At 54.6% G+C, this 57,671-nt stretch carries 55 protein-coding genes (1 of these 55 only partly in view); 33 read left to right on the top strand and 22 right to left on the bottom strand.

Features of this window, described 5'->3' with window-relative positions:
* Both gltX and AUQ41_RS07220 read right to left on the bottom strand, forming a co-directional pair.
* Positions 1–1,098: the 5' portion of a glutamate--tRNA ligase gene (gltX, locus tag AUQ41_RS07225; protein ID WP_063088009.1), read on the bottom strand. Its footprint begins 255 nt before the window's first position; 1,098 of the gene's 1,353 nt are visible here — the first part of the coding sequence; the start codon lies at positions 1,096–1,098; its stop codon lies beyond the left edge, outside the window.
* Positions 1,099–1,112: 14 nt separating this feature from the next.
* The gene (locus tag AUQ41_RS07220; RefSeq protein ID WP_063088011.1) at positions 1,113–2,789 is read right to left on the bottom strand and encodes an NAD+ synthase; all 1,677 of its coding nucleotides are present in this window, start codon (positions 2,787–2,789) and stop codon (positions 1,113–1,115) included.
* Positions 2,790–3,048: 259 nt separating this feature from the next.
* Here AUQ41_RS07220 and AUQ41_RS07215 point away from each other — a divergent pair, with 259 nt between their 5' ends.
* The 3 genes from AUQ41_RS07215 to AUQ41_RS07205 are packed head-to-tail and all read left to right on the top strand — an operon-like array spanning position 3,049 to position 5,352.
* On the top strand, positions 3,049–3,393 hold the full coding sequence (locus tag AUQ41_RS07215; protein WP_083952827.1) for a YbjQ family protein: 345 nt from the start codon (positions 3,049–3,051) through the stop codon (positions 3,391–3,393).
* Positions 3,394–3,411: 18 nt separating this feature from the next.
* A complete protein-coding gene (locus AUQ41_RS07210) occupies positions 3,412–4,773 on the top strand; it encodes a M48 family metallopeptidase (RefSeq protein WP_063087397.1) in 1,362 nt (453 codons plus the stop codon).
* 3 nt (positions 4,774–4,776) lie between these two features.
* Positions 4,777–5,352, top strand: coding sequence for a hypothetical protein (locus AUQ41_RS07205; protein WP_063087395.1), 576 nt, complete (start codon positions 4,777–4,779; stop codon positions 5,350–5,352).
* Between the two features lie 93 nt (positions 5,353–5,445).
* Here AUQ41_RS07205 and AUQ41_RS07200 read toward each other — a convergent pair whose 3' ends face one another.
* Positions 5,446–5,931, bottom strand: a complete 486-nt coding sequence (locus tag AUQ41_RS07200; protein WP_008891585.1) for a hypothetical protein — start codon at positions 5,929–5,931, stop codon at positions 5,446–5,448.
* A gap of 271 nt (positions 5,932–6,202) precedes the next feature.
* Here AUQ41_RS07200 and AUQ41_RS07195 point away from each other — a divergent pair, with 271 nt between their 5' ends.
* The 3 genes from AUQ41_RS07195 to AUQ41_RS07185 all read left to right on the top strand — a co-directional run bounded on the left by AUQ41_RS07195 (position 6,203) and on the right by AUQ41_RS07185 (position 9,506).
* Positions 6,203–7,186, top strand: coding sequence for a glycosyltransferase family 2 protein (locus AUQ41_RS07195; protein ID WP_063087393.1), 984 nt, complete (start codon positions 6,203–6,205; stop codon positions 7,184–7,186).
* Positions 7,187–7,188: 2 nt separating this feature from the next.
* A complete protein-coding gene (gene asnB / locus AUQ41_RS07190; RefSeq protein ID WP_063087391.1) occupies positions 7,189–9,063 on the top strand; it encodes an asparagine synthase (glutamine-hydrolyzing) in 1,875 nt (624 codons plus the stop codon).
* Positions 9,064–9,131: 68 nt separating this feature from the next.
* Positions 9,132–9,506, top strand: a complete 375-nt coding sequence (locus AUQ41_RS07185) for a GtrA family protein (protein WP_063087389.1) — start codon at positions 9,132–9,134, stop codon at positions 9,504–9,506.
* On the opposite strand, the gene AUQ41_RS07180 is transcribed toward AUQ41_RS07185, so the two are convergent.
* The 3 genes from AUQ41_RS07180 to AUQ41_RS07170 form a co-directional block, all read right to left on the bottom strand.
* A complete protein-coding gene (locus AUQ41_RS07180; protein ID WP_063087387.1) occupies positions 9,496–10,959 on the bottom strand; it encodes a hypothetical protein in 1,464 nt (487 codons plus the stop codon). The genes AUQ41_RS07185 and AUQ41_RS07180 overlap by 11 nt on opposite strands.
* 83 nt (positions 10,960–11,042) lie before the next feature.
* Complete coding sequence (locus tag AUQ41_RS07175) at positions 11,043–12,428, bottom strand: class II 3-deoxy-7-phosphoheptulonate synthase (RefSeq protein ID WP_008891584.1); 1,386 nt, start codon at positions 12,426–12,428, stop codon at positions 11,043–11,045.
* Positions 12,429–12,438: 10 nt separating this feature from the next.
* Positions 12,439–12,795 (bottom strand): hypothetical protein, encoded by a 357-nt coding sequence (locus AUQ41_RS07170; RefSeq protein ID WP_063087385.1) that lies wholly within the window; start codon positions 12,793–12,795, stop codon positions 12,439–12,441.
* An 18-nt stretch (positions 12,796–12,813) separates the two neighbouring features.
* Here AUQ41_RS07170 and AUQ41_RS07165 point away from each other — a divergent pair, with 18 nt between their 5' ends.
* Together AUQ41_RS07165 and AUQ41_RS07160 are read left to right on the top strand one after the other, a co-directional pair.
* Complete coding sequence (locus AUQ41_RS07165) at positions 12,814–13,557, top strand: sulfite exporter TauE/SafE family protein (protein WP_063087383.1); 744 nt, start codon at positions 12,814–12,816, stop codon at positions 13,555–13,557.
* Between the two features lie 69 nt (positions 13,558–13,626).
* Positions 13,627–14,193 carry a YigZ family protein gene (locus AUQ41_RS07160; protein WP_063087381.1) on the top strand — a complete coding sequence of 189 codons (567 nt, stop codon included), beginning with the start codon at positions 13,627–13,629 and terminating at the stop codon, positions 14,191–14,193.
* A 6-nt stretch (positions 14,194–14,199) separates the two neighbouring features.
* Here the strand turns inward: AUQ41_RS07160 and AUQ41_RS07155 are convergent, their stop codons facing one another.
* On the bottom strand, positions 14,200–15,237 hold the full coding sequence (locus tag AUQ41_RS07155; protein ID WP_063087379.1) for a LacI family DNA-binding transcriptional regulator: 1,038 nt from the start codon (positions 15,235–15,237) through the stop codon (positions 14,200–14,202).
* Between the two features lie 182 nt (positions 15,238–15,419).
* Here AUQ41_RS07155 and AUQ41_RS07150 point away from each other — a divergent pair, with 182 nt between their 5' ends.
* The 4 genes from AUQ41_RS07150 (at position 15,420) to AUQ41_RS07135 (ending at position 19,196) form a co-directional block, all read left to right on the top strand.
* A complete protein-coding gene (locus tag AUQ41_RS07150) occupies positions 15,420–16,007 on the top strand; it encodes a gluconokinase (RefSeq protein WP_063088005.1) in 588 nt (195 codons plus the stop codon).
* A gap of 21 nt (positions 16,008–16,028) precedes the next feature.
* On the top strand, positions 16,029–17,057 hold the full coding sequence (locus AUQ41_RS07145; RefSeq protein WP_008891579.1) for a TRAP transporter substrate-binding protein: 1,029 nt from the start codon (positions 16,029–16,031) through the stop codon (positions 17,055–17,057).
* Positions 17,058–17,212: 155 nt separating this feature from the next.
* On the top strand, positions 17,213–17,815 hold the full coding sequence (locus tag AUQ41_RS07140) for a TRAP transporter small permease subunit (RefSeq protein ID WP_063087376.1): 603 nt from the start codon (positions 17,213–17,215) through the stop codon (positions 17,813–17,815).
* Between the two features lie 73 nt (positions 17,816–17,888).
* Positions 17,889–19,196: a TRAP transporter large permease subunit gene (locus tag AUQ41_RS07135; protein WP_008891577.1), complete on the top strand. Its 1,308-nt coding sequence runs from the start codon at positions 17,889–17,891 to the stop codon at positions 19,194–19,196.
* A 70-nt stretch (positions 19,197–19,266) separates the two neighbouring features.
* Here AUQ41_RS07135 and gor read toward each other — a convergent pair whose 3' ends face one another.
* Positions 19,267–20,628, bottom strand: coding sequence for a glutathione-disulfide reductase (gene gor, locus AUQ41_RS07130; RefSeq protein ID WP_063087374.1), 1,362 nt, complete (start codon positions 20,626–20,628; stop codon positions 19,267–19,269).
* A 227-nt stretch (positions 20,629–20,855) separates the two neighbouring features.
* Between gor and AUQ41_RS07125 the strand changes: the two genes are divergently transcribed.
* Entirely contained in the window at positions 20,856–21,275 is a 420-nt protein-coding gene (locus tag AUQ41_RS07125) for a hypothetical protein (protein WP_063087371.1), read from the top strand.
* 112 nt (positions 21,276–21,387) lie between these two features.
* Complete coding sequence (locus AUQ41_RS07120) at positions 21,388–22,836, top strand: deoxyguanosinetriphosphate triphosphohydrolase (protein ID WP_232308327.1); 1,449 nt, start codon at positions 21,388–21,390, stop codon at positions 22,834–22,836.
* Between the two features lie 49 nt (positions 22,837–22,885).
* Here the strand turns inward: AUQ41_RS07120 and AUQ41_RS07115 are convergent, their stop codons facing one another.
* Both AUQ41_RS07115 and AUQ41_RS07110 read right to left on the bottom strand, forming a co-directional pair.
* The gene (locus tag AUQ41_RS07115; protein WP_083952829.1) at positions 22,886–23,629 is read right to left on the bottom strand and encodes a phosphoadenylyl-sulfate reductase; all 744 of its coding nucleotides are present in this window, start codon (positions 23,627–23,629) and stop codon (positions 22,886–22,888) included.
* Complete coding sequence (locus AUQ41_RS07110; RefSeq protein WP_008891572.1) at positions 23,626–24,186, bottom strand: bifunctional precorrin-2 dehydrogenase/sirohydrochlorin ferrochelatase; 561 nt, start codon at positions 24,184–24,186, stop codon at positions 23,626–23,628. Before AUQ41_RS07110 ends, AUQ41_RS07115 begins: the two co-directional genes overlap by 4 nt.
* A 252-nt stretch (positions 24,187–24,438) precedes the next feature.
* Here AUQ41_RS07110 and AUQ41_RS07105 point away from each other — a divergent pair, with 252 nt between their 5' ends.
* Entirely contained in the window at positions 24,439–25,494 is a 1,056-nt protein-coding gene (locus tag AUQ41_RS07105; protein WP_063087367.1) for a COX15/CtaA family protein, read from the top strand.
* Between the two features lie 15 nt (positions 25,495–25,509).
* On the opposite strand, the gene AUQ41_RS07100 is transcribed toward AUQ41_RS07105, so the two are convergent.
* Positions 25,510–26,778 carry a DUF3422 family protein gene (locus AUQ41_RS07100; RefSeq protein ID WP_063087365.1) on the bottom strand — a complete coding sequence of 423 codons (1,269 nt, stop codon included), beginning with the start codon at positions 26,776–26,778 and terminating at the stop codon, positions 25,510–25,512.
* A 209-nt stretch (positions 26,779–26,987) separates the two neighbouring features.
* Between AUQ41_RS07100 and tldD the strand changes: the two genes are divergently transcribed.
* The 11 genes from tldD to AUQ41_RS07045 all read left to right on the top strand — a co-directional run bounded on the left by tldD (position 26,988) and on the right by AUQ41_RS07045 (position 42,222).
* Positions 26,988–28,421 carry a metalloprotease TldD gene (gene tldD, locus AUQ41_RS07095; RefSeq protein ID WP_063087363.1) on the top strand — a complete coding sequence of 478 codons (1,434 nt, stop codon included), beginning with the start codon at positions 26,988–26,990 and terminating at the stop codon, positions 28,419–28,421.
* Positions 28,422–28,674: 253 nt separating this feature from the next.
* Positions 28,675–30,147: a hypothetical protein gene (locus AUQ41_RS07090; protein WP_063087361.1), complete on the top strand. Its 1,473-nt coding sequence runs from the start codon at positions 28,675–28,677 to the stop codon at positions 30,145–30,147.
* 2 nt (positions 30,148–30,149) lie between these two features.
* The gene (locus AUQ41_RS07085) at positions 30,150–31,586 is read left to right on the top strand and encodes a FecR domain-containing protein (protein WP_063087359.1); all 1,437 of its coding nucleotides are present in this window, start codon (positions 30,150–30,152) and stop codon (positions 31,584–31,586) included.
* A 25-nt stretch (positions 31,587–31,611) separates the two neighbouring features.
* Positions 31,612–33,900 (top strand): CHASE2 domain-containing protein, encoded by a 2,289-nt coding sequence (locus AUQ41_RS21270; RefSeq protein WP_063087357.1) that lies wholly within the window; start codon positions 31,612–31,614, stop codon positions 33,898–33,900.
* Between the two features lie 103 nt (positions 33,901–34,003).
* Positions 34,004–35,026: a low specificity L-threonine aldolase gene (locus tag AUQ41_RS07075; protein ID WP_063087355.1), complete on the top strand. Its 1,023-nt coding sequence runs from the start codon at positions 34,004–34,006 to the stop codon at positions 35,024–35,026.
* 74 nt (positions 35,027–35,100) lie between these two features.
* Entirely contained in the window at positions 35,101–36,120 is a 1,020-nt protein-coding gene (locus tag AUQ41_RS07070; RefSeq protein ID WP_063087353.1) for a low specificity L-threonine aldolase, read from the top strand.
* A 406-nt stretch (positions 36,121–36,526) separates the two neighbouring features.
* Positions 36,527–38,134 (top strand): ABC transporter substrate-binding protein, encoded by a 1,608-nt coding sequence (locus AUQ41_RS07065; RefSeq protein WP_063087351.1) that lies wholly within the window; start codon positions 36,527–36,529, stop codon positions 38,132–38,134.
* 116 nt (positions 38,135–38,250) lie between these two features.
* Complete coding sequence (locus AUQ41_RS07060; RefSeq protein ID WP_063087349.1) at positions 38,251–39,261, top strand: ABC transporter permease subunit; 1,011 nt, start codon at positions 38,251–38,253, stop codon at positions 39,259–39,261.
* 13 nt (positions 39,262–39,274) lie between these two features.
* Complete coding sequence (locus tag AUQ41_RS07055; RefSeq protein ID WP_063087347.1) at positions 39,275–40,210, top strand: ABC transporter permease subunit; 936 nt, start codon at positions 39,275–39,277, stop codon at positions 40,208–40,210.
* A 3-nt stretch (positions 40,211–40,213) separates the two neighbouring features.
* Entirely contained in the window at positions 40,214–41,227 is a 1,014-nt protein-coding gene (dppD, locus tag AUQ41_RS07050; RefSeq protein ID WP_063087345.1) for a dipeptide ABC transporter ATP-binding protein, read from the top strand.
* On the top strand, positions 41,227–42,222 hold the full coding sequence (locus tag AUQ41_RS07045; RefSeq protein WP_008891559.1) for a peptide ABC transporter ATP-binding protein: 996 nt from the start codon (positions 41,227–41,229) through the stop codon (positions 42,220–42,222). Before dppD ends, AUQ41_RS07045 begins: the two co-directional genes overlap by 1 nt.
* A 113-nt stretch (positions 42,223–42,335) precedes the next feature.
* On the opposite strand, the gene AUQ41_RS07040 is transcribed toward AUQ41_RS07045, so the two are convergent.
* The 7 genes from AUQ41_RS07040 to AUQ41_RS21040 all read right to left on the bottom strand — a co-directional run bounded on the left by AUQ41_RS07040 (position 42,336) and on the right by AUQ41_RS21040 (position 47,504).
* A complete protein-coding gene (locus AUQ41_RS07040) occupies positions 42,336–42,983 on the bottom strand; it encodes a LysE family translocator (protein ID WP_063087343.1) in 648 nt (215 codons plus the stop codon).
* Positions 42,984–43,061: 78 nt separating this feature from the next.
* Positions 43,062–43,565 (bottom strand): cupin domain-containing protein, encoded by a 504-nt coding sequence (locus tag AUQ41_RS07035; protein WP_063087341.1) that lies wholly within the window; start codon positions 43,563–43,565, stop codon positions 43,062–43,064.
* 101 nt (positions 43,566–43,666) lie between these two features.
* Positions 43,667–44,164: a copper chaperone PCu(A)C gene (locus tag AUQ41_RS07030; protein ID WP_063087339.1), complete on the bottom strand. Its 498-nt coding sequence runs from the start codon at positions 44,162–44,164 to the stop codon at positions 43,667–43,669.
* Between the two features lie 75 nt (positions 44,165–44,239).
* On the bottom strand, positions 44,240–44,713 hold the full coding sequence (locus AUQ41_RS07025; RefSeq protein ID WP_063087337.1) for a DUF2946 family protein: 474 nt from the start codon (positions 44,711–44,713) through the stop codon (positions 44,240–44,242).
* 155 nt (positions 44,714–44,868) lie between these two features.
* The gene (gene fumC, locus AUQ41_RS07020) at positions 44,869–46,266 is read right to left on the bottom strand and encodes a class II fumarate hydratase (RefSeq protein WP_063087335.1); all 1,398 of its coding nucleotides are present in this window, start codon (positions 46,264–46,266) and stop codon (positions 44,869–44,871) included.
* 161 nt (positions 46,267–46,427) lie between these two features.
* Positions 46,428–47,273 carry a DeoR/GlpR family DNA-binding transcription regulator gene (locus tag AUQ41_RS07015; RefSeq protein WP_255356176.1) on the bottom strand — a complete coding sequence of 282 codons (846 nt, stop codon included), beginning with the start codon at positions 47,271–47,273 and terminating at the stop codon, positions 46,428–46,430.
* Positions 47,274–47,348: 75 nt separating this feature from the next.
* Complete coding sequence (locus AUQ41_RS21040; protein WP_165374884.1) at positions 47,349–47,504, bottom strand: hypothetical protein; 156 nt, start codon at positions 47,502–47,504, stop codon at positions 47,349–47,351.
* Here AUQ41_RS21040 and phnD point away from each other — a divergent pair.
* From phnD to glpD, 5 genes are all read left to right on the top strand, one after another.
* Positions 47,503–48,429, top strand: a complete 927-nt coding sequence (phnD, locus tag AUQ41_RS07010) for a phosphate/phosphite/phosphonate ABC transporter substrate-binding protein (protein ID WP_232308326.1) — start codon at positions 47,503–47,505, stop codon at positions 48,427–48,429. The genes AUQ41_RS21040 and phnD overlap by 2 nt on opposite strands.
* 82 nt (positions 48,430–48,511) lie before the next feature.
* Complete coding sequence (gene phnC, locus AUQ41_RS07005; protein ID WP_008891551.1) at positions 48,512–49,309, top strand: phosphonate ABC transporter ATP-binding protein; 798 nt, start codon at positions 48,512–48,514, stop codon at positions 49,307–49,309.
* Entirely contained in the window at positions 49,306–50,112 is an 807-nt protein-coding gene (gene phnE, locus AUQ41_RS07000) for a phosphonate ABC transporter, permease protein PhnE (protein WP_008891550.1), read from the top strand. The genes phnC and phnE (AUQ41_RS07000) overlap by 4 nt, the downstream gene beginning before the upstream one ends.
* Positions 50,106–50,930 carry a phosphonate ABC transporter, permease protein PhnE gene (gene phnE, locus AUQ41_RS06995; protein ID WP_063087331.1) on the top strand — a complete coding sequence of 275 codons (825 nt, stop codon included), beginning with the start codon at positions 50,106–50,108 and terminating at the stop codon, positions 50,928–50,930. Before phnE (AUQ41_RS07000) ends, phnE (AUQ41_RS06995) begins: the two co-directional genes overlap by 7 nt.
* A gap of 1 nt (position 50,931) precedes the next feature.
* Entirely contained in the window at positions 50,932–52,452 is a 1,521-nt protein-coding gene (gene glpD, locus AUQ41_RS06990) for a glycerol-3-phosphate dehydrogenase (protein WP_063087329.1), read from the top strand.
* Between the two features lie 79 nt (positions 52,453–52,531).
* On the opposite strand, the gene AUQ41_RS06985 is transcribed toward glpD, so the two are convergent.
* Positions 52,532–53,902 (bottom strand): glutamate--cysteine ligase, encoded by a 1,371-nt coding sequence (locus AUQ41_RS06985; protein WP_063087327.1) that lies wholly within the window; start codon positions 53,900–53,902, stop codon positions 52,532–52,534.
* Between the two features lie 11 nt (positions 53,903–53,913).
* A complete protein-coding gene (locus tag AUQ41_RS06980; protein ID WP_063087326.1) occupies positions 53,914–54,714 on the bottom strand; it encodes a 16S rRNA (uracil(1498)-N(3))-methyltransferase in 801 nt (266 codons plus the stop codon).
* 60 nt (positions 54,715–54,774) lie between these two features.
* Here AUQ41_RS06980 and ubiA point away from each other — a divergent pair, with 60 nt between their 5' ends.
* Both ubiA and AUQ41_RS06970 read left to right on the top strand, forming a co-directional pair.
* Positions 54,775–55,728, top strand: a complete 954-nt coding sequence (ubiA, locus tag AUQ41_RS06975) for a 4-hydroxybenzoate octaprenyltransferase (RefSeq protein WP_063087325.1) — start codon at positions 54,775–54,777, stop codon at positions 55,726–55,728.
* 30 nt (positions 55,729–55,758) lie between these two features.
* Positions 55,759–56,466: a methyltransferase gene (locus tag AUQ41_RS06970; protein WP_063087324.1), complete on the top strand. Its 708-nt coding sequence runs from the start codon at positions 55,759–55,761 to the stop codon at positions 56,464–56,466.
* Here the strand turns inward: AUQ41_RS06970 and AUQ41_RS06965 are convergent.
* A complete protein-coding gene (locus AUQ41_RS06965; RefSeq protein ID WP_063087323.1) occupies positions 56,463–57,203 on the bottom strand; it encodes a hypothetical protein in 741 nt (246 codons plus the stop codon). The genes AUQ41_RS06970 and AUQ41_RS06965 overlap by 4 nt on opposite strands.
* Positions 57,204–57,217: 14 nt before the next feature.
* Positions 57,218–57,574 (bottom strand): hypothetical protein, encoded by a 357-nt coding sequence (locus AUQ41_RS06960; RefSeq protein WP_008891542.1) that lies wholly within the window; start codon positions 57,572–57,574, stop codon positions 57,218–57,220.
* Positions 57,575–57,671: the final 97 nt, after the last annotated feature.

The following is a 57,671-nucleotide window of genomic DNA, read 5'->3' as shown; positions in this document are numbered from 1 at the left end:
AATGACGTTTTTGTGGATCACATCCCACCATTCGAGTGCCTCTGCCACGCGCCAGCAATTGCCGCGCACCGCATTCCAGAACATCTCGTCGGCATCTGCCATGCCAGCTGCTTCGAGCTTCGGCTTGGCGGCCTCAAACGACATTTCGTGAATGACTTTTTCATTGAGGCTGGCCAGTTCGGCCGGATCAAATTTCGGGGTGGAGCGGCCATAATGATCCAGATCGAATTTCTCGAGCACCTGCGAAAGGTTTGCAGGCTCGATCTTGTCCGATGCACCTAGGCCGGTCAGGAGGCCAACAAGCGCCTCGACCTCAAACCCGTCATTGCGCAGTTCGCGCAGCGACAGGCTGCCCAGACGTTTGGAAAGCTGCGAGCCACCCGGCCCTGCCAAAAGCGGCATATGGGCAAATTCAAGCGCGCCCGGCTTGCCGCCAAGCGCCAGATACAACAGGATCTGCGACACGGTATTGGTCACATGGTCTTCGCCGCGGATGATATGGGTAACACCCATTTCAAGGTCATCCACCACCGAGCCCAGCATATAAAGAAGCGAGCCATCTTCACGGATCAGGACCGGATCAGACACATGTTCGGTATCAAACGAGCAGATCCCGCGCGTCAGGTCATCCCACTCGACCATGCCGTCAGTCAGAAGGAAACGCCAATGCGGCTTGCGGCCTTCGGCCTCAAGGGCGGCAATTTCTTCATCAGACAGCGTCAATGCCTTGCGGTCATAGATGAACGGCTGGTGACGCTGGCGGGCAGCCTTGCGTTTCCAGTTGAGCTCGCCTTCGGTTTCGTAGCACGGATAAAGCAATTCACGCTTTTTCAGGTCATCAATCGCCGCGTCATATTTGTCCTGACGCAGGCTTTGACGTTCTTCCTGATCCCAGTCGATGCCAAGCCAGGTCAGATCTTCACGGATCGCATCGACATATTCGTCTTTGGAGCGTACCGGATCGGTATCGTCAAAGCGCAGGATGAATTTCCCGCCAGATTTACGGGCATAAAGCCAGTTCATCAGCGCCACACGGGCGTTACCGACGTGAAGAAGCCCGGTCGGGCTGGGGGCAAATCGCAGAACAGGTTTTGTCATTTCAAACTTTTCAATCACGTAACAAGGTTCGTGAAACCATTGGTAATCGGATAGCGACGGTCACGGCCAAAGGCACGCGGGGTGATCTTGACCCCCGGGGGTGCCTGACGGCGTTTATATTCCGCCCGATCCAGCAACCGCCAGACCCGGCGTACTGTTGCCTCATCGTGACCGCTATCCACGATATCGCGAACAGACCGCTCACCTTCAATCATCTGATGCAGGATATCATCCAAAACATCATAAGGCGGCAGACTATCTTCGTCTTTCTGATCCGGGCGAAGTTCGGCCGATGGCGGCTTGGTGATAATCCGCTCCGGGATCACCATGCCATCCGGGCCAACAGCCCCGACCGGTTTGTGTTCATTGCGCCAGTGGCACAGATTAAACACGGTCGTTTTATAAAGGTCTTTCAGAACCGAATAGCCACCACACATATCACCATAAAGCGTCGCATAGCCAACCGACATTTCCGACTTGTTGCCGGTCGTCAGGACCATGTGGCCAAACTTGTTTGAAAGCCCCATCAGGATAATCCCGCGCGAACGGGCCTGAATGTTTTCTTCGGTAATGTCGGCATCGCGGCCTTCAAAGGCGGGGGCCAGCATCTGTTCGAACGCGGCCATCGCCGGACCGATATTGATGCTCTCGATCCCGGTCTTGAGCATGCCTGCGCAAAGCTCCGCATCCTCAAGGCTCTCGGTCGAGGTATAAGGCGACGGCATCATCACCAGACGCACACGATCAGAACCCAGCGCATCCACCGCAACCGCGGCCGAAAGCGCACTGTCGATCCCGCCCGACATGCCGATCACAACACCGGGGAAACCGTTTTTATTTACGTAATCGCGCAGGCCCAGAACCAGCGCCTGATAGATCGCATCAAGCCCGGTGGGATAGCCAACCTTCGGCGCGTCATCCGTGCAACGCCATTGACCGCTTTCATCCTGTTGCCAGGTGGTCAGCACCACATCCTCGGTAAAGGCCGGCAGAGCCACTGCAAGCGATCCATCGCCGTTCAGCCCGAATGATCCGCCGTCAAACACCAGCTCATCCTGACCGCCGACTTCGTTGCAGTAAATCATCGGCTTGCCGCTTTCGCGCACCCGATCCTCGATCAGCTTACGGCGCAAATCATCCTTGTCGGCTTCAAACGGTGATCCGTTCGGCACGAGGAAGATTTCTGCCCCCGCGTTCGCCAGATGGGCAACGACATTCGGTGTCCAGACATCTTCGCAGATCGGCACACCCAGCTTGACACCCTTGAAGGATATCGGGGTCGGCATCGGGCCTGCGGCAAAGACGCGCTTTTCATCAAACACGCCATAATTGGGCAAATCATTCTTGGCGCGCACATCAACGATCTTGCCCTGATCAATCAGCAACACCGCGTTATGGCGCGTGCCATCGACTTCCCATGGCGTGGTCAACAGCAAGGCCGGACCATCTTTGCGTTTGGCCGTGTGTTCGCAGATGAATTCGACCGCGTCATGCAGATGGCGCATGAAGGCCGGCTTCATTACCAGATCTTCGGGCGGATAGCCCGACAGGACCAGTTCAGAATACAGAACCACGTCCGCAGCCTGATCGGCCGCAGTTTCCCAGGCAGCCACAACCTTGTCCCGGTTCCCGGTGACATCACCGACAATCGGGTTGAGTTGGGCAATCGCAATGGCAAGCTTCTTTGTCATGATGTTGGAATAGGATCGCCCCTGCGCGCTGTCAATTGCGGAATGCGCAATATCCCATGTTTCAGACAAGATCACCATTCTTGCATGGCAGAAATGCAAAGCCTTGAAACCTGCAAGTACGCTGTCTTTCAGCGTGATTTTATTCTTATCAACGACTTAGCGTGTTGATAATGACTTGCAAAATCGGCTTCATCCCGATCTATTGCTCGCGACCGTGAAAACACGGCAATAAACACAAATTAAAATACGAGCAAACAACATGACCCACAGCCCCAATGCGGCCGCCGAAATGGCGGCGGTAACCATTTCCCATATTCCAGGCCGCGAAATCAGTGAAAACCTTGGCATTGTCTTTGGCAGTTCCGTGCGCAGCCGCAACTTCCTTTTTGATATTTTTGCGATGCTGAAAAACCTGTTCGGGGGTGAAGTGCGTTCCTACACCCGGCTTTTGGAAGACGCCCAGCAGGAAGCCACCAGCCGCCTGATTGCCCAAGCCCAAAAATTGGATGCCGACGCAGTTGTCGATGTTCATTTCGCAACGTCACAGGTGGCCTACAAGGCGGCTGAGATTTTCGCATACGGCACAGCCGTAAGACTGAAATAACAGGGCAGGCACAGTACCATGGAAGATCTGTTTCTTCCGGGAATTGCCCTGACCATCCTGACCGGAATCGCTTATATAACCGGCCGTTTGGCCGATGGAGCACATGAACGCGCGCTCAAACGCGACGAAGCGTTGTTGCCCCATCAATATCTTGATTCCGGGGATGCAGTTCCCGATGACATCACGTTGCATGACAGCAAACTGGTGACCGGCAAGGTCGTCATTGCCGAAGACCGTTTTCGCAATCTTCTGGCGCGCCTGCGCATTTTCGTCGGCGGTAGACTGGCCGCACACGAAGCCACCGTCACCAGAGCCAAGCGCGAGGCGATCTTGCGGCTTCGCACCAATGCCAAGGGCGCAAGCCACATCATCGGTCTGCGCTTTGATTCTGCTGAACTTGGACGCGGCATGATCGAGGTGATCGTTTCCGGTACCGCCCTTTACACCGATCATCGCCCGACGGGTGGTCGGCCATCTGCCCTTCCCGATGACGGGGTGAATATTTCGCATCGCAACCTTCTGGCCGAATTTGCGTCGGGGAGTATCGCGTTCCTTCTGATTTGCTGGGGGATTTATACGGCAAGCGGCCTCGCAGTTGAATGGGCGGCAAACAGCATTTCGGTTCAGGAAGAAGTTGCCATCTGGTCACAGCTTGAACCCGGACTGATCGCAGAACATCGCGAAGATTATGAACGCAGCCTGCCGGAACGCTATCTTCTCGATCTGGTCAATTCCATCCCCAAGGAGGCCATTGGCCCGGCAAGGGATTATGACTTTGACGTTCTGATCATCCCCGATGACAGTCCCAATGCCGCAGCACTGCCCGGTGGCCTGATGCTGGTTCATACCGGAATGCTTGAACTGGTCGATACCGAGAACGAGCTGCTGTCGATCCTTGGCCATGAAATCGGCCATTATAACGGGCGCGATCACCTTGAAGGCATTGGCCGCGAGGTCGTTGGTGTCGCACTTTCGGCCATGATGTTTCAGACCGATGCGGTTCTGACCACCTGGGCTGCAAGCTGGCCGAAACTTCTGGCTGATCGGGACTATTCCCGAAGTCAGGAACTTGATGCCGATGACTGGAGCCTGCGCATCCTGATGGCCAAATACGGCCATGTCGCAGAAGCATCCACCACCTTTGCAAAGCTGGGACAGCTTCAAGGCGACCGCAGTTTGCTGGATTATCTCTCAACCCATCCCCATCCACGTGATCGGGTGGAACGGCTTGAGGATATGGCACGCGAACAGGGTCTTCCAATCGGAGAACCGGTTGATCTTCAAATCGCCTTTGAGAATTTCCTTGTACGCACGGGTGAAATCCCGGCAAGCGCGCTTGAAGACCGCCACCAATTCAATCTTACCAATACAGGACACTAGCCCATGCGCGGACTTTTCGCCCCGTTTCGCTTTCTGAGCGTAAGTGGCCAGCCCAATACCGAGTTCTGGCTTACCCAGTGCATCATTCTGGCATCAACCGTTCTGGGTGTGTATCTGGCAAGCTTTGCCGGTTTTGAAATTGCCGTTGATTTCGACCGTTATCAAAGCACGTCTGATGTCTATAACCTCGAACGATCGCTTGAGGCGGAGTTTGTCGATAACATCGAAAAGGTCGAAACCTGGATTGCCGACTATCCGGAAGGCCCGATGACATGGCATTCGGCAGATCTCGCCCCGCGTGAACGCCACAAGCTTGACGATATGGTTTGGGAAACCATGCGCTATTCCCAGCGCACCTTTGAAGTCGATCCGGCAATTATCACCGGTGTACGTCGGTTTTATTCCGATATCGAAGCCCAGATGACGATCATGTTCATGCAGCAAAATGCCAACGGCATGGCAAAACATGCGCTTAAAAATATGCAGGAAATTGTCGCCACCGCCCGCGCCGATGTCTTGCCGCTGTTGCAGTCCGAAATTCAACGTCTTGATGGTGAACTCGCCAAAATGACGGACTGATCACGCCTAGCTTGTCGACCAGACAAAAACAAAACCGGGGCTGTTCGCAGTCCCGGTTTTTTGTGTCCGCATACATGAAAACGTCGACATGGATTAAAGTGCCAGGGCCGCGTCGATCTCGTCCTGGCTCATGGTTTTGGCCGAACCGTGGATAATGCCACTGGCGACATCCATGAATTTCTGAAGCGAGGTTGTTACTGCACTGGCCGTCACACGCAGCAGGTCTTCATCACCCGTCTCGATGATGGTTTCAAGCTGCGAAACCGCATGTGCCACGATCGTATTGAGGTGCTCGATGGTTTCCTCGAACGGGCGACGGAACCTCGGCGGGACGTGTTCATAGGCCTCAATCGCCAGTTCCTTGTCGGAAAAGGCACTATCGCGGAAATGCTCCTGATAGCTTTTCGGCGCCCATTCCTTGCAGTCCTCGATCATGTCAGGCATGTCGGGCACCATTTCGAGCAGCATGACGATCTCGTTGAAATGGTTCAGATAGTCGGTCGCCAAAAGCGTGGTCGAGGAAATGTTGGTTCCCTCCACCTTCTTTTGCCATGCGCTGAATTCAGCGTCGTCCATCATACCCGTTGCGACCCCTCGCCCTTAATCGTCTGTCAGGAACACCCTGCAATTACCCATACTTAAGAATATTTACTGGCCATTGGTAGATGTTTTTTATGAATTCATGCCGATTGCGCAACAAATTGATATTTTGAGTCGTCAACTAGCAACAAAGAGACTTGAAACTTTGCCAGATGCAACAAGGTAGATGCGGCAAAATCTGGACGTTTCCAATGTTATCATGCTAACCATTGCCCTATTCCATTAAAGTAGCAGATAACAGGGCATTCAGGTGGCGCAAGCTGACTCTCAAACTGGCAACCTAACCGAATTGTCGGTCATCGTTCCGATATATAACGAAGAAGAAAGCATAAAGCCGCTCTGCGAACGCTTGCTCTCTGTCCTCGATGAAATGGGAAAACCATTCGAGGTAATCTTCGTTAATGACGGAAGCTCAGACAACTCTTTCTCGCTGTTGCAAGATGCGGCAAAGGAGCGAATTGAACTGAAAATCGTCAACTTCCGCCGAAATTACGGCCAAACCGCAGCCACGATGGCTGGCATTGATCATGCGTCAGGCGAAGTCATCATTCCAATTGATGCCGACTTGCAGAATGATCCTGCCGACATCCCCAAACTGCTCGGCAAACTGGCAGAAGGCTATGATGTCGTATCTGGATGGCGCAAAGACCGTCAAGACGCGGCCATACGCCGGAACTTTGTCAGCCGTTTGGCTAACAGACTGATTTCAAAGATTTCTGGTGTCCACCTTCACGACTACGGCTGCACGCTCAAAGCCTATAAGAAAGATGTTGTTAAAGGCATTCGGCTTTATGGCGAAATGCATCGGTTTATTCCCATTTACGCCACATGGATGGGCGCAAAGGTCTGTGAAATTCCGGTTCAGCACCATGCCCGTCAATTTGGGCAGTCAAAGTACGGTTTGGAGCGGATAGCGAAAGTGCTTCTGGACCTTATGGTCGTGAAATTCCTCGACCGTCACATGGTCAAACCGATCTATGTGTTCGGCGGAATTGGACTTGTGTCTTTCTTCGCTTCTTTTCTGAGTACAATCTGGATGCTTTGGCTGAAATTTTTTGAAAATACTTCAATGATCCAGACCCCACTACCGCTTGTCGTTACGATGACATTCCTGGTCGGCGTAATGTGTATCCTACTCGGCCTTCTGGCGGAGATGATTGTCAGAACATACTTTGAATCTCAAGGGCGCAGCCCTTACCTCGTCAAAGAGACGGTCAATATGGAGCAAGAATAGCGATGTGCGGCATTGCCGGCTTTGTGGGACGGGGTAGTCGCTCAGATATCCATGCCATGACTGATGCACTGGCACATCGCGGCCCCGACGGGGAAGGGTTTTACTTCGACGAAGAAAAACATATCTACTTAGGGCATCGTCGTCTGTCTGTTAGAGACATTGAAGGCGGTGCCCAACCGATGTGGGACGCGTCAGATGAAACGGGGATCGTCTTTAACGGCGAGATTTATAACTTCCCCGAGTTACGAACAGAACTTGAAGCATTAGGTGCCGTCTTTCAGACATCGCACTCTGATACCGAAGTTCTCATTCATGGCTATCGCTACTGGGGCACCGATCTGGCTCGACGCCTGAACGGCATGTTTGCCTTTGCTATTATCGACAAGATACGAGGCAGACTTTACCTCGCCCGTGATCGCTTTGGTGAAAAGCCGCTATTTTATACAGCTAAAAGTGATCTGTTTGCCTTTTCAAGCGAACTGAAATCGCTGGAAAAACATTCCGGGATCGACGGCAATATATCCAACTTTGGCCTGCAGAAACTGTTTGCTTACGGCTACATTCCTGCCCCGAACAGTTTGCTTGAGAATGTCCTTAAGTTACCAGCTGGCCAGCAAATGACTGTCGAACTGGATACACTTGACACGAAGATCACCAAGTATTGGGAATTTTTGATCACCCCGGATGACAACCTCACCGCAGCCAAAGATGACGAACTTGCAGAACATCTTCAGGAACTTATTTTGCAATCAGTTTCTCGCCGCCTTGTAAGTGACGTCCCTCTCGGGGTTTTCCTGAGCGGCGGTGTCGACTCAAGCGCAATTTTGTGTGCAGCAGCCAAGAATGCCAAAGATAGGAAGGTATCATCCTTTACCATTGGCTTCGAGGAAGCATCCTATGATGAGTCGGGTTACGCTCAGTTGGTTGCCGAGCACGCGGGGTCCATTCATCATCTTAGAATGCTAAACCTTGCCAACGCACAAGAACTCATTCCGGATGTCCTGGGGCAACTGGACGAGCCAATTGGTGACGCCTCTTTGCTTCCGACTTACCTTCTAAGTAAATTCACAAGGGAAAATGTTACAGTTGCACTTTCGGGCGATGGGGCCGACGAACTTTTTGCTGGGTATGACCCTTTTTTGGCTCTCAAGCCGGCACAGGCCTACAAGAAATACGTGCCAGATCTCGCGCACAAGTTGTTTACCGGACTTGCAAACGCACTTCCGAAATCCGGTCGCAACATGAGTTTCGATTTCAAGCTTCGGCGAACACTTGCTGGATTGTCGTATCAGGAATCTGTTTGGGCACCTGTCTGGATGGCGCCACTGTTTCCTGACCAAATGAAAGAGTTCTTCGAAGAGCCCCTTCCTCTTGAGGATCTTTACTCCGAAGCCATGGAAATCTGGGATAGCAATTCTGCTGTGGACAGAACTGACCGACTACTGACATTTTTCACCAACCTCTATCTGCAAAATGACATCCTGACCAAGGTCGATCGTGCATCCATGATGTCGTCGCTAGAGACGCGTGCTATCTTCCTCGACAACGACATTGTTGATTTCTGCATCAAGCTGCCATCGCACTTCAAAATCCGGAACGGTCAAAGAAAGTACCTACTCAAGAAAGCTCTAGAACCGCTGGTGCCCAGCCAAACGATAAATCGTAAGAAGAAAGGCTTTGGCATCCCGTTGGCAGACTGGATGCGAAAAATGCCTGAGCCAACATCAAAGATTGTTGTTCCAGGAGTGAAAATGAACTATCCAAACACAAAATGGATAGCGCATAGGACAGGCAAAGAGGACAACCGATTCTTTCTTTGGAACTGGCTTGCAGTACAACACGGAAGACTTTCCCAATTTAGTGAGAAAACAGGATAGCTGCATTCTTTAGTGGCCCACTTCGCCAAATGTGCCTTGATTCATTTTCGACTTGAGATATCATTCAAATGAAATCCGTTGCTAAATTCGTTGGTCTGGGCGCAATCACAACGGTTGTAAGTTATTCAGCCTATCTAATTGCCTTGCAATTTTTAATCCCAATGACTGCCTATTTTGTAGGCCTTCTGGCATCATTTATTGTTCAGACAACAATGATGGCCCCGTTTGTGTATAATGAGAAGCTCACAATCCTAAATGCTGGCAAATCACTATTAATTTATGCTGGGTATTCCACGGTTTTTGCCGGACTTATGTGGATTGTTTTAGAGATTGGCGCAGCGCCCGAATTAGCACCTCTTCTCGTAATTATTATTGCTGCGCCTCTACAGTTTCTGGCTGGAAGAAAATGGATTCATAATCCCGTCGACGACATTAGGACTTAGCTTTAGAGAATCTCCAATCGCGAACCATCCGCTGAAGGCAAAGACAACCAATTAAGGTTGAGAACGGCAACACGGCAGCTAGGTAGCGCGTTTCCAAATGTACCATAGCGTGTGCAATCAGAACCCCGAAATAAAAGGCCCATAATGCCAAACAAACCAGTATTTCTCTGTATCGCTCCGTCCTTCCCCTACAGAGACGCACAAACCAGATAATTGGTACAACGACGAAAGCGATCGTAATGATGACCGCAATTGCACGTTCGACCATTTCCCCAACGAAAAGGACCAATAAGTCAACGTCGTTAAACATATCCTTGCGAAGTTCGCGATAGTCCGGCCATGGCTTTACACCTTCTATCCAGAAACCTGTCTGCCTAACAGCGTCAAAGGGCCGAAAAGGCAGCATTGCATAGTTTTCGCGTATGTGACCGATCGTCATCCTTAGCATTGAACCAGGATACTCTAGCCAACTCTCGAAGTATTTTTGCTTTGACATATTGGCCAGTTCAGGTGCCACATACCCGTTATTGAACAAGCTAGCCTGAACAGAGAGAACCTCAGAAAACGCGTAATCTTTCGCATAATCACGCGCGGCAATTTCAATTGGTTCATTGCCAGAGAAAATCCGTTGGTCCTTCTCGGCGGCGTCAAAAAGCCCCTGCAGATAAACTGTCTGCCCTCCGGATGTGACAAAGCGGTATCCTGTCCGCCCCTCATTCCAGGACATGTATATCTGGCTACTCAGGACAAGTGGAATGAAGAAAACCGCGATTGCAGCGCATGATCTCCACGTCTTTTTTTCGGCCACAAAAGCGCGAACTAAAAACGGCATAACAAACAGGATTGAGAGGATCGCTACGCCTTCGCGAACAAGGAAGGCAAGGGTGATCAGCATACCAAAGAGTAGCGCTTGAACAAACCCAAAGGGACGTCCACGTAAAGTGGCAACCGCGTTTTCGCTAAGCACAATCACAAAGAGGCTCGTGGCAAAACTGTCGGTCAAGATCATGTTGTCCAAAAGCAACGATAACGAAAGCCCCGTCGCCAGCAAACTAAACGCGCCAAGAAAAGGCTTCATACCCAACGCGGAAATAAGGCGAGAAAGACTGTAAAGCGATACCGCTGACAGCAAGAACTGGGAAAGAACAACAATCCACTGCCAATTCTCTGAGGAGATCAATTGCGTTAGCGCAATGAACATAGGATATCCGGCTATTCTGAAGACAGTTGTCGGCATTGCACTGTCCTCGAGACCGGCGTCGGTCAACCAATCCGAACTTTCCAATATCAACTCGGCAAAGCGTGTATATCCACCGGTATCCGGTGCAATTCCTGGCCCCCAAATGAGCAACACAGCGATCTTGAACAGCACGATCATCAAAATGACGGAAAGGTACAATTTTCTGTCGTCGAAGGTTGACGCCCGAAAATCGGGAAAGGCTGAGCGCTTCACAGCAGTAACCACCTGAAAAATAAAATAAAAAACGGGCGCCCGACAATCGGACGCCCGTGACAATATCAACCCGACCGATCAAATCAAGCAGAAGCAGCCATCTGTTCTGCGCGCACGCTGTCGCGTTCTTTTTTGATCATTTCCGCCATCAGGAACGCAAGCTCAAGGGCCTGTCCGCCATTGAGGCGCGGGTCGCAATGGGTGTGGTAACGATCAGAAAGCGCGTCTTCGGTGACTTCGCGTGCACCACCGATGCATTCGGTAACATCGGTGCCAGTCATCTCGAAATGAACGCCGCCGGCATGGGTGCCTTCGGCCTTGTGCACGTCAAAGAAGTTTTTGACTTCTGACAGGATCGCGTCAAACGGACGGGTTTTATATCCGCTTGATGCCTTGATCGTGTTGCCATGCATCGGATCGCAGGACCAAACGACCTTGCGGCCTTCGGCCTTCACACGTTTGACCAGGCGCGGCAGGTTATCAAACACATTGTCTGCACCCATGCGTGCGATCAGGGTCAGACGACCGGCTTCGTTCTGCGGGTTAAGGATATCGATCAGACGGATCAGGTCATCCTCATCCATGGTCGGTCCGCATTTCATGCCGATCGGGTTTTTCACCCCGCGCAGGAACTCAACATGAGCATGATCGGCCTGACGGGTACGGTCCCCGATCCACAGCATGTGGGCCGAACAATCATACCATTCACCGGTCAGACTGTCCTGACGGGTCAGTGCCTGCTCATACCCCAGCAGAAGTGCTTCGTGCGAGGTATAGAAATCGGTTTCACGCAGTTGCGGCGCGCTTTCAGCCGTGATGCCACATGCTTCCATGAAGGCAACCGCCTCATCAATCTGGGTGGTCAGCTTGCTGTAACGTTCACCGGCCGGGCTGCCATCAACAAATGACAGGTTCCAGCGATGGATCTTGGTCAGATCGGCAAAACCGCCCTGCGCAAAGGCGCGCAGCAGGTTCAGCGTCGCTGCCGACTGGTTATAGGCGCGGATCTGGCGCTGCGGGTCCGGAATACGGGCTTCTTCGGTGAACTCGATCCCGTTGACCACGTCACCGCGATAGCTTGGCAGTTCGACGCCATTGATGGTTTCGGTGTCAGATGAACGCGGCTTGGCAAACTGGCCAGCCATACGGCCAACCTTGACCACCGGGCATGCCGCGCCATAGGTCAGAACCACCGCCATCTGCAGCATCACCTTAAAGGTGTCGCGAATGTTGTTGGGGTGAAATTCCTTAAAGCTTTCGGCACAGTCGCCGCCCTGCAGCAGGAAGGCGTTACCTTCTGCAACGTCACCAAGCTTTTCCTTAAGCGCACGCGCCTCGCCAGCAAACACCAAAGGAGGATAGCTGCCGAGCTCTTGCTCTACGGCCTTTACGGCCTGTGCATCAGGATAAGTCGGCACCTGCTTGATCGGCAGGTTACGCCAGCTTTCAATGCTCCAGCTCTTGCTCATTTGCTTCCTCTCAATCCGGCATGTTCATCATCATGCCGCCATTATAACACAAATCCAGTTGTCCGGCGGTTTTCCGCCTTGGCATCCGGTCATGCAACCGGGCCAAACTTGATACGGGTTTTGCAAACGCATTTCCACCCCTTCTCGACGTTTGGACAATAAAATCCCGCAATTTTTTGCCAACCGACCCAAAAACCACGCAAAATTCCACCCATAACCGTGAATTCATGCAAGATGCACCGGTGACTGCCAATTCGTCATACCAAACAAGGTAGTGCGAATCCGGCACTGCGCAATCATCAGACCAATTGCACAGTTCATGATTTGCGGGCACACTGCCAGCGCCTACCACCACCAGCAGCGCCACCGTTCAGCCGGATCCCCAATGCCCCTTGAAACACTTGCGATAATTGCCTGTGCCTATTTCGTTGCCGCCTTCGTCAAAGGGGCAACCGGGCTTGGCTTTTCGACATCGGCCTTGCCGATCCTGGCGCTTGGGCTGGGGCTTAAGGCGGGCATGCCGCTGGTGATCATTCCATCGCTTGTCAGCAATTCTATCATCATGGCCCAGGCGGGTCACTTTCGTGAAACGATCAGCCGGTTCTGGCCGATGTTTCTGGCGACCATTCCGGGCATTCTGATCGGGCTTGCCGTGCTTGAAATGGTCGACAGCATTCTGGCCGGTGCGGTTTTGGGGTTGGTGTTGATGAATTACGGGGCGATTACCCTGTTTCGTCATGGCAAGCCGCTCTCTGACAAGCTTGCACGGCGACTGGCGCCGATATCCGGCTTTGCCACCGGCCTGATCAACGGCATCACCGGATCGCAGGTCATGCCGGTGTTGCCCTTCCTGCTTTCCATGCGGCTTGAGCCCAAACGCTTCCTGACGGCGATCAATATCTCTTTCAGCCTTTCAAGCATTGTCATGGCACTTGGCCTTGCGCGATTGGGGCTGATGACAATTGAAACGCTGTGGATATCGCTTGCCGGGTTGGTGCCGGTTTATTTGGGCACCAAGCTGGGCACGCGGGTACGTGACCGGATGGATGCGGAAACCTTCCGCAAGGTTGTTTTGATCATGCTGATCATTTTTGGCGTCATTCTGGTTGGCAAACTGTTTGCGTCTTAACGGTCAAACGCCAGTTCGGGTCGGAGATGTCATCTGGCACAAGCCGACCATTTCTGATAGCACATCGCCATGAAAACCATCGCCCGCCCTGCCTTTGCCGAAACCGAAGAAAAGAAGTCCCGCTTTCTGGCCGAACTCGTTTTTCACGATGATCTGGCCAAGCGGATTGATGAATTGCGCACCCTCCATCCCAAGGCCAATCATCATGTGAACGCCTATCGGTATCTTAATGACGAAGGCCAGCTGATTGAACACGGCAAGGACGACGGGGAACCATCCGGCACATCGGGCATCCCCTGCCTCAAAGTCCTTCAGGGGCGGGATCTGATCAATGTTGCGGTAATTGTGACGCGCTATTTCGGCGGCACGAAGCTTGGCACCGGCGGGTTGGTGCGCGCCTATAGCGGGGCGGCCAATGCGGTTTGCGACGTCGCCGAGATCATCGAATATATCCCGCAAGGCGAAGCCGAACTGTTTGCCGGATTTTCCGATGCCGGAACGCTGGAACAAGCCTGCGCAGAGGACGGCATCACCATCCTTCATCGTCAGTTCGATACCGACGGAACGCGGATCAAAATCACCGGACCACGTGAACGCCTGTCAGAGCTTAGCGTTCAGTTTCCAATGCCTGAGTAAGAGTTATCAGCGCGCTTTTGACTTCGGGCGCATGGTGCTTTCACGGCACTGAAGCTCGAAACCAAGATCGATGATTTTTTGTTCCGGGGCTTCGCCGTCCAGCACGCTTTTGATCATTTGCACGGCCCGTTTGCCGATCTGATAGCGGTCGGTTCGGATGGAAGTCAGTGACGGGTAGCTTGCCGCCATCATTTCAAGATCATTAAAGCCGATGATGCCCATTTCATCGGGGACCGAGATACCGGCCTTTTGACAGCCAAACAGTGCGCCAAGCGCCATGTCATCATTGTTGCAGAATACGGCATCAAGGTCCGGACGGCGTTTGCGCAACTGTTCGATCAAATGCCCGCCAAGCGAAACACTTGAAGAATCGGTTGTTGTCATCATCAGGTCCGGGTCATATCGCCCGCCAGATCGCAAGGCTTCCTTGAAACCTTCCATACGGCGGTGCGAGCGCGGATCCATGCGTGCGCCGAGAAAACCGATACGTTTGTAACCCTTTTGCACCAGATGCACCCCGGCGGCCCGCCCGCCTTCAAAATGCGAAAACCCGACCATCATATCGATCGGGTCGTCACTGATATCCATGACCTGGACCACCGGACATTCGGCATTTTCAAGAAGTTCGCGGGTTACATCGGTCTGATCAACCCCGGCAACAATCATGGCTGACGGGCCCTGGCCAAGGAAGGTGCGCACAAGGCGTTCCTCGTCCTTGGCAACATAGCGCGAGTTGCCAAGCTGCACCTGAAACGGCCCCTTATAGAGCTCGTCATAAATGGCACGCAGCGTATCGGCAAACACGTTGTTGGTCAGGGAGGGAACGATCACACCGATCACATTTGACCGGGTCGAGGCCAGCGCACTGGCATGCGAATGGGGCACATAATTAAGCTTGCGCACCGCATCGTTGATTTTTCGTCGCAGATGATCAGACACCTTTGACGGATCGCGCAACGCGCGTGAGACCGTAATGGTGCTGACGCCAGCCCGTTCGGCAACATCTGATATTGTTGGCCGTCCGGCCCCTTTGCGCTTCCTCATAACCTTACATTTATTACGTCTTTTCCAAACCGACAAGCACCTTGTGACGGTAAAGCAAACACCGGAAATTCGGCTGTTGACTCAATGTTAGCGCTAACATTATGTTAGCGCTAACATTATAACACAACAGGGCAGTCCAAGAGTAAAACCCGCCCTGAAAATCAGTGAGTGCATCGAATTCAATGAACCGGCAAACGCAGTATGTCGTTGTCATGGGTGTGAGCGGATCGGGCAAAACCGAGGTCGCGCGTCGTCTGGCAAGCATGACAGATACCATGTATCTGGACGCCGACGATCACCATCCAAGCACGAATGTCGAACACATGCGTCGTGGTCTTCCGCTCAATGACGATATGCGTTGGCCTTGGCTTGATGCAGTCGCAGCAGCGGCCCGCACGCAGGCTGGTTCAACTGATGGGGAAGCCGGGAGCGCGAAGTCCGGTCAGGCCATTTTCATCGCCTGTTCTGCGCTTAAACGTCGCTATCGCGATGTGTTGCGCAGGCACCTCGACCCGATCACCTTTGTTTTTCTGGATGGCACGCGCGAAGTGATCCAGACCCGGCTTGAACGCCGCGTCGGTCATTTCATGCCATCCGCACTTTTAGACAGCCAGTTTACAGCTCTCGAGCCGCCGGGGCCGGACGAGAATTGCGTGACTGTCTTTATCGATGCCCCGCTTGAAACTGTTGTTGCCACGGTCCTTGACCGACTGGCGGAGCGTGAAGACGGCAGTTTTTCCTTTGTCAAAGAGAATACTGCCGGAAAATAAGGCATTTTAGGGAGAAGACGAATGACCAAGACTCTTAAATCGCTTGCAGGTGCAGGCTTTATCGCAACCCTGATTGCAACGGCGCCGTTTGCCGCGAATGCACAGGAATTTACCCTCAAGATGCAGTCGAGCGATGCTGCTGGCGTGCCTAACTTCGAGCTGGAACAGGAATGGGCCGAACGTGTCGGCGTCATGACCGGTGGCCGCGTTTCCGTGGAAATGCTTCCGGTTAACTCGATTGTCGAACATGCCGAAACCCAGGACGCAATTGCCGCTGGCATTCTTGACGGTCACATCACCGATACCAGCTATTTCACCGGTAAAGATCCGGCATTCGGCCTGATCGCCAACCCGGTTGGCGCATGGTCGGCACCGTCCGAAATGCTGCGCTTTGTTGAATATGGCGGCGGCAAGGAACTGATGAACAGCCTTCTGAACCCGCGTGGTTTGCAGTTCGTCGGTGCCGTTACCCCGGGCCTGGAAGCATTTGTTTCCTCTGTCCCGCTTGATGGCGTTGCCGATCTTAAAGGCCTGAAAATGCGTGCCCCGGAAGGCATGGTTCAGCAGGTCTTCGCAGCAGCCGGCGCATCGCCGGTGAACATCCCGCAGTCCGAAGTATTCACCTCGCTTGATAAAAAAGTGATCGATGCTGCGGATGCGACCGTGTTCTCGACCAACCAGGCCATGGGTCTGCATGATGTTGCAAAACATCCGGTCTATCCGGGCTTCCACTCCATGCCGATGCTTGAAGTATCGATCAACAAGACCAAGTGGGATTCCATGCCCGCTGATATCCAGGCGATCCTTGAAATGTCGGTCCGCGATCTGGCCCATGACATGGATGCACGTCTGGCGATGAAAGACATGGAAGCTGTTGCCAAGGCCCGTTCGGAAGGTGGCGTCACCATCCACAACTGGTCGGCTGAAGAGCGTGCGAAATTCCGTCAGATTGCCACCAGCCAGTGGGAAAAAGTCGCGGCACGTTCGGAAGATGCACAGCGTGTATACGACACCCTTGTAGACTACCTTAAGTCACAGGGTATGATCTAAGACAGAACAGCTTTTTCGCCGGCAGCAACGCGCCGTGTTGCTGCCGGCAAACTGCTGGGATACAATCCGGCTGGTTCCGTGATCCGAGACGTATCGGGACTGAAGGCCTCCCTCCTTGCCGGATTGTATTTCCTGTTGATGCAAGGAACGCAGAAATGTCTGACACCCCGCAACACTCACCGTTGCCCGAACTTCCCGAACTTAAAGAAAGCACCGATCAGGCAACTGAGGTGTCCGGTCTTCTGGGCCAGATGATTACGAAGGTTTCCAGCGTGTTCGCCATTGGATTTCTGCTTTCCATGGCGACGTTGATTTATGAGATCGTGGCACGTCACGTTTTTGGCAGCCCGACCTTGTGGGCGCACGAAACCACGACCTTTATCTGTGCTGTCGGCTTTGTGTTTGGCGGCCTTTATTGTGCCGCGCGCGACAAGCATATTCGCGTTGTCCTGCTTTATGACATTGCCGGACCGAAAATGCGCAAGACGCTTGATATCTGTATTTCGCTGGTCTGCATGATCGCATCGGGTTTCTTTGCCTGGGCCGCCTGGCTGATGGTCGAACGTGCTGTCTTTACGCCCACCGGTGACATCCACCTTGAAACAACCGGCAGTGCGTTCAATGCGCCTTATCCGGGCGTGCTTAAGGTATTTTTGTTGGTGGTCCTGATTGTATTGATGGTTCAGTTCCTGGTTCAGGCCTTCAACTATGCCCGCAAGGCACCGATCATGCCGGCATCCCACACTTCGACCGAATAATCAGCGCCTCGTGCCCAATCAATTGATGCGTCTTCGCACGGCCATGCCAAGCAGCGCAACAGGATACATTTAAATGTTTGATTTACAGTCCCTTGGCATCGAATTCGGCACACTTGCCATGTTTGTCATGTTGCTTGGTTTCCTTGTGACCGGCATGCCGTTGGCATTTGTCACGCTGTTGATTGCCTTGATCTTTACCCTTGGCTGGTTCGGCCCGATGGCAGTGCCGCTGATTACAAGCCGGGTCTATTCATTCGTTTCATCCTTTGTTTTCGTCTCGGTGCCGATGTTCGTCCTGATGGCGGCCATCCTTGACCGATCCGGTATTGCGCGCGATTTGTTTGATGCCATGCGCCTGTTTGGCGGACGCCTTAAAGGTGGTGTTGCCGTTCAAACAATCTTTGTTGCCGTGATCTTGGCCGCCATGAGCGGTATCATCGGTGGCGAAATTGTTCTGCTGGGCCTGATCGCCCTGCCCCAGATGCTGCGTCAGGGCTATGACAAGAACCTCGCCATCGGCGTTGTCTGTGCTGGCGGCTCACTGGGCACCATGGTGCCACCATCCATTGTTTTGATCATTTATGGCCTGACCGCGAACGTATCGATCGGCGATCTGTTCACCTCGGCCTTTTTGCCGGGCTTCATGCTGGCGGGCTTCTATGTCGCCTATGTGTTGTTCCGCTCTTACACCGGTAACAACATTGCCCCGCCGCCGCAGACCGAAAAAATCCCGCGCGAAGAAAAGATCCGCCTGCTCAAGGGCCTTTTCCTGCCCATTCTGGTCGTGTTCTGCGTTCTGGGGTCGATCTATGGTGGCATCGCATCCGTGACCGAGGCATCGGCCGTGGGTGTGGCCGGTGTGATCGCCTCCACTGTTCTGCGGCGTGAGTTTTCGCTTCCGATGCTTAAGGCGGCAGCACTTCAAACGCTTTCGACCTGCGGCATGATTGTCTGGATCGGCATCGGTGCATCGGCCCTTGTCGGCGTATTCAACCTGATGGGCGGGATCAAGTTTGTCTCAACCCTGATCACCGGCATTTCCGATGATCCGACCATCATCATCCTGTTCATGATGCTGATCCTGTTTGTGCTGGGCATGTTCCTTGACTGGGTCGGTATTGCGCTTCTGACCATGCCGATCTTTGTGCCGATCGTAAAAGAGCTTGGCTATGACCCGGTCTGGTTTGGCGTGCTGTTTGCCATGAACATGCAGGTAAGCTTCCTGTCGCCACCGTTCGGGCCTGCGGCCTTTTACCTGAAATCGGTCGCGCCCCCCGACATATCGCTTGGCGATATCTTCAAGTCGCTTCTGCCCTTTATCTGCCTTCAGATTTTGGCCGTCGCCCTTCTGATCATCTTCCCGGGCCTTGCCGGGGGCTAAGACACCAAACAAGAACAACAAAAAAGGCGGGACCAATCAGGTCCCGCCTTTTTGCGTTAAAACAGATTGCCTAGTTCGCGACCGGGAAGCGCATGGTGACGAATTCCTCTGCCGCAGACGGATGAACCGCAACGGTCTGATCGAACTGCGCCTTGGTTGCACCCATGCGGACAGCAATGCCGATGCCCTGAATGATTTCAGCCGCATCCGGGCCGACCATATGGGCGCCAAGCACCACATCAGTGGTTTTGTCGACGACCAGCTTCATCAGCGTTTTTTCATCACGTCCCGACAGGGTGTGGCGCATCGGCTTGAAGGTCGATTTATAGATTTCGATGTCCTTGCCCTTATCGCGCGCTTCTTCCTCGGAAAGCCCGACGGTGCCAACCGGTGGCTGGCTGAAGACCGCGGTCGGGATGGCCTGATAGGACATTGACCAAGGCTTGCCGCCATAGACTGTGTCGGCAAATGACATGCCTTCCTTGATCGCGACCGGGGTCAGTTGCACGTGATCGCGGACATCGCCAACGGCATAGATGTTTGGAACGCTGGTCTGCAAACCGGCATTGGTTTTGATTGCCCCGCGGTCGTTCAGTTCCACCCCGGCCTGTTCAAGACCCAAACCGTGGGTTTTGGGTTCGCGCCCTGTGGCAAACATGATGGCATCGACTTCCTGATGCCCACCACCGGTCAGCGTCAGGCTGAGCGAGCCGTCGTCATTCTTTTCAATCGCCGTGACATTGGTGTCCAGACGCAGATCAATGCCCTTTTTGACGATTTCGGCGGCCAGATGGTTGCGGATATCGTTATCAAATCCGCGCAGGATCTGATCGCCGCGATAGAACTGGGTCACCTTTGCGCCAAGACCGGCAAAGATACCGGCAAATTCAACGGCAATGTATCCGCCGCCAACAACCGCGATGCGTTCGGGAAGGTCTTCAAGATGGAAGGCCTGATTGGATGAAATCGCATGTTCGATACCCGGAATATCAGGCATGACCGGCGTTCCACCGACAGCAATCAGAATGCGTTCGGCAGTCACCGTTTTGTCGCCGACCTCAAGGGTATGGGCATCTTTCAGGACCGCGCGGCTTTCAAACAGCTCGACATTCGATCCCTTCAGAAGGCTTTTATAGATGCCATTGAGACGATTGATCTCGGTATCCTTGTTTTCGATCAGGGTCTTCCAGCTAAAGCTTGGTTCGCCCGGAAGGGTCCAGCCATAGGCGGATGCATCTTCGAAATCCTCGGCAAAGTGTGCGCCGTAGACCAGCAGTTTTTTCGGCACACAGCCGCGGATCACGCACGTACCGCCGACCTGGCTTTCTTCGGCGATGGCAACCTTGGCACCATATCCCGATGCCACGCGGGCGGCACGCACACCACCCGAACCGGCACCAACAACAAACAAATCAAAATCATAGTCCGACATGCGGAAATTCCTGTTTTTGGTCAATTGACAACATGGCGCCAAATGTAGGGCGAATTTGCCAAGAGTCGAGGCAAAACACGGTAAACCGGGCGTAAAATCCGCGTGAAAGGGCCCCAAGATACCCGCAAAGGCGCAAGATGCCGCTATGGGATAGCATTTTTAAACTTTTGGGTTATATGATCTGGCAGACGCGATGGGGATTGCGACAACTTGATAGGATTTTATCCATGAACGACCATATCCACGGTCAGGATGCGTCTTTTGACAATGCACCGCGCTATACTGACGAGCGCGGCGGGAATACGGCCGCTGTCTGCTACGGGCTGATGATCGCAACCCTGTTTACGGCCTTTGCCACCGGTTTGATTGCGCTGATTGTGTCCTATGTCGCGCGCGAAGACGACAATCACTGGACCAACAGCCACTACACGTTTGTGATCCGCACCTTCTGGATCAGCATCCTTTATGCCATCATTCTTGGCTTCTTCACCTTCGTGATTGGCTGGATCCCGCTTCTTGGTTGGGCTGTCGTCGGGTTGATGGCGCTTTACACCACCGCCTGGTTTATCGGGCGTAATGTGATCGGCCTTCTGCGCGCCTTGAATGGCCGTCCGATTGATAACCCGCAAAGCTGGTTCTTTGGCTGATCGCCCATAAACGCGGTGCAATCGGGTCAAAGACTGTTTGTCCGATTGCACCGGACTCCCCGGCCCGTTAAAGTTGCCCGATAATAACATTTGATTTGGACAGGGGTAAAAAGTGGCGTCGTCTGTACAGGGTTCCGGCGATAAAATGCGCTGGGAAGATCTTCTTTCTTCTCATCGGCTTGAATTCAAGGATGGCAAAATTCGCCTGCCCGAAGGTGCCCCTTATCCGACACCGGATGGCCGAAGCCCGTTTCAGATCGATGTCGACCGGGTAATCTTCTCATCCTCGTTCCGGCGTCTGCAAAACAAGACGCAGGTTCACCCCCTTTCCGAAAACGATCATGTCCATACCCGCCTGACCCACACGATAGAGGTCGGCTCGGTCGGGCAATCATTGGGGCTGATGGCGGGCGCGCATATCGTCAAAAAACTGCCCAAGGGATCGGAAACCACCGTGGCCGATATCGGGTATATGGTGCAGGCCGCGTGCCTTGCGCACGATATCGGCAATCCGCCATTCGGGCATTCCGGCGAGGACGCCATCAATGAATGGTTCACCACATCGCGCCTTGCCAAGGATGAACTGACATCACGCCTTTCCGGGCCGGAACTTGAAGACCTGCGTCACTTCGAAGGCAACGCACAAGGGTTACGCATCATCAGTCAGCTTGAAATGAAGCGCTTTGACGGTGGGCTTAACCTGACATACGGCACGCTGGGCAGTTTCATCAAATATCCGCGCAGCACGTCGGTCCCTGACGCGCGCCGCAAGGAATATACCGGTCTTAAAAAGCCCGGCTATTATCAGGCCGAACGCGACATTGCGCAGGCGATTGCCAGGGTTTGCGGCCTGTCACCGCTTGAAGGATTTGATGGCGCATGGCGGCGTCATCCGCTGGTCTATCTGGTCGAGGCGGCCGATGACATTTGTTATTCCGTGGTCGATCTTGAAGATGGCTGGGAACTGGGCTGTGTCAGTTTCGAGGAAGTCGAACGTGCGCTGGCCCCGATTGCCCGCCATCCGGAAAAATACGACGGCGATGCTGAACAACGCTGGAAAGACCTGCGTTCGGAAGGCTGGTATGCCGAAAAATCCGAAGATGACCGGATCGGGTTCCTGCGCGGCAAGGCGATTGGCAATCTGGTCAAGGCCGCCGTTGATGCCTTCATCGAACATGAAGACGCATTGCTTGCCGGCACCATTGAAGGTGATCTTTTGGCCAACACCCCGCTTGGCCCCTATGCCAAGGCGTGCAAAAAACTAGCGGTGCAAAAGATTTATAACGCGCCGCATGTCCTGCCGATTGAAATGGCCGGGTTTGAAGTCATCAATGGCCTGCTGGATAGCTTTGTTCGGGCCGCCATCGACATTGACGAGCATAAAAACCACGGCAAACGCCTGCCACCGCAGGCAGACCGCATCGACAAGCTTCTGTCGGGCAAACTGATGGCGGCCCCCGACCTCTATAGCCGCCTGATGCGGGTGATGGATTACATTTCCGGCATGACGGATCGCTATGCGGTGACCCTATTCAGGAAGCTTCAGGGCATCACCATCTAACAAAAAACCCGGCCATCTGGCCGGGTTTTTCATGAAAGCGTAATTAGGCCTAGATAATGTAGTGAATGCCGCACTCGGTCTTGTCCTGCCCGGCCCAGCGTCCAGCACGGACATCGGTCGTGTTGGGGTCAACACGTTCGGTGCAGGGCATGCAACCGATTGACAGGAAACCTTCGGCCTCAAGCGGATGACGCGGCAACGCGCGATGTTCAAAGATGTCTTCGATATCTTCGCGCTTGTACCCCGCCAGCGGATTGATCTTGATCCGCGAACCTGCCGGTTCGATCACCGGAAGCGCATCACGCTCGCCACCGTGGAAGCGCTTGCGCCCGGTCAACCAGGCGTCATAGCCCTCAAGCGCACGCTGAAGCGGCTCCACCTTGCGCAAGTAGCAGCATTTCGCCACGTCCGAGGCAAACAGCATGCCGTTGGGGTCCTCAGATTTAAGCTTTTCCTCGTCCGGGCGCATGATCTTGATATTGGTCAGGCCCAAATGATCGACCAGCTTTTCGCGATAGGTATGCGTTTCGCCAAACAGCTTGCGGGTATCAAGGAAGATCACCGGCAAATCACGGTCGACCTCGGCCACCAGCGCCAGAAGGGCGGCGGCCTCTGTCCCGAAGGATGAGGTCATGGTGATACGGCCGTTGAATTCTTCATGTACCATCGGTTCGATCAGTGACACACCCTGAAGGTGCCCATACTGATCCATCAAACGGGCGGCACGATCCGTGGCCTCCTCAACAGACATGGAGCCGCCGGTGACGATGTCTTCTTCACGCATCACATTCATGGCAGCCACCTCCGCTGATCGATATATTCATCGGTCTTGCGCAACAGGGTCTGCATGTCAGCCCCGTCGGCCTTCCATTTTTCGCGCTGTTTGGACAGTTCGTGCAGGCGCTGTTCCCAGCTTGGCACCAGCCATTTTTCAAGCGCGCGGCGAATACGACCGGCAAGCCGCGGGCTGTGCCCATTGGTCGAAACCGTGATCATCAGATCACCGCGCTGAATGCGCGCGGGCGATGAAAAATCACAATATTGTTTGACGTCCTCGACATTGGCAATTGTGCCAACGGCCTTGGCAATGGAGGCCAGCTCGGCTGCCTTTTTTAGATCAAGGTCGATGATAAACATGATGGAAGCCGCGTTGACATCCGCCGAGTTTGGCAAATAGCGCTGCAACCGGTCACCGGCCTGTTCGGCCAGTTCGGGTATCGGGTCTTCGGAATAGACGGTGACGTATTTTGCCCCATCACCGTCAAACTGGCGCAAACGGTTCAGGGTGGCCTGACCGTTGCCGACCAAAGCGACCGAAAGTCGCGTCAGGTCCAGATTGATGGGAAACATCGTCGATCCTCTAATGCGGGTTTCTCTCTATTGCCCATGACTATGAGTGTGGATAGCAAATTATTCAATACATTTTTTATGTGTTTTATATATAATTAACACTAAATATTGGTATTTAATAGTTGCGGACTGACTGATCCACCGGCCCCGATTTTTCCGTAAAGCTTTTCCTGCAATTCTTGCAAAACCGCCCTATATTGGGCCAAATTTCAAAACCCGTCCGCCAGAAGATACCTTCAAGAGAGCGTCCAGATGTCCAGCAGTGCCTCCCCTGCCCTGTCCGAAGTCAGCCTTGCGCAACCACAAGCCAACAAAAACGTTGCCATCTGGCTGTTTTCCTGTGCGGCGATGGTTTTCATCATGGTGGTGATCGGTGGCTTGACCCGCCTGACTGAATCCGGGCTTTCGATCGTGGAATGGCGGCCCTTCACCGGCATCATCCCACCGATGAACGAAGCCGACTGGCAGACGCTTTATGAAAAATACAGCCAGTATCCCGAGTTCCAGAAAATCAACGCCTGGATGTCGGTCGAAGATTTCAAATCGATCTTCTGGCTCGAATTCATCCATCGCCTGTGGGGACGGTTGATCGGGATTGTGTTCTTCATCCCGTTCGTCTGGTTCCTGGCCAAGAAATCAATTGATCGCGCAACCAAGTGGAAGCTCTGGGGGCTTTTCATCCTTGGCGGTCTGCAGGGCCTGATGGGCTGGTACATGGTGATGAGCGGTTTGGTTGATCGCCCGGATGTCAGCCAGTATCGCCTGACGGCGCACTTTGGTCTGGCACTGGTGATCTTCATCGCCCTGCTTTGGGTTGCCCTGCAACAGTTGAGCCCGCGTGCGGCAACCACCGCATCGTCAACCCGCGCCTTGCAGTTGCTGTGTCTGATCGTGTTTACCGCCCTGTCCGGTGGCTTTGTCGCCGGCCTTAATGCCGGGCACATATACAACACCTTCCCGCTGATGGACGGGCAACTGATCCCCGATGGCCTGTTCGTGTTTGATCCGGCGTGGCTCGCGCCATTTGAGGACCATATGACCGTGCAGTGGGATCATCGCTGGCTAGCGAAACTGACATTTGTGATGGTGCTGGTGTTCTGGTGGCGTGCTGGCAAATGGGACCTTAACCCCAATCAACGCTTTGCCACCCATCTGGTTCTGCTTGCAGCCTGCCTGCAGGTCACGCTTGGCATCACGACCCTTCTGACTGTCGTGTGGCTGCCGCTGGGTGTTGCCCATCAGGCCGGTGCGGTTGTCCTGGTTGGGGCGACGACCTATGCCGCTTACAAACTGCGCGATGCGACTTAATTCAGAAACGTCACGTCAGTCATCGGCACGATGCAGCGCCTTGCGGATGCGATGCATCGAAAACCATATCGCGCCCAGCACAAGCGGCACGGCAACACCCGTGGCAACCCGGTCGTTGATCGGAACCCCGGTATCCTTGATCGCCTTGAACAGATAGCCCAGCAGCCCGACCGCGTAATAGGTGATGGCGGCCACCGACAAACCCTCGACGGTTTGTTGCAGGCGCAGTTGCAGTTTCACACGTCGGTCCATGCTGGCCAGAAGGTCACGGTTTTGCGCCTCAAGCAGGATATCGACGCGGGTGCGCAGCAGGTTATTGGCCCGTGCGACACGCTTTGACAGAACTTCCAACCGATCGCCGATATTCTGACAGGTCCGCATCGCCGGGGCCAAGCGACGTTCAAGGAATTCGGCAATGGTTTGCATGCCTTCGATGCGTTCTTCGCGCAGTTCACCAAGGCGCGCCTGCACGATGCGGTAATAGGCGCGCGCCGCACTGAACCGGTAATTGAGCGAGGCTGCCATTTCCTCGGTCTGGGCGGCAAGATCGGTCAGTTTGGCAAGCGTTTCTTCGTCATTGGTTTGGGTTTTACTCGCCATTTCGGCGGTGATTTCCGACAGGCGGGTATCGATTTCCGACACCTTGGGGGTCGCCGTATGCGCCAACGGAAAGGCCAGTAGCGCCATCATGCGATAGACCTCAATTTCCTTAAGCCGCTGCACCAGACGCCCTGCCTGAAGGTGTTCGAGGCCGCAATCCTTGATCAGGATGCGCCCAAACCCGTCGCCATGCAGGCGAAAATCCGTCCAGACCTGTGCCGTGCCGCCCAATATGCGGCTGCCGGTCAGGCCATTATGATCAAACAGCCGGGACAGTTCATCTTCACTCCGCTCAGCCTTGTCGACAACGATGTGCAATCCCACCAGCAATTGCCCCGGTGTTTCATCAAGCCAGTCGCGCGGCACAAGATTGATCACCGGGTCTTCGAACGGGTTATCGAATGGCTCGGTACGTTTAAAGACATAGACCGTGAATTCCGCGTGCCGTTCCCAGATGACGGAAAATCCGTCACAGGCGGCTTCAAAATATTTTTGATCTGCGGCCGGCGGCGTCAGGCTATAGCGGTGGCAAAAGGCGGTGAAATGGTCGCGCACCGCGTCATCAAGGTCTTCACCCGTTTGAAAGGCAAGGCAGGAACACCGCGCCGGGCTGGTCACACCACCAAACGGTCGGGCATGGATTTCATTATGAAGGGCGACACGCTGGGGATGTTCGACAAACATTGCCACGGGCTTTCATAATTGGTTATTGCAGTCTATATAAACCACTCGGGCCATGGCTTTGTCCTTTGCCCGAACAAGTACCTGTATAGATGAAAGTCGAAGGCATCAGAAACCCTAAATTGAGTAAGGGATAATACTGCCTCAACTGAATTATCTTATAGGGAAAGACATTTTCTCTGGCCGTGCTATCGCGGCCCCAAGGAGGTTCCATGACCGATCTTCGCACCACCGACAATCTGTTTTTCGCCAAGGGTGATCTTGATCGCGACCGGCTTGAAACACAGGTCAATGATGCACTTAGCGCTGCCGAAGACGGGGAACTCTTCCTTGAATATCGCCAATCCGAAAGCCTCGTCTGGGATGATGGCCGCCTGCGCAGCGCGAACTTTGACACCGCACAGGGCTTTGGCCTGCGCGCTGTTGCCGACGAGGCAACCGCCTTTTCGCATTCCAATGAACTGTCCAATGACGCGGTTGCGCGTGCGGCTGAAACCGTCAAGGCGGTTGGCTCGGGCAGCTCGGGCAAGGTTGATCTGGGATCAATTGGCACGAACGTATCGCTTTATTCCGAGGTGAACCCGCTGGGTGAGGCCACATTTGAAGCCAAGGTCGATCTTCTGGCCCAGATTGATGCCTATGCCCGGTCGCGCGACCCGCGCGTTGTGCAGGTTTCGGCCTCAATCTCAGGCAACTGGCAGGCCGTGCAAATCTGGCGTTCCGGCGGACAGCGTATTGGCGATATTCGCCCGCTTGTGCGTTTTAACGTCTCGGTCGTTGTCAAACAGGGCGATCGCATGGAAACCGGATCGCACGGTGAAGGTGGCCGGATTGGCTATGACGGGTTCTTTGATGAAAAAACCTGGAAAAAGGCGGTTGATGAGTCGCTCCGTCAGGCGGTTGTGAACCTTGATTCAGTTGCCGCACCGGCTGGTGAAATGACCGTGGTGCTTGGCCCCGGTTGGCCGGGCATTTTGCTGCACGAAGCCATCGGTCACGGCCTTGAAGGTGATTTTAACCGCAAGGGTACCTCAGCCTTTGCCGGGCTTCTGGGCCAGCGGATTGCATCGCCGGGTGTGACGGTGGTTGATGATGGCACCATCCATGACCGGCGCGGGTCGCTGTCGATTGATGATGAAGGCACGCCGACCCAGAAAACGGTCCTGATCGAGGATGGCATCCTCAAGGGCTTTATGCAGGATCGCCTGAACGCGCGCCTGACCGGTGTCAAATCCACTGGTAACGGCCGTCGTCAGTCCTATGCCCACGCCCCGATGCCACGCATGACCAACACTTATATGCTGGGTGGCGACAAGGAGCCGGAAGAAATTCTGGCCTCGGTCAAAAAGGGCATCTATGCCGTCAACTTTGGCGGTGGTCAGGTCGATATTACATCGGGCAAATTCGTGTTCTCGGCCTCCGAGGCCTATCTGATCGAGGATGGCAAACTTGGCGCACCGGTCAAGGGCGCGACCCTGATCGGCAACGGGCCAGACAGCCTGACCAAGGTGTCCATGATCGGCAATGACATGGCACTTGATGATGGTATCGGGACCTGTGGCAAGGACGGGCAAGGTGTTCCTGTTGGTGTCGGGCAACCGACGCTCCGCATTGATGGTCTGACCGTCGGCGGGACCGCAGTATAACCCTGAGTGACCTATGGATAGGAGCAAAACCACCTTTCGATAAATTTACTATACGCGAGGTGCGAAATACTATCCATCCACACATGGCAACACCAACCTGCCGAATGGCTATCCCTGTCTTTTCAAAGACCATAATCTGATTTGATCGTTTCCAAACAGGTTATGGTCGCCATTCGGGTTTCGTCGCCAAACTTTCTGCTGACATTATGAGCACCCGATGACGGTCCTGACCTGCCAATGGTAGGAAAGCAGTTTGACGACAGGCAGATGGCAGTACGTTACCGCGCTGATTGCAGCGGGTCTAACGTCGCTTGCAATCGGAACAACCGGGGCAAGCGCACAACAAAGCATTGATGTGCGCACAGATGAAGCACGCCAGTTTTCCGAAGATTTCGAGCGATTGACCGACGTAACCGCACGGGCGAACTTTCTGCTGAGCACTGATGATGGCGGTGACATCACCTATGCCGATATCCTTGCAAATCCCGATGACATCGTCCTTAACTTCCGTTGGGCCAAGGCCCAGCTGGCGCGCGGCGACGTCCGCGGGGCATCCGCAACCCTTGAACGCATTCTTGTTCTGGACCCGGATCTGGCACCGGTACGCCTTTATTACGCGATTGTTCTTTATCGCCTTGATAGCCTGGACGAGGCCCGCAGCCAGTTTGATCGGCTGTTGCAAATGGATATCTCGCCAGATGTCGAAGCCAATATCCGTCAGTATGTCAGTGCCATCGAACGCCGCCGCAAGCGCTTGTCACAAAGCCTGACTTTGACACTGGGAAGCCAGATTGACAGCAACCGCAACGCGGCCCCGAACGACAAGGTACAGCTTCTGACCGGCACACCGACGACCATCACCGCAAGCGGCGACAAACCCAATAATGACATCGCCTATATCGGGGCGCTTCGCTATGACGTCAGCTATGACCTTGGCTATCAGGAAGGCCACGAGGTTTTTGCAAGTTTAACCGGCTATGGCAGTGACCAGGTTCAGCTTGACGCGCTGGACCTTGGATCCTTTTCGGCTGAAATCGGCACACGTATTCGCGGCGGATACTGGATGCTGACCCCGACACTCAGCCAGACCGCTCAGTCGCTCTCGCGCGAGAAGTACCTGACCGCCAGAACCGGTCGCCTGCGGCTGGACTGGAACGTACGCCCGTTCTTTAATCTGAACGGCGATGTCAGCTATTCTGACGAGCGATATCAGAACACATCTGAATCCAGTGCGCTTCGCCTGCATTCCGGTCAGCGCTATGGCGCACGGATCGGTGGCAACTACAATTCGTCGCCAAATCATCGAACGACGCTGAATTTTGCGGCCGGGATGAAGGATGCTGCCAGAAACTATTACAGTTACAATAGCTTGAGCGGCGAGCTGATCCATGCTTATCTGTTTGGTGGGGGAAGTTACATCAGCGGAAGCATCCGCTATGGCATGGACCAGTACCGGGATCCGGATTTTCTGACGACCGGCAATTCGCCGCAACATCGCACGGATCGCATTACTCGGACCCGCCTGACATACGGTGCACCGCTTTCGACGATATTGCCGACCGACTTGTTTGGGGATAGCGAAACGGCAAATCAGATACTTGGCTTTCTGGCACCGATCAACTGGTCGGTCACCGGTGAGTATCTGAACACAAAATCAAACATTCCCAACTACGAATACCATAACGCACGTGCACAGGTATTTCTGACACGCCGCTGGGAGTTCTAGTGATGCAAAAGGCCAAATATTCTCCCCTGAAACCGACTGCGACAATTCGTCGTCTTGCCGGCGCAACGTCGCTTTGCGCACCTTTGATTGCCGCAACAGTCTTGATGGCGCCAAAACCCGCCAGTGCAGAACTTGAAGCCGAAATGGCGGGCGTCTCGGCCGCAGTGACCGGTGAAATCACGCTTTCCAAAGTCACCGGCGAAGTCGGTATTCTGGTTGAGAGTGGCATGCCCGTTTACTTGGGGGATCGGATCGTTACATCGGCCAACTCGGGCATGCAGGTCCTGTTGCTTGACGAAACGGTCTTTACCATCGGCCCGAACAGCGACGTTGCGATTGACGAGTTCGTTTATGACCCGGCCACCGGCGACGGACGCATTGTCGCCGATATGGCCAAGGGCGTGATGCGCTTTGTCACCGGTAAAATCCCGCTCAACAATCCATCAAGCATGGATGTGAACCTGCCGGTTGGATCGATCGGTATTCGGGGCACCATTGGCCTGATCCGATCCATGACCGCCGAACAGGCAAACGAAATCGTGCCGGGCAGTTTTGATACCACCGACGCAAACACCGCAAACCAGCTGGTTTTCATGGCGGTGAACCAAGGCCCCGGTCTGTCGCGCAATGACACAACATCGCGCCCTGGCGCCTTTGCCGCCTTTAACCAGAATGGCGGCTCACAAAGCGTGACCGGCGAAAACTTTGGCGTCTTTGTCTCAGACACCAACGTCACCACGCCCGCACGTTTCCCGACCAGCGCCGCGACTTTTGATTTTTCGGCAAATGTTGTGCGTACCGCATCACTTGGTGGTGGCTCGGATTCCGGTGCAGGTTCAAGCTCGACCTCATCCACCACGCAGCAGCCTGTTGTCACGAGCCAGCAAACCGGACAGGCGCAAAACCAGACCGGCGCAACCAGCGCGCAGGCTGTTGACGTCGCCATGGCGCAAATTGGAACGGTCAATAGCGCCGCAAACGTCGCTGAAACCACGACGATCCTGAACAACAATACGCAAAGCGCTTCATCAAGTTCGTCGGGACCATTTACCTATGACGGGCTTCGCCAGGTCACAAGTGGCAGCGCAACGACTGGTACGATCAACGTCGATGGTGCCAATGTCGACTATAGCTTCAGTTCTTCAATAGATTTTGCGAACAGAACGATTGCCATAGAGTTTTCAAATATAACTCAGACCGGTTCTGGCCTGACCGGTAAAGCTGGGATTTTTGATGGTAGTTTCAACCCGACGACTTTCGATTACACCAGTACAAGCGGGGAAGTTGCCTTCGCCAACGATGACTTCACCTATGACTCGAACTGCGGCACTTTGGGTTGCAAGGCGACCGCAACATTCAAAGATGCGTACAACGTTGATTTCAACGTGTCGACCACCACTTATTCCTCTGGCACCGACGGCAGCGCAACGCTTGAATAGTTTTGTACGACAGACGGAAGTCTGAATGGTCAAGCACCTCAGCAAACCCGTTCTTTTGACCGGGCTGCAATACACCGTTCCGCTGGCCATATTGTTCACCTGCATCGTTTTGCGCTGGCAGAATGTGCCGGTGATTGATCAGCTGCGTTTAACGGTTTTCGATCTTTATCAACAAATTGCACCGCGCGCTTATGAAGATGTCGGCGTGCGGATTGTCGATATTGATGAGCGCAGCTTGGCAAGCGAGGGCCAATGGCCTTGGCCGCGCACCAAGCTTTCGGAACTGCTTTATCGCCTGCGCGCCAATGGGGCGCTTGTCGTTGGCTTTGATATGGTTTTTGCCGAACCTGATCGTACATCACCATCACGTGTGATCGACGATTGGCCGCAAAGCACCGAACGTGATCGTATCGCGGAAATGGCAAAGGCCTTGCCCGATCACGATCAGCTATTTGCCCAATTCATCAAGGGTACTGGCAACGTGGTCACCGCGGTTCAGCTCCGCAATGGCGAGTTTGACGTCCTCCCCCGCCAAGTCGGGAATTTCAGTGCCGCTGGCGAAGCAGGTCGCACGCTTTCGGATTTCGTTCCGGTATTGCCAAGTGCGGCCAGAAACCTTGATATTATTGAGGCGGCAGCCACCGGCAACGCATTAGTTAACGTATCGCCGGGTCAAGACGGGATTGTGCGCCGTGTGCCGCTGATGGCTGCCATCGACCACGATCAGCCAGGCATTGGCAAGCCAGTTTACCCGACACTCAGCCTTGAGATGTTGCGCGTTTTACAGAATGCCCCCAAGACCATGCTGGTGCGGATGTCCGGGGCTAGCGGCAGTACGCGTTGGACCAACTCGGAAGGCATCGCGTCCGTTCGCGTTGGTGCCCTGACCATCCCGACGGATCGCGCCGGGTATATGTGGGTGCACTTTACCGGCCATCAGAAAGACCGGTATCTGTCGGCGACAGATATCCTTAACGGATCAGTCGGAACCGACATCCTGCAAAATAAAATGGTGCTGCTGGGGACGAGTGCGGCCGGGTTGCTTGATTTGCGCTCCACGCCGCTTGATCGCGTGATCCCGGGGGTCGAAGTCCATGCCGAGATGCTTGAACAGATGCTGCTTGAGCATTTCCTGACCCGTCCCTATTGGGCGGCGGAAGTCGAAATGCTGGTCCTTCTGATCATCGGCATGTTCTTCATTCTGGCAGTCCCACGGCTTGGTGCGGTCTGGCCGGCGGTGATTGGTCTGGCGATTGCCACCAGCGCAATGGGCATTTCCTGGTGGGCCTATTCAGATAAACTCGTGCTCATCGATCCGCTTTATCCGATTGTCGGTTTGGCAGCCGTCTATCTTGCGACCAGTTCGCTTGGTTTCATGCGGACCGAAGGCGAACGCCGTCAGGTGCGCGCGGCCTTTGCCAACTATCTGTCACCGGCATTGGTGGCGCAACTGGCCGAACATCCCGAGCGTCTGAAACTGGGCGGGGAAACCCGGGATATGACATTGATGTTCTGTGATGTCCGCGGATTTACCGCAATATCCGAAGGTTTCAAATCCAATCCACAAGGCCTGACGCGCCTGATCAACCGGCTTCTCACACCGCTGAGTGACTGCATCCTGAACCGTGAAGGCACGATTGATAAATATATGGGCGACTGCATCATGGCGTTCTGGAATGCGCCACTGGATGTTGAAAACCATGCCCATAATGCCTGTGACAGCGCGCTTGCGATGCGAATTGCGCTTAAAAAGCTTAATGACCAACGCAAACAGGAAGCAGAACAGGACAATGAAGCTTTCCTGCCGCTTAATGTCGGCATCGGGATCAATTGCGGCGATTGTCTTGTCGGCAATATGGGATCGGATCAACGCTTTGACTATTCGGTGCTGGGCGATGCGGTCAACCTTGCATCCCGGCTTGAGGGACAATCAAAGAACTATGGCGTCGATGTCGTTCTGGGTGAGGATGTTGCCAAACGGATTGGTAATGATTTCGCACTGATCGAACTCGATTTGATCACCGTTAAGGGCAAAAGCGAAGCACTGCACATCTTTGCCCTGCTGGGCGATAAGGACATGGCGGGATCAGCGCAATTCAAAAACTTCGCCGATTTGCACGCGGCCATGCTTTCGACCTATCGCGCCCGAAACTGGGATGAGGCCGAAAATTTGATCGCAGAATGCCAGCAGGCATCAAGCGATTTTGCGAAGCTTGGCGACCTTTATGATCTTTACGCCAGCCGCATCGCTTTGTTCAAAGAAACGCCCCCACCAGCCGATTGGGATGGCGTATTCATCGCCACCAGCAAATAGCTGACTTGCCAAGCACGCAAAATCCAAACAATCTTGGCCAACCACCAAACAGCATTGCCTTGCCAAACTGCGCGCCTTTTTACGTCATCCCTTTGAGGCCCCAATGAATTTTTCATCAGACAATGTCACCCCGATCTGTCCGGAAATCCTTGCAGCCATCGCCGCCGAAAGCGATGCCAGCGCCCTGCCCTATGGCGCGGATGACAAAAGCCAAATGCTTGATGCAGCTTTTTCAGGATTGTTCGGGCGTGATGTATCCGTCGTGCCGGTTGCAACCGGAACGGCGGCCAACGTCATTGGACTTTCGGGGCTGGTGTCGCCGTTTGGCGGCGTGGTCTGTCATCACCACGCCCATATCAATGTCACGGAATCCACCGGTGTTGCCTTTTACGGCGGCGGGGCGAAGTTGCTGGGGATTGACGGGCCTTCGGCAAAGATAGAAGCCGACGCACTGGATGCCTATTTGAACAACCATGTTTCAAACGGCATGCATTCGGTTGACCCGGAATGTGTTGCGATCACGCAAAGTACCGAGTTCGGAACCGTTTACAGCGTCGACGAAATTCAGGCGATTGGGTCGGTTTGCCAAAAACACAATATGCGGCTTTTCATGGATGGGGCGCGTTTTGCCAATGCGGTAGCCGCCCTTGATTGCCACCCATCTGAAATCACATGGAAAGCCGGTGTTGATGTTCTGAGCTTTGGCGCGACAAAGAACGGTGCATTGGCGGTTGATGCGATCATATTGTTTGATCCGGAACTCCGGCGCAAAACGGAACAGAACCGCAAGCGCGGCGGCCATCTGTTTTCCAAGCATCGCTATCTTGCTGCACAGCTTCTGGCCTATCTTGAAGATGATCTGTGGCTGCGCAATGCCCGTCATGCCAACGCGGCCGCACAGGCACTTGCCAAATCCCTTTCAACCATGGGCGCAAAGCCCGCCTTCGTCCCCCAAGGCAACGAGTTGTTTATTCACATGACCAATGCGTTGGCAGAAAAGCTCCGCGATGCAGGTATTGTATTCCGCCCCTGGCCATCGCTCGGCCCTGATGCCTATCGGTTTGTCTGTGCCTGGAACAGTCCGATCGAGATGATCGAAGCCTTGCCGGAAACCGTTGGTCAATAGCGCAACCTTGCCATGCCGCCCGATTGCATGTGATATCACCGCCCCAATGCCACCAAAAAACGACGAGATTTAAGATGAATTTTGCCTCGGACAATGTATCGCCCTTTTGCCCGGAAATTCTGGAAGCCCTGACAAAGGACGCGTTTGTCAATGCACCGGCCTATGGCGGTGACGCGCTCAGTCAGCAACTCGATGCAGCCTTTTCCGAGCTGTTTGACAAGGAAGTTGCCGTCATCCCGGTTGTAACAGGTACTGCTGCAAACTGCATCAGCTTGTCTGCGCTTGTTTCGCCCTATGGCGGGGTGGTTTGCCACCACGAAGCGCATATCAACGAGGATGAAAGCACCGGCGTTGCCTTCTTCACGGGCGGCGCGAAGCTTTTGCCGATGGATGGCCCGGCGGCAAAGCTTGAAGCAGATGACCTTGATGGCTTTGTCAGCGGTCTGGTTGATCGCGGTGTGCATTCGGTGTCGCCTGAATGTGTGGCGATCACACAGGCGACTGAACTTGGTGCGGTTTACACCGTTGGTGACGTCAAGGCGATTGGCGAAGTCTGCCGCAAGCATGATCTGCGCCTGTTTATGGACGGGGCGCGGTTTGCCAACGCGATGGCACATCTCAAATGCCATCCGGCAGATGTCACCTGGAAGGCCGGCGTCGATGCCATCAGCTTTGGCGCGACCAAAAACGGTGCCATGGCGGTTGATGCCATTGTTCTTTTTGACACCAGCCTGAAACCCCGGATCGAGCAGGCGCGCAAACGCAGTGGTCATCTGCATTCCAAGCACCGCTACCTGGCGACCCAGCTTCTGGCCTATATCAATGACGATGTCTGGCTGAAAAATGCCGCCCACGCCAACGCAGCAGCGCAGGCCCTTGCCGACGTCCTGATCAAACAGGGCGCGTCACTTACGCATGCGGCAGAGGGCAATGAGCTGTTTGTCAAAATGTCCCCGGATCTTGCCGGAAAATTGCGTGATGCCGGCCTGATGTTCCACGGTTGGCCATCGCTTGGTGCCGATGTTTATCGATTTGTTGCGGCGTGGAACGCGGATATCGTGCAAATCACCAAACTCAATACCACTCTAGGGTAGAAATTGAGGCAAAAAGGCCGGGTGAAATCAAACGAATCATTATGATTCAATAAGATATGAATCGTTCAAAAGCACATTTTAAACACGTGATTTACCGATTTCACCTGCCGAGCCTTGAAAAAAATGCACTGCTGCAATGATGAAACCGGACAGTGAATTTCATAAAAATAACAAATACTTGACTTAAATTCATCATTCGAACCTGCGGCCGCACTACGTAAAATCCCGCAGGAACCGTTGACGATACGCAGAAACCCTGATTACTTTCCCTCGTCGATTGCCAACATTCATACCTGTTGGATCGGGTAAACCTCGTCCGTTGCAAAATATGCTGTCAAACGTGACCGGATCAAATGTCACGCGGACAGCATTGATTTGCTCGGACCAGCCTTGAGGGAGGCATTTAATGAAAGCGAATTTCGTCAAAGTGGCACTTGGTGCAGGCCTGCTTGCAGCCACCGCACTTGCTGCTCCGACTGCCGCTTCGGCAAAAACCCTGGTATATTGCTCGGAAGGTAGCCCGGAAGGCTTCAACCCGCAGCTTTACACTGCAGGTACGACCTTCGATGCGTCTTCGCGTCAGGTCTTCAACCGCCTCGTACAGTTCAAGCGCGGTACCACCACCATCGTTCCGGGTCTTGCGACCAGCTGGGACGTTTCGGCTGATGGTCTGGAATATACCTTCAACCTGCGTGAAGGCGTGAAATTCCACACCACCGAAGACTTCACCCCGACCCGTGATTTCAATGCTGATGACGTGATCTTCACCTTCATGCGTCAGTTTGACACCGAGCACCCGTATCATGGTGTATCGGGCGGCGGTTACGAGTACTTCAACTCGATGTCGATGGGCGATCTGGTCAAGGACATCGTCAAGGTTGACGATCAAACCGTCAAATTCGTTCTGAACCGTCCGGAAGCACCGTTCATCGCCAACATGGCCATGGACTTCGCATCTGTTCTGTCGGCTGAATATGCTGACAAGATGATGGAAGCAGGCACCCCGGAAAATGTTGACCTGAACCCGGTCGGCACCGGTCCGTTCCAGCTCGTTGCCTATCAGAAAGATGCGGTTATCCGTTACAAAGCATTCCCGGAATACTGGGAAGGCAAAGCAGCAATCGATAACCTGATCTTCGCAATCACCCCGGACAGCACCGTTCGCTACCAGAAGCTGAAAGCTGGCGAATGTCATGTCATGCCGTTCCCGAACCCGGCCGATCTGGAAGAGATGGAAGCAGATGCCGACATCAACCTGATGAGCCAGGAAGGTCTGAACGTTGGCTATCTGGGCTACAACACCCAGAAAGAACCGTTCACCGACCCGAAAGTCCGTAAAGCACTGAACATGGCGATCAACAAAGACGCCATCATCGAAGGTGTTTATCAGGGTGCCGGTTCGGCTGCGAAAAACCCGCTCCCGCCGACCATCTGGTCTTACAACAACGACACCGTTGATGACCCGTATGATCCGGAAGCAGCCAAAGCCATGCTGGCAGAAGCTGGTTATCCGGACGGCTTCACCACCGACATCTGGGCGATGCCGGTTCAGCGTCCTTACAACCCGAACGCACGCCGTATGGCTGAACTCGTTCAGGCTGACTGGGCTGCAATTGGTGTGAACGCCGAGATCGTATCTTACGAATGGGGTGAATACCTTGATCGCACCAAAAAAGGTGAACAGGGTACCTTCATGCTCGGTTGGACCGGTGATAACGGTGACCCCGACAACTTCCTCGCAGTTCTTCTTGGCTGTGACGCAGTTGGCAGTGCGAACCGTGCACAGTGGTGCAACGAAGAGTTCGATAACCTGATTCAGCAGGCAAAAACCACCTCGGACGTTCTCGAGCGTACCCGTCTGTACGAAGAAGCTCAGCTGGTCTTCAAACGCGAAGCACCGTGGGCAACCATCGCACACTCGATCGTGTTCGAACCGATCCGCAGCGAAGTTGTTGACTACAAAATCGATCCGTTCGGTGGTCACATCTTCTATGGTGTAGATCTCGCTGAATAAGCGTATCAAAACCTGATCAGAGAGGCCCGGTTTTCCGGGCCTCTTTGCAATTTCGCAAAAGAGAGAGACGTCCGCCTGCATCCTTATGTGTGCGGACACAATAAAGGCCCGATGGCATGCTAGGATTCCTGTTTCGCCGTTTGGGGGACATCATCCCGACCTTCTTCGGTGTCACCCTTTTGGTATTCTTCCTGATCCGCCTCATTCCCAGTGATCCCATCCTGATGATGGCTGGTGAACGTGGTGTCGATGCTGAGCGATATGCAGAGCTTCAGGCTCAGTATGGTTTCGACCAGCCACTGATCGTTCAGTATTTCGATTATCTGATGGGCGTATTCCAAGGGGATCTTGGCAAATCCTTTGTCACCAAGAAACCTGTTTTGGACGAATTCCTGACCCTGTTCCCGGCAACGGTCGAACTTGCAGTCATGGGTATCCTGTTTGCCGTGATCCTTGGCATTCCGTTGGGGGTGCTTGCCGCCATTAATCGCGGGAAGTGGCTCGACCACCTGACAATGTCTGTATCCCTTACAGGCTACTCGATGCCGATTTTCTGGTGGGCGCTGCTTCTGATCATGTTCTTCTCGACCACCTTAGGCTGGACGCCGGTCTCGGGTCGAATATCGGTCATGTATTTCTTTGAGCCGGTGACCGGTTTCATGCTGATCGACAGCCTTTTGAGTGGTGAGAAAGGCGCTTTCACAAGTGCACTCAGCCATATGATCCTGCCTACCGTTGCGCTCGGCACTATTCCGATGGCGGTGATTGCGCGTATGACGCGCTCCTCGATGCTGGAAGTCCTGGGCGAAGAATATATCCGCGTTGCACGCGCCAAAGGTTTGGCACCGATGCGGGTAATCATGGTGCATGCGCTTCGCAATGCCCTGATCCCGGTGATCACGGTGATCGGCCTTCAGGTCGGCGTGCTGCTGGCTGGAGCAATCCTGACGGAGACGATTTTCTCTTGGCCGGGTATCGGTAAATGGATCATCGAAGCCATGAACCGTCGCGACTATCCGACCATTCAGGGTGGCATTTTGATGATTGCCTTCCTTGTGATGGCCGTGAACCTGATCGTTGACGTTCTGTACGGGATTATTAACCCCCGTATCCGTTACAAGCGCTAAGGAGAGCTGTGAGATGAGCGAGAACACCACCCCGTCCGCAGCACAGGCCTCAAACGTTGCCGAAGCAGCCGTTGAGCCCGTCGGCGCACCGCCGAGCCCGATGCGCGAAACTTGGGACTATTTCAAAAAGAACCGTGGTGCCTTTGCCGGTCTGATCGTCATTGCGGTCATTCTGTTTCTGGCCGTGACCGCACAATGGATCGCACCGTTCGATCCGGTGGCACAGGACCGTACCGCGTTTCTGAAACCGCCGATCTGGATGGAAGGTGCCGATCCCCGTTACATCCTTGGCACTGATGCGGTTGGCCGTGACATCCTGTCGCGCCTGATCCATGGCGCTCAGTTGTCGGTTTCGATCGGTGTCGTCGTCGTGATCCTGTCGATGATTGCCGGTATCGTGCTTGGTATGGTTGCCGGTTACTTCCGCGGCTGGATCGAAGTCGGCGTCATGCGCCTGATGGACATCATGCTGGCCCTGCCCAGCCTGATCATGGCACTTGCGATTGTTGCCATCCTCGGCCCGGGGCTTGAAAACGCGATGCTGGCCATCGCCATCGTCCAGTTGCCGCACTATGTGCGCCTGACCCGTGCATCGGTCGTATCCGAACTTAACAAAGAATATGTCATCGCATCGCAGATTGCCGGTGCCGGTCATGTCCGCCAGATGTTCGTCAATATTCTGCCGAACTGCATGGCACCGCTGATCGTGCAGGGCACGCTTGGTATTTCAAGTGCGATCCTTGACGCTGCTGCCCTTGGCTTCCTTGGCCTTGGCGCGCAGCCGCCGCTGCCGGAATGGGGCACCATGCTTTCTGAGGCCCGTGAATTTGTGGGCTCCGCTTGGTGGGTGATCACCTTCCCCGGCCTTTGCATCCTTGTCACCGTGCTTGCCTTCAACCTGATGGGTGATGGCCTGCGCGATGCCCTTGATCCCAAGATGAAACGGTAAGTCATGGCTCTTCTCGAAGTAAAAAACCTGACAGTCGAGTTCGGCTCCGAAGACAAGCCGTTTCGCGCTGTTGATTCCGTAAGCTATTCTGTTGATCGTGGCGAAGTCCTCGGCATCGTCGGGGAATCCGGTTCGGGTAAATCGGTTTCATCGCTTGCTGTGATGGGTCTGATCGATTTTCCCGGTCGCGTGACCGCGGATGCCCTGACCTTTGATGGTCAGGATCTGATCACCATGCCGGCAAAACGCCGCCGCGAAATCACCGGCAAAGACATTGCCATGATCTTTCAGGATCCGATGTCGGCGCTTAATCCGTGCTTCACGGTCGAAGCCCAGATCATGGAGGCCCTCAAGGTCCATGAGGGCGGCAACAAGAAGCAACGCCGTGAACGCACGCTTGATCTTTTAAACCAGGTCGGCATTCCCGATCCGAAGTCGCGCATGACCGCCTATCCGCATCAGCTGTCGGGCGGCATGAGCCAGCGTATTGTTATTGCCATGGCGATTGCGTGCAACCCGCGCCTTCTGATTGCCGACGAGCCGACCACGGCCCTTGATGTGACCATTCAGGCCCAGATCATCGACCTGTTGCTGAAACTGCAAGAAGACAGCGACATGGGCCTGATCCTGATCACCCATGATCTGGCACTGGTTTCCGAAGCCGCCAACCGCATTCAGGTGATGTATGCCGGTCAGCTGTTTGAAAGTGGCCCGGCTGACAGCATCTTTGCAGCCCCGCGCCATCCCTATACGCAGGCACTGCTCGAAGCGCTGCCGGAACGATCCGAAGGCCATGACCGTCTTCGCACCATCCCCGGCGTGGTTCCCGGTCAGTATGACCGCCCGCAGGGCTGCCTTCTGGCACCGCGTTGCCGTTATGCCAATGAACACTGCGTAAAAGCGCGCCCGGAGGTCACCGACTTCAATGGCCGGGATGTGCGTTGCTTCTATCCGCTAAATGATCAGGGCCAGCCGACCGGCCTGACCGCTGATACGACCACCGGGGAGACTGTGTAATGAGTTTTCTGGATACCAAACCCGGTGTTCCGCTTCTGGAATCCGATGATCTTGTCCGTCACTACGAGGTCAATCGCGGCTTTGGCAAACCCAGTGCCATGGTCAAGGCGCTTGATGGTGTTTCCTTTACGCTTGAATCGCAAAAGACCCTTGCGGTGGTCGGCGAGTCCGGCTGTGGCAAATCGACCCTTGGCCGTCAGTTAACCCTGATCGAAAAGCCGACCTCGGGCGCGCTGAAACTGAACGGTAATGCCGTTGGCAATCTGTCTGACAAGGAAGCCAAGCAGTTCCGCCGCACTGTTCAGATGATCTTCCAGAACCCGTATGGTTCGCTGAACCCGCGCAAAAAGGTTGGCCAGATCCTGGCCGAGCCAGTTCTTTTGAACATGGATAATCTTGGCCGCAAGGAACGTGAAGAACGCGTCCATGCCACCATGGCAAAGGTTGGCCTGCGTCCGGAATTCTATCAGCGTTATCCGCATATGTTTTCCGGTGGTCAGCGTCAGCGTATCGCGATTGCCCGTGCCCTGATCCTTGAACCGAAAGTCATCGTCGCGGACGAACCGGTATCGGCCCTTGATGTATCGGTGCAGGCACAGGTCCTGAACCTGATGATGGACCTGCAAGAAGAGATGAATGTCGCCTATGTTTTCATCTCGCATGATCTTTCTGTCGTCAGACATATTGCAGATGACGTCATGGTGATGTATCTCGGTCGCGTCGCTGAAAAGGGACCAACTGACGAGATCTTTGCCAAGCCGCTGCACCCCTATACACGGGCGCTTTTGGCGTCGGCACCAAAGATCGATCCGACACAACGTGTGAAGGCAGAACCGCTGACCGGCGAGTTGCCATCACCGATCAACCCGCCATCGGGCTGTGCGTTCCATAAACGCTGCCCGTTTGCGACCGAGGAATGCGCAAAAGTTCGCCCGGAACTGCGCAATTTCGAGGGCCGCGAAGTGGCGTGTCATCGGGTCGAAGAAATCGCCTGACAACAGGCGATCGCCCGGAAAGCCTAACAGCTATCCAGGTAGACAAGGGAGCAAGGGGGCGCGCTTTTTACAAAGCTGCGCCCCTGCGCATTTCTGAGGATATGTTGCCTGAATTAGGCCGTCGTACGTGACCGGTCGGTGAGTGCAAGCAAAACACCCGCCCCGACCAGAAGCGTGCCCGAAACACGGTTAAGCATCCGCATATGTCGGGCTGACTTGATCAGGCCCTTCACCTGCCCGCCCAACAATCCATAGGCCAGCAAAACGCTGGTTTCCATGGCAATGAATGTCACGCCCATGACGGTGAATTGCGGCCCGTATGCCACAGCCGGATCAAGGAATTGCGGGAAGAAGGCCGTAAAGATCAGGATCGCCTTGGGATTGCCAATCGCGGTCAGGAACTCGGTCTTGGCCAGATTAAACGGCCCCGGATTGATCATAAGCTCGACCGGGCCAGTTGTTTCATCACTGTCATTAACCTTGGCAAACCAGCTTTTAAGACCAATCCAGACCAGATAAACCGCGCCACCCCATTTGATCACAAGGAAGGCCGTTTCACTGGCGGCCAGCACAACACCAAGCCCGGCCGCAGTCACCACAATCATCAGGGCAAAGGCAACAATACGGCCAATCCCGCCAACGGCAGCAGACGATACGCCGTACCGCGCGCCATTAAACATCGCGAGAAGGTTATTGGGACCGGGCGCCATCGCCAACGCGATTGCCGCCCCGGCAAACAGAAGCCAGGTGTCGAGCTGCATGGGGCTATTCCTGTATTCCGGGGCTGGCGGCCACGCCAAACAACCCCAAGTTGGTGACGACGTACTTTCGCCTGAAAATCAGTCGCGCGTCAATGCCGCAATCAGCTCGGACGCGGCGGGCCATTTCGCCGTCAATGCCGCACGCTTGCCCATGGAGAAATCGGCAAAATCAAAACCCGGCGCAACAGTACAGCCCAAAAGCGCAAAATTGCCGCCGGGCTTAAGCCGCGCCCCCTGCCAGACATTTTTCGGCACCACCATTTGCGGTTTCTGCCCGGCCAGCAAATCCTTGCCGATCTCGACCCGCTTGTGCGTACCGTCCTCAAACAGCTGAAGCTGTTCGACGGCATCCCCGATATAGTGGTGGAAAATCTCGTCACTGGTCAGGATATGCATGCCTGAAAAAGTATCGGGTGTCAGAAGGTAATAGATCGCCGTTCCCGTGCTGCGTACACCCAGATACCGGTTACCGGGATTACAGGTTTCAAACGCCCTGAAGGTCTCGGCGTAATAGCCACCCTCGGGATGGGGTTGCAGGCCAAGCTTGGCGATCAGATCGTCAATAGTGATGTCGTCAGACATGATGGGCTCCCTGTAACCGACCGTTTTGGTTGCCCCATCATGACGAAAAAAGGGGGTCGGCGCAAACCTTCCCCCTTTGAATATTCGGCGGCCGCGCAACCTTAGTTGCTGTTCATTTTCATCTTGCCATGGCCATGCCCCATGCCAGCACCACCGTTCGGCCCCATCGCCATGGTGTTGAGAACATCAATGGTCACAGGCACATCACCGGCCTTCTCGAATTCCAGCGTGATGTCGATTTTCTCGCCTTCTTCAAGCGGCTTGCTCAGGCCAATGAACATGACGTGATAGCTGCCCGGTTTGAACTGCACAGAGCCATGCATCGGCACTTCAACACCGCCCTGAACTTGGCGCATCTTCATGACATTGTTTTCCATGATGTGGGTGTGAAGTTCGGTGCGTTCTGCAAGGTCACTGCGCACGCTAACAATGCGGTCGGCAGCCCCGGCATTCACAACATCAAAGAAGGCAGCACCATTGCGTACCATGCCCTTGGATGCCTTGGCCCAGGCATCCTTGACTTCGATATCGGCGGCAAACGCGTTGGTGACGATAAACAGCGACGCGATGGTCGCAACAATTGCAAAAAGCTTTTTCATGATATTCCATCCAGTAAGCAGCCTGCATCCGCAGGCCTGCGATTTCAGTAATCGTGTTTTGATCAGTCTTTGAAATCAGATGGAAACCGGGGGTGCCCGCGAATGGCGACCGCGCGGGATGTCATTGACCGCGACAAAGACAATCGCCTTGGCATAGCTGACATCATGAATGACCGGCACTGGCGCGACATAGGGCAAATCAATCGCCGCCATCGCCCCGTGATGGTTCGCACAAAGCGGGCAAAACGCATGGGCCGGCATTTCGTCAGCCTGACCGGACGCAGTCGATGCCACGACACCTTGAAGCGTATCAGCAGATACGAGCTTGATACCAGCCGGGGTGCAAATCAGAACGTAATCACCACCCGGCGCGATTTCCGCCGCGGATGCGGTTGCAATACCGGTGGCCTGCCCGCTGAGCAATGCCGACACAAGTCCGGACTGGGTGACACCCGCAAACAGGATAACAAACGCTATCAGCCATGTCTGAACGACACGGCGCAGGGAAATCCCACCTGAACGGCGGTTATGGCGTTTGCACGTGATCATGGGTTGGATATGCCCGATTTAAACCACACCTGCAATGACATTGATCATTGCACGGGGGCTGTTTTGCCCAAGCGTCTTCACACTTTTCATGATGCGGAAACATCAAGGCCGGGCGCGATACCCGGCCTTGTTTTTCGATGCTTTAAGACATCACATCAGATCATGTCGCGGGCCTGAACCAGCTCATCAAAGCGATCCCCATCAAGGAAACCAAGCGCGATGCAGGCTTCCTTCAGGCTGCTGCGTTCCTTGTGCGCCTTTTTGGCCACGGCCGCCGCATTGTCATAGCCAATATGCGGTGCCAAGGCGGTCACCAGCATCAGGCTTTGTTCGACATAGTGCGCAATCTTTTCCTGATCGGCCTCAAGCCCGGCAATGCAGTTATCGGCAAAGCTGACCGATGCATCGGCAATCAGGCGGATGGATTGCAGAAGGTTATAAATGATCACCGGCTTGAACACGTTAAGGTCCAGATGACCGTTCGAACCACCCACCGTCACCGCAACATGATTGCCCATCACCTGCGCGCAGACCATGGTCAATGCCTCGGCCTGGGTCGGGTTGACCTTGCCCGGCATGATCGAGGATCCCGGTTCGTTGGCGGGCAGGACAAGCTCACCCAAACCGCAACGCGGCCCGGAACCAAGCAGACGGATATCATTGCCGATTTTCATCAGCGACGTCGCCAGAACATTCATGACACCCGACATCTCAACACAGGCGTCATGGGCGGCCAGTGCTTCGAACTTGTTTTCCGCCGTTTTAAACTCAAGACCGGTGATCTTTGACACCTGTTTGGCAAACTCAACGTCAAAGCCATCCGGCGCATTCAGCCCGGTCCCAAGCGCGGTGCCCCCTTGTGCCAGCTTGCGTAGGCGTTTAAGCGCATCGTCGATCCGATCCAGCCCGAGTGCGATTTGCGCGGCATAACCGGAAAATTCCTGCCCCAAGGTCAGGGGAACCGCATCCTGCATATGGGTGCGGCCGATTTTGACGATATCGCCAAATGCTTCGACCTTGGCATCCAGGGTCGTGCGCAGGTGCTTAAGGGCGGGCTTGAGCTTCTCCTCAATCTCCACCACGGCGGCGATATGCATGGCAGCCGGGAAGCTGTCATTCGATGACTGGCCGCGATTAACGTGGTCATTGGGATGGACCGGTTCGCGCTTGCCCATCGGCTTGCCCAAAATCTCGCACGCCCGGTTGGCGATGACTTCATTGGCATTCATGTTGGTCTGGGTACCCGATCCGGTCTGCCAGACCACCAATGGGAAGTGATCCAAAAGCTTGCCTTCGGCCACTTCGGATGCGGCGGCCTCGATCGCCTTGGCCAGTTCCGGATCAAGGTTATCAAGGGCGGCATTGGCGCGCGCCGCGGCCAGTTTTTGAACCCCGAACGCCTTGATCAGGGCATCTGGCATGCGTTCACCGCCAATGCGGAAATTCTGTCTGGATCGCTGGGTTTGCGCCCCCCAATACCGATCAGAAGGCACATCAATTTCGCCCATGGTGTCCTGTTCGGTACGGGTGGTCACTGGATTGGTCACGATCATAATCCTCCGTGTCAGAAACAAACTGACCGGGGCGGGAACCCGGCATTCAACACAATAACGCGCTGTGCCGGGAAATATGGTTTGGAATCAGGACGAACGCAAACTCAACCGCGACCAAATTGCGGTTTGACGGATCTATTTATCGGTTCAGGCCAGTCGGTTCATGCCAGACCATGTTTTTCATCACACCACGCCAAAAACCGTATTCCAGCCCGTTCAAGCTGGGATGCGAATTCCGGTTCGGGTCTGCGATCCGTGATGATGCCGGTAAGGGCCTCAAGCGGGGCGACATTTTCCAGGTAGCGTTGATCAAACTTCGTATGATCAACCATCAGCCAGGTTTCGTCTGATCGTTCCATCATCGCGCGTTTAACGGCCACCGCCCGGCGGTTAACGTCACTAAAGCCCTGCCGGGAAATGCCCGACGCCCCGATAAAGGCAATGTTGGCATGAAAACGGCGCAGATATTCAACGGTATCGTTGCCATAGACCGCGTTTTCCCGACGGTCAAACTGGCCCGGACACATTAAAACATCATCGTGATCGGCAAGTTCGGCCATGCCATGCACCACCGCATAGCAATTGGTCAGAAACGTACGCGGCAGTTTTGTCGTGCGGGCCGCCAGAAACGGCGCAATCTGGGCCACGGTTGATCCGGCATCAATCATTGCCACATCGCCGGACCGCACCATGTCAGCCGCCAGCATGCCAATCCGTTCAAACCCGGCCACGGCCGATAACTGGCGTTCTGCCAGATCGGGCTGATGGCCCATGGGCCGCGCCGATGCGCCGCCGAACTCGCGTTTGATCAATCCATCGCGGCTCAGCGCGTCAAGATCACGACGGATGGTTTCGGTTGCAACATCGAATCGCTCTGCAAGTGTGGCAACTCTCACATGAGGGTGAACCTGTAACTCTTGTAAAATACGACGCTGCCGCTCTTTTTTTCCCAAACGCAAAGCCACATCCCCCTCAATTATGGCCGGTTTTGTGCCAATAGCGCGCATCTTAGCAACCCTGATCGAAACCTTTTGTTACAGTTTTGTGTTGATTTTCCAACTTTTTCAAATTCATAATGTTGATTAAAGCAACAATAAAAACAACAAAACCACATTCAAAAACGGCGGAAAGCCGTCATTCACAGGGAAGAAAGGTTCGAAAACAGTGTTTTCAATTCCGAAAAAAACCGACAGTTTAAAGCTCACCACCCTCCTTGCCGCAATCGGCATGGTCGGCATGGCTTCCACCCCGGCCGCAGCGGCAGATGACTGCATCGCACGCGGCGATCTTGACCCGATGTATTGCGACATGGACGGCGACCTTGTTGCCGATGCCCCGCCCGCAGACCAGCAGGTCGATCCGGACACCCTTGTCTTTGCATATACCCCGGTCGAAGACCCGGCGGTTTATGCCGATATCTGGGACCCGTTCCTGCAGCATCTTGAAGAAGTCACCGGCAAGGACGTTCACTTCTTTGCCGTTCAGTCGAACTCGGCAGAAGTCGAAGCCATGCGTTCAGGCCGTCTGCACGTTGCCGGCTTCTCGACCGGCCCGACCCCGTTTGCCGTCAACCTTGCCGGCGCGGTTCCGTTCGCCCTGATGGGTGCGGATGATGGCCGCTTTGGTTACACGCTTCAGCTCTACACCCGTGTAGACAGCGGCATTGATACCCCGGCTGATCTTAAGGGCAAACGCGTTGCCCATACCTCGCCGACCTCGAACTCGGGCAACCTTGCACCGCGTGCACTGCTTCCGGGTCAGGGCATCGTTCCGGAACAGGATTACGAAGTTGTCTATTCCGGTTCGCACGATCAATCGATCCTTGGCGTTGTCGCCGGTGACTATGACGCCGCCCCGGTGGCGTCCGAAGTTGTTGAACGTATGGCCCAGCGTGATCTCTATGATCCGAACGAAGTCAAAATCATCTATGAAAGCAAGCCTTTCCCGACCACTTCGTTCAACTATGCCTACAACCTGAAGCCGGAACTGGTCGAAAAGATCAAGGAAGCCTTCTTTACCTTTGACATGAAGGGCACCGCCCTTGGTGAAGAATTCAAGGGTGTGTCGAAGTTCCTGCCGATCACCTATCAGGAAGACTGGGCGGTTATCCGCGAAATTCAGGCTGCCAACGGTGTGAAATACACCCCGGATAACCTGAAGTAATTCCTGATTTTCCAATCGATCCGAACTTTGCAGGGCCTGCCTTGGCAGGCCCTGTGCCACCCATTTCATTCGGGGTAACGCAATGCTGCGTATCAAAGAACTTGTAAAACGCTATGGCGAAGAAAAGGCAGTGTTGAAGAACCTGAACCTTGAAGTGCCGGGCGAAAGTGTTGTTTCCATCATCGGCGCATCAGGTGCGGGCAAAAGTACCCTTCTGCGTTGTATCAACCGTCTTGTCGAACCGTCTTCGGGCTCCATCGAACTCAATGGCACGGAACTGACCAAGCTTGAAGGCAAGGCACTGCGTCTGGCGCGCCGTCGCATCGGCATGGTGTTTCAGGGCTTCAACCTGATTGACCGTTTGACGGTGATGGAAAACGTGCAATCGGGACGGCTGGGCTATCTTCCGGCGTGGCGCGCGGTCACGCGCAAATATCCGCAGGAAGACATTGATCGCGCCTTTCATTTGATGGAACGCGTCGGGATCGCCCATTATGCCGACAAACGTGCCGACGAACTTTCCGGCGGTGAACGTCAGCGTGTCGGTGTGGTCCGCGCCCTGATGCAGGAACCTGAAATCCTGCTGGCCGATGAACCGACCGCATCGCTTGATCCGAAAACATCCCGTCAGATCATGGAACTGCTGCGCGCGCTCGCATCCGAGCTGCACCTGCCGGTTCTGATCAACATTCATAACGTCAACGAAGCCAAGGAATATACCCAGCGGATCGTTGGCATGCGCTTTGGCCGCATCATTTTCGATGGTGAACCGGTCGATCTGACCAATGACGCCATGGACGACATCTATGCCGGTGTGCCCGCCGAAGAACGCGGCGACGCCGAAAGCAGCACCCACCTGCGTGAGGTCGCCGCACGATGAGCAGCACCGTTCAAAAAACGGGCCGCACATGGAAGAAGCCCCCCTTTATCGCCAACCCGATGTTGCGCTGGGGACTTCTGATTGCTGTTGTTGCCTATGTCTGGTGGGCCATCACAACCCTGCCATTCGACTGGGAGCGCATCCAGGACGGTGTCCCGCGTGCGATCCGCATCTTCAAGGGCGCCTTCCCGCCAAGCTTCATCCGCGGCGAGTTGCTGTTTGACGGCTTTATGGAAAGCATCAAGATCGCCATTGTCTCGACCCTGCTTGGTCTGGCACTCAGCGTTCCGATTGCCTTTGCATCGGCGTCAAACATCGCACCGAAATGGCTTTATACCATCGGGCGTGGCGTGATCATCGTTGCCCGTTCCTTCCACCCAGTCATTGTCGCCATCCTGTTTGTCAAAGCGGTCGGCTTTGGCCCGCTGGCAGGCATTCTGACGCTTACGGTCTATTCCATCGGGTTCGTTGCCAAAATGCTGGCCGAACGGATCGAGGAAATTGACTGGGGTCAGGTCGAGGCGATCCGTGCAGCCGGCGGGGCGACATTCGTCACCCTTCTTTATGCCGTGATCCCGCAAATCATGCCCCGTCAGATCGGTCTTTCGATCTATCAGCTTGATAGCAACCTGCGCGCCTCTGCCATTGTTGGCATCGTGGGCGCGGGCGGTATCGGGTCAACCCTTCTTAATGCCTTTGGGCGTTATGACTATGACTTTGCGCTGGCGATTACCCTTTGCATCATCGGTGTGATCCTTGTCAGCGAGGCCATCAGCGGCCGGATCAGGAGGAACCTATGGTAGCCACCACCCAACCTACCGGACCGGAAGCAATCGCCAACCGCGAATGGTCCCGCTATACCACCAAGGAACGCTGGCGGCGTTATGGCATGACCGCGCTGGTCGCACTGGCTGTCGTCTGGTCCCTATCGACCATCAACATCATCTGGCCGTGGCTTTGGGATGCCCCGGAACAGATGGGCGATCTGTTTGCCCGCATGTTCCCGCCATCACTTGAAGGCTGGCAGGAAATCGGCTGGACGCTTTTGGAAACCGTCAATATCGCAACGATTGCGACCTTCTTTGCCGTGTTCCTGTCCCTGCCGATTGCGTTGATCGCAGCCCAGAACACCACGCCGAACCGTTTCACGCTGTGGCTTGGCCGGTTCATTCTGGTGTCGTCGCGTTCGGTCAACACCATCATCTGGGCGCTGCTGTTTGTGGCTGTGTTCGGACCGGGTGTTTTGGCCGGTATTCTGGCGATCATTTTCCGGTCGCTTGGCTTCCTTGGCAAATTGCTGGGTGAAGCGATCGAGGAAATCGACCGTGCCCCGATCGAGGCACTGGAATCTGTTGGCGCATCGCGCTTCAAGATTCTGGTCTATGGCGTCATTCCGCAAGTCATGCCGACCTTCTTTGCCGTATCCATCCTGCGCTGGGACATCAACCTGCGTGAAAGTACGGTTCTGGGTCTGGTCGGGGCTGGTGGTATTGGCATCATCCTTCAGGGGGCGATTGATACCTTTGCATGGCAAACGGTCGCCACGATCCTTCTGGCAATCATTGGTCTGGTCATTATTGGCGAAGCCATTTCAGCTTACCTGCGTAAAAAGGTGATCTAACGTGACCGGAACTTACGACCTTCTGGTCGTTGGCGGCGGCATCAACGGGGCTGGTATTGCCCGTGATGCCGCCGGTCGCGGGCTTTCTGTTCTTTTGGTCGAACAGCGCGACCTTGCCTCGGCCACCTCTTCTTCTTCGACCAAACTCATCCATGGCGGTCTTCGATATCTTGAACATTATGAGTTCCGTCTGGTGCGCGAAGCACTTCAGGAACGCGAAGTTCTGTTGGCTGCTGCCCCACATATCATCTGGCCGTTGACCTTCGTTTTGCCCCATCACCAGGGCTTGCGTCCGAAATGGATGCTGCGCGCCGGGTTGTTTCTTTATGACCATCTGGCAAAGCGCAAACGTCTGCCCGGGTCACGTGCTGTATCGTTTAACGGCACGCCAGAAGGGCAACCGTTGAAATCCGATTACGCGGGCGGTTTTTCCTATTCCGATTGCTGGGTGGATGACGCCAGGCTTGTGGTCCTCAATGCACAGGACGCACAGGCACGTGGGGCTGATATCCGAACCCGCACCAGATGTGCATCACTGGTGCGTCATCACGATCACTGGAATGCCGAACTGATCGGGCCCGATGGTGCCCCGCAATCGGTCAGTGCAAAATCCGTGGTCAACGCCGCAGGGCCATGGGTCACCGAGATGGTCGAAAATGCCGGACTTGGCAGAAAGGCCGCCGGTCTTCGACTGGTCAAGGGCAGCCACATTGTGGTTCCGCGCATTCATGACCATGATCATTGCTATATCTTCCAGAATGGCGATGGGCGCATTGCCTTTGCCATCCCCTATCAGCAGGACTACACCCTGATCGGCACCACCGATGTCGCCTATAATGGCGATCCGGCGCAGGTCAAAATCAGCGATCAGGAAACCGACTATCTGCTGGATCTGGTGAATGGCTATCTCGCCAAACCGCTTGGCCGCAAGGACGTGGTTTGGGACTATTCCGGTGTGCGACCACTTTATGATGACAAGAACGACAATGCGTCGGCGGTAACCCGCGACTACGTGTTCGATCTTGATACCGGCGATAGCGGAAGTTCGGCACCGATCCTGTCGATCTATGGCGGTAAGATCACCACTTATCGCAAGCTTGCCGAACATGCGATGCAAAAACTGGCCCCGGTTCTGGGCAACAATGCCAAGGACTGGACAGCAAATGCCATCCTTCCCGGTGGCGACATGCCAGACGGTGATTGCGATGCATTCCTTGCCAAGGCCAAGGCAACCTATGACTGGTTGCCAAGCGCGTTGCTGTATCGGCTGGTGCGAAGCTACGGCACGGCAATCCGCAAAATCATTGGTACAGCAACATCGCTTGGCGATTTGGGCCCGGAAGTCGCCCCGAGCCTTTACGAAGCTGAACTCCACTACCTGATGGCCAATGAATGGGCGTGTCGCGCAGAAGATGTTCTGTGGCGCAGGACCAAACTTGGCCTTGGGATGCAGCCTGATCAGGTCGATGCCATCGAAAAATGGTTTGCCGCCCAAACCCGGCTTGATCGGGCTGCGCAGTAATCCTCAAAACGAGCAACCTGCAAACATCAAAAAAGGGCAGTGAAATCACTGCCCTTTTTTTATTGCGTATTCGTTGGCCTTAGTAGGCGTATTCCTTGAACAACGGATCGACCGAGCCGTTCCATTCGGTTTCATACTTATCAAGGAATTCCTCAGCCAGAGTGCGGCCGCTTTGTGCCACATCATCAAGGCTATCAAGGAAGTGGCCTTCATCGTCGCCGTAGCTGTCCATGCGACCACGGTTTTTAAGGCCCTGACGGGAAATCGCCAGAACATCTTTGGAAAGATCCTGAACCGTGCCGTTCTTGAACGGGGTGGCAAGGGCGGTGCGCGGAACATCGTTGCGAAGCGCTTCGCGCTCAGTTACCGAAAGATCCTTGACCAGATCCCATGCGGCATCAAGGGCGGCATCATCATACAGCAGCCCCACCCAAAGGGCCGGCAGTGCACAGATGCGCTTCCACGGGCCACCATCGGCACCGCGCATTTCAAGGAACTTCTTAAGACGCACTTCCGGGAAGGCCGTGGTCATGTGATCAGACCAGTCATTCATGGTCGGGCGTTCACCGGGCAAAACATCAAGTTTGCCATCCATGAAATCACGGAACGACTTGCCTGCTGCATCAATGTATTTGCCGTCGCGATAGACGAAATACATCGGGACATCGAGCATGTAGTCGACATAACGTTCAAAGCCAAACCCGTCCTCGAACACGAACGGCAACATGCCACAACGATCCGGATCGGTATCGGTCCAGACGTTCGATCGTGCCGACAAGAAACCGCTTGGCTTGCCATCAACAAACGGCGACGCCGCAAACAGGGCGGTTGCCACCGGCTGAAGCGCCAAGGAGGTCCGGAATTTCTTGACCATGTCGGCTTCGGAACTGAAGTCCAGATTGACCTGAATGGTCGAGGTCCTGAGCATCATGTCCAGACCAAGGTTTCCGACCTTGGGCATGTAATTTTTCATGATCTCGTAGCGGCCCTTGGGCATCCACGGGATGTCTTCACGTTTCCATTTCGGATTATGGCCGACACCGAGCATATCAATGCCAAGCCCGTCGCAAATCTCGCGGACTTCGTGCAGGTGCGTATGCACTTCACCACAGGTCTGGTGAATGTTCTTAAGCGGCGCACCGGAAAGTTCAATCTGCCCGCCCGGCTCGAGCGAGACGGAACATTTGTCCTTGGTCAGTGCAATGACATTGCCGTTTTCAATGATCGGTTCCCAGTCATAATGTTCGGCCAGGGCATTGAGCAGCATTTTGACCCCGCGTTCCCCCTCATAAGGGATGGGGCGAAGATCATCGCGGGTGAAGGCGAATTTTTCGTGTTCGGTGCCGATGGCCCAGTCTTTTTTTGGCGTACAGCCGGACTCGAACCATTCGACAAGCTGGCGCCGGCTTTCAATTACCGGGCTGTCACCAGTGGAGGCGCTGACAGTCATAAGGGCTTCCCCTAATCTCTCGCAACGGGTCGGTGCGACCAATCGCCGATACGATCCTGAAATACGGTCAAAGCTGCAATTGCTGCCGTTTCGGCACGCAGAATACGCGGACCGAGGCTTACAGGCGTTGCAAAAGGCTGTTTGCGGATACGTTCAAGTTCGTCGGCGCTAAAGCCGCCCTCGGGTCCAATCACGATTGCATGGTTAACAACATTGGTATTGTCGATAAACGAGCCAGCGCCCTTTGCCAATAGCTGACTTAGTACTTCACCAATTGGTGACCCCGATCCTGTTTCATCACAAAATAGCAGATGGTGATTTTCCGGCAGATTTGCGACCCAGTCCAAAAGACGCACAGGTTCGCAAACCTCAGGCACAGTCAGGCGTTCACACTGTTCGGCCGCCTCAACAACCTGTGCCTGCAAACGATCAAGGCGGACCTTGTCGGTGATGCCATGCTGGGTGATGACGGGTTGCAAACTTTGAACGCCGAGCTCAACCGCCTTTTCAATCAGGAAATCAAGCCGTTGCTTTTTGATCGGTGCAAAAACAAGAGTCGGACCAACTTCATTGCCCTGCGCACGTAATTGGCGTTCCGCGGTGACGCTGCCCTTCTTTTTGCGAAGCTCGCTGATCGTGCCCAGCCACTCCCCGTCAAGGCCATTAAAAATTTTTACCGGTGTTCCGGGCTTGAGGCGCATGACATGTTCGAGGTAATGAGACTGTTCGGGAGCAAGTTCGATTTCACTATCAGCCGTGATAGGATCCCGAACGAAAAGGCGTTGGCGGGCGCGCGTGGCATCAGCAGTCATAAAGGTCCCCAAAGCCGTTTTACGGCATCTTGAAATGGTTTTTTATCAGATAGGCCAATTATGACACAGGTCAACCAGCCAATACAGACCAGCAAGAACGATATGCCACAGGATGGCTGGATCGATCGTTTCATGCCCGAAGCTGTGCGGCCCTATCTGAAACTTCTGCGCCTTGATCGTCCGATTGGCACCTGGCTTTTGCTTTTGCCGTGCTGGTGGTCCACCGCCATGGCAGGCGGGTTAACCGATGCCGTCACCACCAAACAGATCGTCATCATGATGGCGCTGTTCGGGGTGGGGGCCGTGATCATGCGCGGGGCCGGTTGCGTGATCAATGATCTGGCCGACCGCAACTTTGATGGCAAGGTCGAACGCACCACCACCCGCCCGCTCCCCAGTGGTCAGGTCAAGGTCTGGCAGGCTTTGCTGTTCCTTGGCTTCATGATGTTGCTGGGACTTGGCATTCTGGTGCAATTTCGCATCGAGGCGATCATTGTCGGCATCTGTTCGATCCCGATCATCATCACCTATCCGTTCATGAAGCGGATCACCTATTGGCCGCAGGCCTGCCTTGGCCTTGCCTTTAACTGGGGTGCGCTGGTCGGTTGGGCGGCGGTGACCGGCACCGTCGAACCCGCCGCCATTGCCATGTATGCAGCGGGATTTTTCTGGACGCTTGGCTATGACACCATCTATGCCCATCAGGACAAGGATGATGATGCCAAGATCGGCCTGAAATCTCTGGCACTGCGCTTGGGCGATACGACGCCGAAATGGGCCAAGGGGTTCTATACCATGACCACGCTTTTGCTGGGCGTTTCGGGCATGTTGGCTGGTTTGCACTGGTCCTATTTTGTCTTGCTGGGGTTGGCGGGCATTCACCTTGGCTGGCAGGTTGCCACCGTCAAGCTTGATGATGCGGCCAATTGTCTAAAGCGGTTTAAATCCAACCGCGATTACGGATTACTGGTACTTGCTGCCATCGTGCTGTCGCACCTGATTGCGAACGCATAACCCGATACCCCTTTTCAAGGTAAACCGCCAATGAGCGAGAATGTCTTCGCCGACGCACTGGTGCCAGATGTCGACGATCCGCAATTTGCCGATCTGATCGAAACATTCACCGTACCGGCCCGCGTGCCTTTGGCACCAGAAATCGAGATGTATCTGGCAACCCACATCACCCCGCTTTGGCAGGCGACCGAGGATATTCTGGGTGTGCTTGATATCCCGCCACCCTATTGGGCCTTTGCCTGGCCCGGTGGGCAGGCGATTACGCGCTATATCCTTGATCACCCGGAACTGGTGCGCGGCAAGCGGGTGCTTGATTTTGCCTGTGGCGGCGGCATGCAGGCGATTGCCTGCGTCCGTTCAGATGCCGCAGAAATCCTGGCCAATGACATCGATCCGGTGGCGATTACCGCCACAAGGCTGAATGCCAAACACAATGGTGTTGAAATTCCGACCACGACCGAAAATCTGGTTGGCACATCGGCCCCGCAAAAGCGTTGGGATGTGATTTTTGCCGGCGACGTCTGTTATCAGCAGGATATGGCAAATGCCGTTTTGCAGTGGCTGATGGCCGAAGCGCGCCTTGGCACCAAGGTCATCCTGGCCGACCCGGGCCGAACCTATGCGCCGACACATAACATCGACGAACTTGAAACCTACGACGTCCCGGTTGATGTCGCGGTCGAGGACACCGACACCAAATTCACCCGCATCTGGCAGCTTTTGCCGGACCGCGATTAATCCTGTTCAACAACAAGACGGCGAAATGCCGGATCATCAATGATCCGCAGGACGAATGCGGGGCTAAAGACCTGCCCGGCACGCTTGGCGAAAAGTGCTAGCATTTCCCGTTGATCAAGGGATGTGAACCGCCGATCTCTGGCCTCAATCGCAGACAAGGCAAACACCGATCCCTGATCAAAAACATGTCCGCGTGCAGATTGGTACATGCCGATGTGATTGGAAGTGACCCCGCAATCGAGATCAAGATCGCGACCCGGAAATTGAACATAGCTGTAATGGGCTGGCACCGATTCCGTGACATGCATATGGGCAAGTTGTGTCGGGGTGAGCCAGGTGATCGAAACACGCACGCGCGTGCCCGGTGATGGTGCCAGCGTTGCCGGAACTGCGCCGTATCCGGTTATGTGCGTTGAATAGACAATATCGTGATGCGCCAGCCAGCCATGGGTCACCGGAATTTCATCTGAAAGGTTTTGATGGGTGAATTTTCGGGTCAGTTGTACCGGCGCACGATTGGACCCGACGGCCAGAACCGGTGTCCTGCCCCTTGTCGCAGTCGCGACGTCTGATCGCTCCATCGCAACTACGTCACCACCACGAAACAGAAAGTCGTGATCCGGCGAAGGATAGGGATACAAAAACGCGCGCAGGAGGTCCTGCGCGCGTGGATGCTGTTCGATCTGGTCGCGCAACACGGGATCCGTGATCATATGCGCATCAGATATCGAAAACATATTGGTCGTCCGGCTTAGCCTTCGACTACGCGATAGCGATAATTGCAGTCGTCAACATGCTGCCATGCCAGTTTCGACCATGCTTTTTCTGCATCGCCAAACGTGGCAAACGGGCCATGACGTTCTTCTTCGCCGCCAACCGGGGTTTCAAAGTCGGTGCTTTCATATTCGCCACCGACAACCCAGTATTCTTCAAGGCGTTCGATACGATACCGCGAATTCGCGTCATCAACCGACTGCCAGGCCATTTTCGACCATTCCTTTTCGGCGTCTTCGAAGCTGCCAAACGGACCAACTTTGGTTTCTTCGCCAATTGGCGCATCAAAACCGGTATCCTGATAGGTGCCCCCGATAACCCAGTACTTGGCCATCTGTGCGTCCTTCATGCTTTTGGTGAGTTGCCAGGTCGCGTGCTGTGGGTCACGCGACTCTTTTCCTTGCCCATGTATAACCAAATGATGCGCTGAC

It is taken from the genome of Thalassospira sp. MCCC 1A02898, assembly GCF_001618185.1.
In the GTDB taxonomy this organism is placed as follows: domain Bacteria; phylum Pseudomonadota; class Alphaproteobacteria; order Rhodospirillales; family Thalassospiraceae; genus Thalassospira; species Thalassospira tepidiphila.
Note: the sequence above shows the minus strand (reverse complement) of the source record. Positions and strands in the feature narration are given on the sequence as shown.

Coding starts and splice junctions, on each gene's coding strand:
- AUQ41_RS07150 (WP_063088005.1), top strand. CDS start 15,420: ATGAACCGGCAAACGCAGTATGTCGTTGTCATGGGTGTGAGCGGATCG.
- phnC (WP_008891551.1), top strand. CDS start 48,512: ATGCTGCGTATCAAAGAACTTGTAAAACGCTATGGCGAAGAAAAGGCA.
- AUQ41_RS07215 (WP_083952827.1), top strand. CDS start 3,049: ATGACCCACAGCCCCAATGCGGCCGCCGAAATGGCGGCGGTAACCATT.
- AUQ41_RS07135 (WP_008891577.1), top strand. CDS start 17,889: ATGTTTGATTTACAGTCCCTTGGCATCGAATTCGGCACACTTGCCATG.
- AUQ41_RS07200 (WP_008891585.1), bottom strand. CDS start 5,931: ATGATGGACGACGCTGAATTCAGCGCATGGCAAAAGAAGGTGGAGGGA.
- ubiA (WP_063087325.1), top strand. CDS start 54,775: ATGACACAGGTCAACCAGCCAATACAGACCAGCAAGAACGATATGCCA.
- AUQ41_RS07060 (WP_063087349.1), top strand. CDS start 38,251: ATGCTAGGATTCCTGTTTCGCCGTTTGGGGGACATCATCCCGACCTTC.
- AUQ41_RS07040 (WP_063087343.1), bottom strand. CDS start 42,983: ATGCAGCTCGACACCTGGCTTCTGTTTGCCGGGGCGGCAATCGCGTTG.
- AUQ41_RS07045 (WP_008891559.1), top strand. CDS start 41,227: ATGAGTTTTCTGGATACCAAACCCGGTGTTCCGCTTCTGGAATCCGAT.
- AUQ41_RS07075 (WP_063087355.1), top strand. CDS start 34,004: ATGAATTTTTCATCAGACAATGTCACCCCGATCTGTCCGGAAATCCTT.
- AUQ41_RS07205 (WP_063087395.1), top strand. CDS start 4,777: ATGCGCGGACTTTTCGCCCCGTTTCGCTTTCTGAGCGTAAGTGGCCAG.
- AUQ41_RS21270 (WP_063087357.1), top strand. CDS start 31,612: ATGGTCAAGCACCTCAGCAAACCCGTTCTTTTGACCGGGCTGCAATAC.
- AUQ41_RS07025 (WP_063087337.1), bottom strand. CDS start 44,713: ATGATCACGTGCAAACGCCATAACCGCCGTTCAGGTGGGATTTCCCTG.
- AUQ41_RS07220 (WP_063088011.1), bottom strand. CDS start 2,789: ATGACAAAGAAGCTTGCCATTGCGATTGCCCAACTCAACCCGATTGTC.
- AUQ41_RS07105 (WP_063087367.1), top strand. CDS start 24,439: ATGTCCAGCAGTGCCTCCCCTGCCCTGTCCGAAGTCAGCCTTGCGCAA.
- AUQ41_RS07055 (WP_063087347.1), top strand. CDS start 39,275: ATGAGCGAGAACACCACCCCGTCCGCAGCACAGGCCTCAAACGTTGCC.
- AUQ41_RS07185 (WP_063087389.1), top strand. CDS start 9,132: ATGAAATCCGTTGCTAAATTCGTTGGTCTGGGCGCAATCACAACGGTT.
- AUQ41_RS07145 (WP_008891579.1), top strand. CDS start 16,029: ATGACCAAGACTCTTAAATCGCTTGCAGGTGCAGGCTTTATCGCAACC.
- AUQ41_RS07110 (WP_008891572.1), bottom strand. CDS start 24,186: ATGTTTCCCATCAATCTGGACCTGACGCGACTTTCGGTCGCTTTGGTC.
- AUQ41_RS06980 (WP_063087326.1), bottom strand. CDS start 54,714: ATGACTGCTGATGCCACGCGCGCCCGCCAACGCCTTTTCGTTCGGGAT.
- tldD (WP_063087363.1), top strand. CDS start 26,988: ATGACCGATCTTCGCACCACCGACAATCTGTTTTTCGCCAAGGGTGAT.
- AUQ41_RS07140 (WP_063087376.1), top strand. CDS start 17,213: ATGTCTGACACCCCGCAACACTCACCGTTGCCCGAACTTCCCGAACTT.
- AUQ41_RS07125 (WP_063087371.1), top strand. CDS start 20,856: ATGAACGACCATATCCACGGTCAGGATGCGTCTTTTGACAATGCACCG.
- AUQ41_RS07100 (WP_063087365.1), bottom strand. CDS start 26,778: ATGTTTGTCGAACATCCCCAGCGTGTCGCCCTTCATAATGAAATCCAT.
- phnE (WP_008891550.1), top strand. CDS start 49,306: ATGAGCAGCACCGTTCAAAAAACGGGCCGCACATGGAAGAAGCCCCCC.
- AUQ41_RS07065 (WP_063087351.1), top strand. CDS start 36,527: ATGAAAGCGAATTTCGTCAAAGTGGCACTTGGTGCAGGCCTGCTTGCA.
- AUQ41_RS06970 (WP_063087324.1), top strand. CDS start 55,759: ATGAGCGAGAATGTCTTCGCCGACGCACTGGTGCCAGATGTCGACGAT.
- AUQ41_RS07155 (WP_063087379.1), bottom strand. CDS start 15,237: ATGAGGAAGCGCAAAGGGGCCGGACGGCCAACAATATCAGATGTTGCC.
- dppD (WP_063087345.1), top strand. CDS start 40,214: ATGGCTCTTCTCGAAGTAAAAAACCTGACAGTCGAGTTCGGCTCCGAA.
- fumC (WP_063087335.1), bottom strand. CDS start 46,266: ATGATCGTGACCAATCCAGTGACCACCCGTACCGAACAGGACACCATG.
- AUQ41_RS06985 (WP_063087327.1), bottom strand. CDS start 53,902: ATGACTGTCAGCGCCTCCACTGGTGACAGCCCGGTAATTGAAAGCCGG.
- AUQ41_RS07030 (WP_063087339.1), bottom strand. CDS start 44,164: ATGAAAAAGCTTTTTGCAATTGTTGCGACCATCGCGTCGCTGTTTATC.
- AUQ41_RS07210 (WP_063087397.1), top strand. CDS start 3,412: ATGGAAGATCTGTTTCTTCCGGGAATTGCCCTGACCATCCTGACCGGA.
- AUQ41_RS07085 (WP_063087359.1), top strand. CDS start 30,150: ATGCAAAAGGCCAAATATTCTCCCCTGAAACCGACTGCGACAATTCGT.
- gor (WP_063087374.1), bottom strand. CDS start 20,628: ATGTCGGACTATGATTTTGATTTGTTTGTTGTTGGTGCCGGTTCGGGT.
- AUQ41_RS07165 (WP_063087383.1), top strand. CDS start 12,814: ATGCCCCTTGAAACACTTGCGATAATTGCCTGTGCCTATTTCGTTGCC.
- phnE (WP_063087331.1), top strand. CDS start 50,106: ATGGTAGCCACCACCCAACCTACCGGACCGGAAGCAATCGCCAACCGC.
- AUQ41_RS06965 (WP_063087323.1), bottom strand. CDS start 57,203: ATGTTTTCGATATCTGATGCGCATATGATCACGGATCCCGTGTTGCGC.
- asnB (WP_063087391.1), top strand. CDS start 7,189: ATGTGCGGCATTGCCGGCTTTGTGGGACGGGGTAGTCGCTCAGATATC.
- phnD (WP_232308326.1), top strand. CDS start 47,503: ATGGCTTCCACCCCGGCCGCAGCGGCAGATGACTGCATCGCACGCGGC.
- AUQ41_RS07070 (WP_063087353.1), top strand. CDS start 35,101: ATGAATTTTGCCTCGGACAATGTATCGCCCTTTTGCCCGGAAATTCTG.
- AUQ41_RS07035 (WP_063087341.1), bottom strand. CDS start 43,565: ATGTCTGACGACATCACTATTGACGATCTGATCGCCAAGCTTGGCCTG.
- AUQ41_RS07015 (WP_255356176.1), bottom strand. CDS start 47,273: ATGCGCGCTATTGGCACAAAACCGGCCATAATTGAGGGGGATGTGGCT.
- AUQ41_RS07175 (WP_008891584.1), bottom strand. CDS start 12,428: ATGAGCAAGAGCTGGAGCATTGAAAGCTGGCGTAACCTGCCGATCAAG.
- AUQ41_RS07115 (WP_083952829.1), bottom strand. CDS start 23,629: ATGAATGTGATGCGTGAAGAAGACATCGTCACCGGCGGCTCCATGTCT.
- AUQ41_RS07160 (WP_063087381.1), top strand. CDS start 13,627: ATGAAAACCATCGCCCGCCCTGCCTTTGCCGAAACCGAAGAAAAGAAG.
- AUQ41_RS21040 (WP_165374884.1), bottom strand. CDS start 47,504: ATGCCGACCATGCCGATTGCGGCAAGGAGGGTGGTGAGCTTTAAACTG.
- AUQ41_RS06960 (WP_008891542.1), bottom strand. CDS start 57,574: ATGGCCAAGTACTGGGTTATCGGGGGCACCTATCAGGATACCGGTTTT.